Below are 57,220 nucleotides of genomic sequence, written 5' to 3'. Positions count from 1 at the left end.
CTCAACTTACTGCAAGTGCGTGAACGCATCGCCGCTGCTGCCGCACGTTGCGGCCGCGCGCCAGAAGAAATTACCCTGCTTGCCGTGAGCAAAACCAAACCTGCGAGCGCAGTCGCAGAAGCGATTGCCGCCGGACAGCAGGCATTCGGTGAAAATTACGTGCAGGAAGGGGTTGAAAAAGTGGCAGAGCTGGCCGCACATCCTGAACTGCAATGGCACTTTATTGGGCCGTTACAATCCAACAAAAGTCGCCTGGTGGCGGAGAATTTTGCCTGGTGTCACACCGTTGATCGCCAGCGCATTGCGCAACGTCTGAATGATCAGCGCCCAGACGCGCTGCCGCCACTGAACGTGTTAATTCAGGTAAATATCAGTGACGAGAACAGCAAATCTGGCATCATGCTGGAGGCCATTCCAGAGTTGGCTCAACAGATTGCCGCATTGCCGCGTTTGCGCCTGCGCGGGTTGATGGCTATCCCAGCACCGGAAGCGGATTATGATCGACAGCTGGCGGTCTGCCAGCAGATGGCGAGCGCGTTTAACGCCCTAAAACAGGATTACCCCGAGGTCGATACGCTTTCACTGGGAATGAGCGACGACATGGATGCGGCAATCGCCGCTGGCAGCACCATGGTGCGAATTGGCACCGCCGTTTTTGGCGCGCGGGATTATGCGCGACCTTCACAACAATAATTGAGGAACCTCATGTTAACAATGACGTTTTTAGTCAAAACGCTGATCGACCTGTACGTGATGGTATTGCTGCTGCGCATCTGGATGCAGTGGGCACGCTGTGACTTCTACAACCCGCTGTCACAGTTCGTGGTGAAGATTACTCAGCCAATCATTAAGCCGCTGCGTCGCATATTGCCTGCGCTGGGCCCGATTGATACCGCCTCGCTGGTGCTGGCGTTTGTGCTAACGACCTTGAAGTATCCCGTGCTGCTACTGATTCAGGTCGGCGTATTCTCTGTGGACCCAACCAACCTGCTGGTGGGGCTGCTGTCGTTGTTAAAATCTGCCGGTTATCTGGTGTTCTGGGTGATCATCATTCGCTCACTGATGAGCTGGATCAGCCAAGGTCGCGGTCCGATTGACTACGTGTTAATCCAACTGACTGAACCGCTGATGGCTCCGATTCGCCGTATTCTGCCTGCCATGGGCGGCATCGATTTCTCTGCCATGATTGTGATTCTGGTGCTGTACGCGCTGAATTTCCTCGGCATGGACCTGTTCCCAGGTCTCTGGTACCTGCTCTAATTCGTTAATCTGGAACTGTTATGCAAAAAGTTGTTCTCGCCACCGGTAACCCGGGCAAAGTTCGTGAACTGGCCGATCTGTTAGCGGCTTTCGGCCTTGATATCGTGGCGCAAACCGAACTGGGCGTTGAGTCAGCCGAAGAGACCGGCCTGACCTTTATTGAAAACGCCATCCTCAAAGCGCGTCATGCGGCGCAGATCACCGGCTTACCGGCCATTGCCGATGACTCGGGTCTGGCAGTGGATGCACTCGGTGGCGCGCCGGGCATATACTCGGCGCGCTATGCTGGCCTTGACGCCAGCGATCAGCAGAATCTCGATAAGCTGTTAGTCGCGCTGGAAAATGTGCCAGACGGTCAGCGCCAGGCACAATTCCACTGCGTGCTGGTCTACGTTCGTCATGCAGAAGATCCGGTTCCGTTGGTGTTCCACGGTAGCTGGGAGGGGGAAATCACGCGCGCGGCGGCAGGCCAAGGCGGCTTCGGCTACGATCCTATCTTCTATGTTCCTGAGCTGGGTAAAACCGCGGGCGAGCTGAGTAAAGATGAAAAGCGCGCCGTTTCTCACCGTGGCAAAGCATTGACGCTGTTGTTGGAAGCGATGCGCAATGCCTGAGTTACCACCGCTAAGTCTCTACATCCATATCCCATGGTGTGTGCAGAAGTGTCCCTATTGTGATTTCAACTCGCACGCCTTGAAGGGAGAAGTGCCGCATATCGAGTATGTGCAGCACCTGCTCAACGATCTTGAACAGGATTTACCGCTCACCGCAGGACGTGAAGTGCGCACTATCTTTATTGGTGGTGGCACGCCGAGCCTGCTGAGCAGCAATGCCATGCAGATGCTGATGGACGGCGTGCGTGCACGCTTGCCGCTGGCGGCTGGTGCGGAAATCACCATGGAAGCCAACCCCGGCACCGTGGAAGCTGACCGCTTCAGTGCCTATCAGAAAGCCGGTATTAATCGTATTTCGATTGGCGTGCAGAGTTTCAGTCCGCAAAAGCTTGAGCGCCTCGGTCGTATTCATGGGCCAGAAGAAGCCAAACGCGCGGCACATTTGGCCGAAGGCCTTGGCCTGCGCAGCTTTAACCTCGATCTGATGCACGGTTTACCGGATCAGTCGCTGGAAGAAGCGCTGGACGATTTACGCCAGGCGATTGCGCTCAATCCACCGCATCTGTCGTGGTATCAACTGACGATTGAACCCAACACGCTGTTTAGCTCGCGCCCGCCGGTGTTACCGGATGACGACGCGCTGTGGGATATCTTCGAACAGGGTCACCAGTTGCTCAGCGCCGCCGGTTATCAGCAGTATGAAACCTCGGCCTACGCTAAGCCGGGCTATCGCTGCGAGCATAATCTCAACTACTGGCGTTTCGGTGATTACCTCGGTATTGGGTGTGGCGCCCACGGCAAGCTGACGCAACCGGATGGCCGTATTGTGCGTACGGTGAAAACACGCCATCCGCGCGGTTTCATGAAAGGCAACTACCTCGATAAGCAGCATGAAGTTGAGGATCACGACAAGCCGTTCGAATTCTTTATGAACCGCTTCCGCCTGTTGGAGGCCGCTCCACGCGCTGATTTCCTTCGCTATACCGGGCTGGATGAAGCCGTGATTCGTACGCAGCTAGACGAAGCGATTGCCGCGGGTTACGTGGATGAAACAGCAGAACAGTGGCAAATCACCGAGAAAGGGAAACTCTTCCTGAATTCGCTGCTGGAACTGTTTTTGCCTGAAGAGAAGTCATGACATTCTGATGGCCCAGTGATTAACCAATATGACTGGGTCATCAGTTAAGGTCTTTCCGTATTTTGCCGCAGTTGTAAAAGCTGCGTATTAATGATGGCTATATTCACCTCGCAGGGCAAACCATCATCAAGATAGACCGTTTCATAAATCTCTAAAGCCGCAGCATTTTCATTAAAATTCAGCAACCTAAGTTGTTCTTCATCCGTCACATTGATGGCATTTAAATGCTGTTCCCTGCGCTGGACTTTCTTGCCTGTTATTTGCTCGATGTAAGAGTATTTCGATATTTCCAGTTTGCTGAATTCCATGCTGCTAAACATGCTGACCGGGAAATGGTTATATTCCAGCGCCACGGGAATATCATCAAAGCTCATCAGACGCACCACTTTATAGATTTGGTCACCACTCTTGATGCGCAACGCCTGAGCCATTTCTGCCGTCGGCACTTTCATGATACTGACGGTGATCACTTTCCTGACCCCTTTGTACCCTTTCTTCTGCGCCTGGAAGTCAAAGGGTGACAGCGCGTGAAAACGCCCCACATGATCGCTTTTAGCTGTTGAACCCACAAACAGGCCCGAGCCCTTCACCCGATAAATGCGCTGTTGCTCAATCAGGATACGTGTTGCTTCGCGGACCGTGGCGCGGGTGATACCGATGTTTTTAGCGATACCGATTTCGGTGTCCAGTTTGTCACCCGGCATCAATCCATCATCTTTGATTTTTTGCAGGAGGTAATCGACAACCTCTTTTTGCTTCTCAGTAATGCCATCGATCATCAACGTGCTTCCCAATAAGTGTATGAGTGCAAATCTGCGCTCGGTGACTCAACACGTATGCCTGAATTTATTTTATGCGCGCCACCCTTACTGCTTACGGATGTGATCGAGTTAACGCTTTTACATTCAGGAGCAACCTGTCCAGCCAGATTTCAATCTTACATATTGTATCTGTACAGGTCTAGGAGCATTATCAAGATGACTAGACATCTTTTAAAACATAACCACTCTAAGTTAGAAAGAAAAATAATAGATAAAAATCATTATCTTATTAAGGTAGTCACTTGTAATAAATGCAATAAGATAAGGCTGCCGATTAAAAACAACATCAACACCAGGGAAATTCATTCAAACATGACTGTACATCTCATCGCTATACAGCCTTTGACCACAGTCATCCCGACTTCAGGAGATCAACATGGCGCATCTTGCTAAATGGCTGAATGAAGAAAAAATTCAGTACCTCGAAAGTGTTCCTGACTGGCAGGCCGCCATCGAAGCCGTGGCGCGTCCGCTACTGCATGAACAGGCCATTTCTCAGCGTTACGTGGATACCATCATCCAGCAGAAGCAGGAGATTGGCCCTTACTTTGTCATCGCTCCACGTATCGCCATGCCGCATGCGCGACCAGAACAAGGTGCAGAAAAACTCGGTTTATCGGTGCTTAAACTGGCTAAGGGCGTCAATTTTGATGCAGATGAAAATGACCCGGTCGATATCCTGTTCATGTTCGCTGCACCCGACAGCAACAGCCATATAGAAATGATTACTCAATTGGCTGAAGTGCTCTCTGATGAAGAAAAAATGGCGCAGGTGTTAAGCGCGGTTAACCAGGCTGAACTCAGCCGTCTATTGTTATCCTAAATCCGTTTAATTTAGCATTAGTTAATAAAAATCAACGAGGTAGAAGATGAAAATTATGGCAGTTTGCGGCTCAGGCCTGGGAAGTAGTTTTATGATGGAAATGAACATCAAAAAAGTATTGAAGCTGATTGATGTGACCGCCGACGTAGAGCACTCCGATCTGGGATCGGTCACGCCGGATGTGGCAGATGTATTCGTGATGGCAAAAGACATCGCCTACAGCGCCAACCTTCCAGAGGACAAAGTGATCATCATCAACAACATCATTGACCTCAAAGAAATTGAGCAAAAAGTCCGCGCCTATTTTAATAAATAATTCACTCAACCTACTGAAATAGAACACTTGCCGCTGAGGTTACTATGTTTATTCAAAACCTTTTATTGGTAGTTGTGGATGTGCTGAAAGTCCCCTCCATTCTGGTTGGTTTGGTGGCCATGTTTGGACTGATCGCACAGAGAAAGCCGTTCCCAGACATCATTAAAGGCACGGTAAAAACTATCCTGGGTTTTCTGGTGTTGGCTGGCGGTGCGACGGTGTTGGTGGGGTCGTTAACGCCACTCGGTGACATCTTTAAGCACGCCTTTGATGTACAGGGAATTATTCCAAACAATGAAGCGATGGTTTCCATTGCTTTAGAGAAGTACGGTGCGCCTACCACGCTGATTATGGCGTTTGGTATGGTGGCGAATATTATTGTTGCCCGCTTTACTCGACTGAAATACATCTATCTTTCAGGCCATGTGACCTTCTATATGGCCTGTATGATCGCCATTATCTTGTCGGTGGCAGGTTTCGAAGGTGTGCAGCTGATTTATACCGGTTCTCTGACGCTCGGCATGCTGATGGCGATTTTCCCGGCCATCGCTCAGCCGCATATGCGTAAAATCATTGGACACGATCAGGTCGCCCTGGCACACACGGGTACAGTCGGTTACGTGCTGTCTGGTTGGATTGGCTCCTTAGTGGGTAAAGGCTCCAAATCCACTGAAGAGATGAACATGCCAAAAAACCTCAGTTTTTTGCGCGACAGCACCATCTCCATCTCCCTCACCATGATGATTATTTACTTTATTCTTTCGGTTTCTGCCGGCCGGGAATATGTAGAGAGTCAATTTAGTCATGGTCAGAACTACCTGGTGTATTCGTTCGTACAGGCGATTACCTTTGCGGCGGGCGTATTTATTATCCTGCAAGGGGTGCGCTTGATTCTGGCGGAGATTGTGCCGGCTTTCACGGGCTTCTCCGAGAAACTGGTGCCAAATGCACGCCCCGCGCTGGATTGCCCGATTGTCTTCCCGTACGCACCGAATGCGGTTCTGGTTGGTTTTATTTCTAGCTTCGTGGGTGGATTAGTGGGGCTGTTCTTCCTGGGACAACTGCACTGGGTGCTGATTCTTCCAGGTGTGGTGCCGCACTTCTTCTGCGGTGCAACGGCGGGCGTGTTTGGTAACGCCACAGGTGGGAAACGTGGAGCCATGCTGGGCGCTTTTGCCCACGGTATTCTGATTACGTTCCTCCCGGTCGCCCTGCTGCCCGTGCTCGGTGCGATTGGATTAACCAATACCACTTTCTCAGACACCGACTTTGGCGTCACCGGCATCATCCTTGGCAACATGGCACGCTACCTGGATAAGGGTGTCATCATGATGATCATCACCGGTATCTTTGCTCTGCTGGTTGTCTACAACTATGTCGCCAGCAATAAAGCGACGGCAGAGGAAGCGAAGAGCGAGTAATTAGCCGTGTAGCGGCGCGATTTATCGCGCGTACCTGAAGCGGCTAAGCTGCTGACATACGCGCAATAAATTGTGCCGCTATCGTTTAACTTTCAAGACGATAGCGACGATTTTTATCCTTTAACGCCCTGCATCAGCGCGGTACGCTGCCCTTCCAGATCCGTCACTCGGTTACACACCTCATGGCCAAAATTCTGGAAATCCTGTTCCTGATTTTTCCACTCTGCCTGAACCGCCTGCTGTAATCCACCCAGATTGCCCATAATGGCTTGTAATGGATTACTGCCGCTGGCCGCCTTGCTGCTGCCCATCTCGTTCAGGCTGTCCTGCATGATGCCGCCCAGTGTGCTCTGCACCAGCTTTTCTCCGTCAGCGCGCACTTGATCTATCGCCTGATGATGGAAGGTCAAACCGTCCGGGCGATGCTCAATAATGCGATTCATCTGCTGCTTTAACTGACCATCCAAAGTGGTGAGGCGATTGCGCACGTTGCTGTTAGCACCGAGCTTTTCCACAATCACTTTATCTAACGCAACACGGCTGCGTTCTAAACGCGTGTTAGCACCGTTATCTACCCACGGTAAATCACGGCGTAAAGCATTCTGATAATCAATGGCTTTCTGGCGTGTGGCGTTATCGACGTTGGCTTTCTGCCCGTTGAAGGTCACATCACCCTGTGGCGAGATTTCAAGATTACCGTTGGTGCCCACCACCTGCACGCTCTGCGGTTTGATGATCACATCATCCTTTGGGTTAACGCTGCACTGATAATCAGCCTGCGCCTGCGTCGCTGCAGCCAGCAGCAGTGCGGTAAGAAGAGCCTTACGAACCATGAAATCTCCCTTAAATGAAAAGCCGCCTACGCCTTTGCTGTTAAAACAGGTCAGGCGTAGGCGGCGCGGCGAATTTGGTAACGGCCAGCGCACAGCAACCGGAGCGTACATGAGTACGTGAGGATGGCGAGCACTGCCCGGTGCCAAAAGCGCAAGTGAGCTAGCCTGAAGCGCTATCTCAGACTAATAACTTACTTAGTCCCACCAAACGTCAAAGAGTTCAGTGACCTGAACATCAGTGAGTTCTTTCTGCTCCAGCCACTTACGCACTAATTCGCGGTGCTCATCGGTGCATTTACCAGTTTCCTGCAGGCAAACCAAGCCTTCCCACACCAGATAACCGCTGCCGTCATACGCCAGACCATTCGGATCAATCACTTCAGTAATAAACTGATCCAGCGTGGCATCAATCTGCTCTTCGGTGGTGCCTTCGGCAAAACGCCAGGCAACAGAAAAACCTAATTCCTGAAACTCATCAATATGCAGTTTCTTACGTAAACGACGGCTACGCTGTACGGCCATTATTTCACCCTCTCAAACATCAGATCCCAAACACCGTGGCCCAGTCGCTGCCCGCGCTGCTCAAATTTAGTTAACGGACGCGTTTCCGGACGCGGCACGTAATCGTTACCTTCTGACAGGTTTTTATACCCATCCACGCTGTTCATGATTTCCAGCATGTGAGTCGCATAATCTTCCCAGTCAGTCGCCATGTGGAACACGCCACCCAGCTTCAGCTTACGCATCACCAGCTCGGCAAAAGGTACCTGCACAATGCGACGTTTGTTGTGGCGCGCTTTATGCCATGGATCCGGGAAGAACAGCTGGACCATACGCAGTGAATTATCCGGAATCATCTGCTGCAACACTTCTACTGCGTCGTGACACATCACACGCAGGTTCTCCACGCCCGCTTCTTTCGCGGAAGCCAGACAGGCACCCACGCCCGGCGCATGCACTTCAAGGCCGAGGAAATTCTGATGTGGATTGTTCTGCGCCATGGTCACCAGTGAGGCACCCATACCAAAACCAATCTCCAGCACTACGGGCGCTTCGCGACCAAACAGTGCGGCCAAATCCAGCGGCTCCTGCTGGAACTCGACGCCCATCTCCGGCCAGTAATTATCGAGCGCGAGCTGCTGCCCTTTCGTTAAGCGCCCTTGGCGGCGCACAAAACTGCGGATACGGCGTAATGGCCGACCGTTCTCATCAAATTCTGGGGTGATGACGTCATTAATCATGTTGAAGCCTGCTGGTTAGCCTAATCTGGGAAACGGGCATTATGCAAAGTTAGATAGCAGAAGCAAGCCTTTGCAATCTTCCGGTTTACACCCTGATGTCTCTGTGCTGGAATTCCTGCCTGATTGTAGAGCAAACATGGAAAATTTCCTTCTAATGATGCAAGCGCCGCAGTTCGCGCAACAGGTGCTGGAGTGGTATCACCGCTTTGGCCGCAAAACTCTGCCGTGGCAGCAGGAGAAGACACCTTATAAGGTGTGGCTCTCTGAAGTGATGCTGCAGCAGACGCAAGTTGCCACCGTTATTCCTTACTTTGAACGCTTTATGGCGCGCTTCCCGACGATCGCCGATCTGGCGGCAGCGCCGCTGGATGAAGTGCTGCACCTGTGGACCGGCCTCGGCTATTACGCCCGTGCGCGCAATCTGCATAAAGCCGCGAAGCAAGTGGTCGACAAACACGGCGGTGAATTCCCGCGTAATTTTGATGATGTCGCCGCACTGCCAGGCGTCGGCCGTTCTACCGCAGGTGCCGTACTCTCATTGTCACTGGGCCTGCATTTCCCGATTCTCGACGGCAACGTTAAACGCGTGCTGGCACGTTGTTATGCCGTGGGTGGGTGGCCGGGCAAGAAAGACGTTGAAAAACGTCTGTGGCAGATCAGCGAAGAGGTCACGCCTGCTGAAGGCGTTAGCCAGTTTAACCAGGCAATGATGGATCTTGGTGCGTTAGTGTGCACTCGCTCACGTCCTAAGTGTGAGATTTGTCCGGTCAGCAGCGGCTGCGTGGCTTACGCCAACAGCAGCTGGGCGGAGTATCCCGGTAAGAAGCCCAAAGTGACGATTCCCGAGCGCACCGGCTGGTTCCTGATGATTCAGCACGGCGACGACGTGTTCCTTGAACAACGTCCGCCGGTGGGGTTATGGGGCGGTTTATTCTGCTTCCCGCAGTTCACCAGTGAGCAAGCACTAACTGACTGGTTAGCCGAGCGCGGTATTCATGCCAAGCCACAGCAACTTACGGCCTTCCGACATACCTTCAGCCATTTCCACTTAGACATTGTGCCTATGTGGCTAGCGTGGCCTTCTACCGGGTCGCTGATGGATGAAGCGAGCGGTCTCTGGTATAACTTAGCGCAACCACCGTCAGTGGGTTTGGCCGCGCCCGTTGAGCGCTTGCTGCATGAATTGCGCCATCCCCAGCAACTGGCACTGCACACGCGCGTGATCCAAGAGGAAGAGTAATGAGCCGCACCATTTTTTGTACGTTTCTGCAACGCGACGCTGAAGGGCAGGATTTCCAGCTCTATCCAGGCGAGATCGGTAAGCGCATCTACAATGATATTTCCAAAGAAGCCTGGCAGCAGTGGATGTCCAAGCAGACCATGTTGATCAACGAGAAGAAGCTCAACATGATGAACCCGGAAGATCGCAAAGTGCTGGAGAAGGAGATGATCAATTTCCTGTTCGAAGGCAAAGATGTGCATATCGAAGGCTTCACCCCGCCAGAAAAATAATCGTTCAGGGCCTCCCTTTGAGGCCCTCTTTTTCGAATCAGGCACCCATTTACAATGAATAAAAAACTGATAGCGCTGTTAGTGATTGCCCCACTTTTGGTTTCCTGCTCCGGACAAAAAAAATCGCAGTATCACGAAGAGTGGGTTAAGGACACCAACGGTTTCGACATTCTGATGGGGCAGTTTGCTGCCAACATTGAAAATATTTGGGGTATCAATGAGGTCCTGATCGCCGGACCAAAAGATTACGTCAAATATAGCGACAGCTATTACACCCGCAGTCACATTAACTTTGACAGCGGTAGTATCACCATTGAGACCATTGCGGGCACCGATCCGATGGCCAGCCTGCGTCAGGCGATCATCACCACGCTGCTGATCGGTGAAGATCCGGGTAATGTCGATCTCTACTCCGATGCCAACGATATTCAGATCAGTAAAGAGCCGCTGCTTTATGGTCAGGTACTGGATAACACCGGACAGCCGATTCGTTGGCAGGGCCGCGCCGCCAGCTTTGCGGATTACCTGATTCAGAACAAGCTGCAAAAACGCACATCCGGTTTACACGTGATCTGGTCTGTTACCATTCCGATGGTGCCGAACCACCTCGACAAACGTGCGCACAAATATCTGCCGCTGGTGCGTAAAGCAGCGGAAGAGTATGGCGTTGATGCGTCGCTGATCCTGGCGATTATGCAGACCGAATCGAGCTTCAACCCCTATGCGGTCAGCAACTCTGATGCGCTGGGCTTGATGCAGGTGGTGCAACATACCGCTGGCGTAGACGTGTTCCGCATGAAGGGCAAATGGGGCAAACCAAGCCGCAGCTATCTGCTTGATCCGGCAAATAACATTGATGCGGGTACGGCCTATCTGTCGCTGCTACAGAAGAGTTATTTAGGCGGGATTCAGGATCCGGTGTCACGACGTTACGCGGTAATTACTGCCTACAACGGAGGGGCCGGCAGCGTACTGCGTGTGTTCTCCAGTGATAAAGATCGTGCCTTCGCGAAGATTAACGACATGTCGCCGAATGATGTGTATCAGACGCTGACCACCAGCCATCCATCGGGTGAGTCACGCCGCTATCTGTATAAGGTCAATCAGGCACAGCGCAGTTATCATCGGTATTAATCACTTGCGGTGAAAGTAGTGCATTAGTAATTGTAATGACAGGCGGCGGAGAAAAGAATTATTTCTCCTCTGCCTGTTTTTTTGCCTTAGAAAAATTCATGTCTGAAGTTAAAATCGCCTAACATCACAAAAATAATAAATCAGTATGAATATAAAACAATAACGCTAACTTGTTGTTTTTAATTACAATGGTTTTCTCGACCTTTCTTAATCTCCTATTATTTTCACTTTTCATTCCATTAGGCCATCTCATGCTCATTGACCACTTTTTAAATAAGGTGCAATGATTATTTCAACAACAACTGATCGTCTGGATTGAACATCAAAATAAATTACAACTGTCACCTCTGATTTGGAAATAGTGTCGAAACGCGCTTTCGATATTTATTTTTTAATAACATGAACCCCGTCAATAAAACATTCTCATCCGATAGGTGCTTTTGGATGATCAAATGTTATGCCTGACAGGATAAGAGGATATATATGAGCCATTCACCCGCACAAAATAATTCGTTAGGCGATGGCCTTTCGGATCGACAAATTGGCATGATCTCTATCGCTGGCATCATTGGTGCTGGATTATTTGTTGGCTCCGCCAATGCCATCGCTACCGCTGGCCCGGCAGTTCTCCTCTCTTATGCAATGACCGGTGTGCTGGTGTTACTGGTGATGCGGATGCTGGGTGAAATGGCCGTATTGCAACCTGATACCGGCTCTTTTTCCACCTATGCCGCGAAAGCGATTGGCCCCTGGGCGGGTTTCACTATCGGTTGGTTATATTGGTGGTTTTGGGTATTGTTGATTCCGGTCGAAGCGATTGCCGGTGCAGATATACTGCACGCCTATTTTCCTTCCGTCGCTGCTTGGCAATTTACCACAGCCATTATCCTGCTGTTGACCGTGACAAATCTATTTAGTGTAAAAAACTTTGGCGCGTTTGAATTCTGGTTCGCCATTATTAAAGTCGTCGCCATCATTGGTTTTATTGGTATTGGTCTAATGGCAATATCCGGTCACTGGCCATTGGCCAATGTCAGCGGCGTTGCTCATCTCTACAATAGCATTGGTTTTATGCCCCACGGTTTTGGCGCGGTATTAACGGGTATTCTGCTGACTATCTTCTCGTTTTTTGGTGCCGAAGTGGTCACCATTGCTGCTGTGGAATCCAAAGATCCCGGTAAAAAAATCAGCCGTGCAATTAATCTCGTGGTGTATCGCATCGCCTTATTTTATCTGCTTTCAATCTTCCTGGTGGTTTCGCTCATCAGTTGGAATGATCCTGAACTGCTCACCCAAGGAACCTTCCAGTATGTGCTCTCTACGCTCAACTTCCCAGGTGCCAAACTGGTGGTGGATGTGGTGGTGCTGATTGCCGTTTGCAGCTGCATGAACTCGGGTTTATATACCGCATCACGCATGCTCTATTCGCTTGGCAAACGCGGTAATGCCCCCGCTTCTTGCGCCACCGTCACTCGGGGTAGCGTGCCACGCGTAGCCGTCCTCGGCTCCACACTGGCGGGCTTTGTCGCCTGTATCGCAAACTATGCTTTCCCTGGTGAAGTCTTCGCCTTCCTCATCTCCACCACCGGCGCCATTGCACTGATTGTCTACCTGGTGATTGCGGTTTCACAATTGAGAATGCGCACCGCACTGGAAAAAACGCGGCATGACACCCGATTTCAAGATGTGGTTTTTCCCATGGTTAACCTGGCTGAGTATTTTGATGATTCTCAGCGTGCTGGGATATATGTTTTATTTACCGCAGTATCGCTACGAAAGTTTGATGACGATGGGAGTGACGCTGCTGGTGCTTTGTGCAGGGATATATATCACGGGTAAAAGGAAAAAGCAGGAGGCTGTATTGACTACCGCCAGAATATCGAAAGAGAAAATTCAGGTGGCCCGGCACTGATATCTAAAAGCATGATGGTGTGCGGCGTTAATGCGCCGCACACCTCTTACTGGATTAGCTGAGCATCATGTTGGCGACTAAATGCTTACGACCGCTTTCGTCTTCCTCGGTGTAAACACCCTGCAGCTCCGGTGAGAAGCCCGGCAACAAGTTGATGCCCTCTTCCAGCGCGAGGAAGTATTGCTGTACTGCACCACCCCACACTTCGCCAGGCACCACGCACAGCACCCCCGGTGGATACGGCAGCGCACCTTCGGCGGCAATACGCCCTTCTGCTTTGGCAATCGCTACCAGCTCAACTTCACCACGAATATAGGCCTGATGAGCATCCTGCGGATTGACCTCGACTTTCGGGAAGCAGTCGGCACGGAACATCGCTTTCTGCAGATCTTTCACGTCGTAACTGACGTAGAGATCGTGCATCTCCTGACACAGACGGCGCAGCGTATAGCCTTTATAACGTTCCATGTTTTTGCGATAGACGCTTGGCAGTACTTCAGCCAGCAGCGCATCCTCTTTCACATGGTGTTCAAACTGCTCCAGCATCGCCACCAGATGCGCCATCTTCTCCGGGTTCTCCGCTGGCGTCAGCAGGAACAGAATGGAGTTAAGATCGCACTTCTCCGGCACGATACCGTTCTCGCGCAGGTAGTTAGCTAAAATGGTCGCTGGAATACCGAAGCTGGTGTATTCACCGCTCGCGGCATCAATGCCCGGCGTGGTCAGCAGCAGCTTGCAGGGATCGACCAGATACTGCTCGCTGGCGTACCCCTCAAAGCCGTGCCATTTTTCACCCGGCGCAAGACTGAAGTAGGCTGGATCAGCGGCAATGGCTTCGGTTTCTGCCGACTGCCATAGTTTGCCGTGCACTCTCTCTGGCAAGAATGGCTGAATCATCTCACAGCGTTCCAGAATCGCTTTACGCGCATCAATGCCAATGGTGACGCATTCGTGCCACATGCTGCGTCCGGCTTCGCCTTTGTGCATGCGCGCATTGATATCCAACGCGGCAAACAGCGGATAGAACGGGCTGGTTGAGGCGTGCAGCATAAAGGCATTGTTGAGACGCTTATGCGGGCAAAAGCGCTTCTGACCCCGGATGTGGTTGTCTTTCTTGTGAATCTGCGAGGTCTGCGAGAAGCCCGCCAGCTGTTTGTGCACCGACTGGGTGACGAAAATGCCGGGATCGTTCTCGTTCAGCTCCAGTGTCAGCGGCGAGCAGCCCTCCATCAGCGGGATAAACTGCTCATAGCCCAACCACGCAGAGTCAAACAGGATGTAATCACAAAGATGACCGATGCGATCCACCACCTGACGCGCGTTGTAAACGGTGCCGTCGTAGGTGCCGAGCTGGATAATCGCCAGGCGGAACGGGCGCTGATCTTTGGCGCGGTGCGGTGCGACTTTTTGCACTTGCTCGCGCAGATAAGCCTCGTCAAAGCAGTGCGCATCAATCCCACCGATAAAGCCGAACGGGTTACGTGCTGCTTCCAGATATACCGGCGTCGCACCTGCCTGAATCAAAGCACCGTGATGGTTGGATTTGTGGTTGTTACGGTCGAACAACACCAGATCGCCGCGTGTCAGCATGGCGTTGGTCACCACTTTGTTGGCGCTGGAGGTGCCGTTCAGTACGAAATAGGTTTTATCGGCGTTAAATACTTTCGCCGCGTACTTCTGTGCATCTTTCGCTGAACCTTCGTGGATCAGCAGGTCGCCCAACTTGACGTCGGCATTACACATATCGGAACGAAATACGTTCTCGCCATAGAACTCATAGAACTGACGTCCCGCTGGATGTTTGCGGAAAAACGCCCCGCCCTGATGGCCCGGACAGGCAAAGGTGCTGTTCTGCATATCGACATAGCGCGTCAGCGTATCGAAAAACGGCGGCAGCAGGTCGGATTCATAGGCCAGAGCGGCCTCTTCCAGCGCTTCCCACTCTTCCGGTGCGCCGTTGATTTCACCGGTCACACCCGGCAATTTCAGCACTTCTTCATCGAACGCATTGGCGACAAACACCGGCAGATTGAAGCCAGTCTGGCGCAACAGCGTTAACACGCCGCTGCGTGTATCCGCCAGTGAGACGACAACAGCCGCCACATCGGTAAAATCAGTATTGTCCAGCGTCACCACATCACGCGTGGTGTTCAGGCTCAGGCTTGGCGCTACAGCTACGCTGGCAGCGATTTTCAATGGGTTCATAGCACAAATCCCCGTAATGAAGGATGAGTGGGTGCCAATGGCACAGCAATGAGGAAATTTCCCCGGCGAATAACGTCAATTCGAGCGGTGCAACCGCCATAACCGATAGACATCAGTAAAGTCAGATCGTGTCTGTCTTTAGTCATGTCCAACAGCAGTCAGGTTAAACTGGCCTCACCGCATGGTGAGCGAGAAATGCGAACAACAGATGACGGAGAGACGCTTATCGTAAAGCGAGCGGGAACAAGTGCAAGAGCGCATTGTACCGACCATGGCGGCGTCCTCAGTGTTTAGGAGATGAGTCATTAACTGGGGCGCAATGATGGCATCTTTTTTTGCTGGAACAACCCACTGCACCGAGTTTGACACGCATAAAACTCAATTAATAAACATATGATTAATAAGTATTTATCAAATGCAGCCGTTATAAAAACGCTTAAATATCCTTGTGTTATGAGAATTTATGCAAGGTATGACTCAAGCGATGTTGCCCCCTGTTCTCAGGAGAGTAATATGACCCGCACTTTCCTCAATCAGCCGGAGGCTGCATGTTCAAGGCATTGCTCATTGAAAATGATGAACAGGGTTACCGCACATCCCTGCAGGATCTGTCAGAGAAACAGTTGCCCGATCAGGATGTCACTCTCGAAGTCAGCTACTCCACGCTTAATTACAAAGACGCTTTAGCCATCTGCAATAAAGGCCCGATTGTGCGCCAGTTCCCGATGGTTCCCGGTATCGATTTCGTCGGCCGCGTGATCAGCAGCCGCCATCCCGAATGGCAGCAGGACGATGTCGCCCTGCTCACCGGTTGGGGCGTGGGCGAAAAGCACTGGGGCGGATTAGCGCAAAAAGCGAGTGTGTCAGGCGACTGGCTGGTCAAGGTTCCTGCGGCGCTTAGCCCATTACAGACCATGGCGATCGGCACTGCCGGTTTCACCGCCATGCTGTGCGTGCTGGCGCTGGAAAAACAGGGTATAACGCCGCAGCACGGTCCGGTGCTGGTCACGGGTGCCAGCGGCGGCGTCGGCAGTTTCAGCGTCAGCTTGCTGTCACGTTTGGGTTATGAGGTGGTCGCGTCCAGCGGTCGCGCCAGCGATAGTGATTACCTGCTCAATACCCTGGGCGCATCATCGGTTATTGACCGTGCCGAACTCAGCGCCCCCGGCAAACCTTTGGCGAAAGAGCGTTGGGCAGCGGCCATCGATAGCGTCGGCAGTCATACGCTGGCCAACGTGCTGGCAGGCATTAAACGTGATGGCGTGGTAGCCGCCTGTGGCATGGCACAAGGTCTGGACCTGCCAACCAGCGTGGCTCCCTTTATTCTGCGCGGCGTGATATTGGCCGGAGTGGATAGCGTGATGTGCGCTAAGCCGTTACGTGAAAAGGCGTGGCAGCGTCTGGCCGAATTAGTGGATAGCGCGCTGCTGGAGCAACTCACCAAGGTGATACCGCTCAGTGAAGTGCGTGAAGGTGCAGAGGCATTGCTGGCAGGGAATGTACGCGGACGATTAATTGTGGATTGCCGCTAACGTTTTGGGCGCCATAAATGGCGCCCCTACGAGGTCCGGTAAGGCTTTGGATAATTGTTTTGGGCGCCATAAATGGCGCCCCTACGAGGTCCATTACGGTTTCGTAGGGTGCGCATTTATGCGCACCAGGCAATACTGTTACGCACGCAGTTGAATCTGCGGCCTGCCCTGCTCTTGCGGCATAACAACGTGCAGCTCAGCCTGATACCAGTGCGTCAGCGTGCTCTCCGTCATCACCTCTTGCGGTGAACCCTGAGCCACCAACTTGCCTTGGTGCAGGAGCAGAATGCGATCGGACCACAGCGACGCCAGATTGAGGTCGTGCAGCACGGTGCAGACGCTAAAGCGACCGTTGCGCGTCAGTTTATGCAGCAATCGCAAACTGTACTGCTGCCAATAAAGATCGAGTGCCGAAGTCGGCTCATCGAGAAACAGCCAGCCGCGTGGACCATCGTCATGCCACAGTTGTGCTAATACACGTGCCAACTGCACGCGCTGCTGTTCCCCGCCAGAAAGCGAACGGTAATCGCGTTTCGCCAACTCCAGACTGCCGGTGATGTGCATCACCTCTTCAATCACCGCTTTGGATTTGCTGGCAGGCCAAGGCGCACGGCCCATCGCCACCACTTCTTCGGCAGGCAGCGGGAAGGTCACGCTATTTTGCTGGCGCATCACCGCGCGACGTTGTGCCAGTGGCTCACGCGGCCAATCATTCAGTGGGCGATCGCCAAGCCAGCATTCACCGGCTTCTGGCGTCAGGAATCCGGTTAACAAGCGCAGCAAGGTCGATTTACCCGCGCCGTTGGGCCCGATTAGAGAGATCATCTCGCCAGGCTGTAAGGTGATAGAAACATCATCAATCAGCGCACGCGTGCCATGACTAAAGCGCAGGCCGCGAGCCTGCATTGAATCACTCATTTATCCCCCTTTGCTGGCGCAGGATCAGCCAGAGAAACCATGGACCACCGAGTAAGCTGGTTAATAATCCCACCGGCATCTCCGCCGGGATCACCACCGTGCGTGCCAGCGTATCCGCCAGCAGCAGCAGAATGGCCCCCGCCAGCGCCGAGCCCGGCAACATCCAACGATGATCGCTGCCGACACAGAATCGCATCACATGCGGCACCACCAGACCCACAAAGCCAATGATGCCGCTCACTGACACCGCCGTGCCCACCAGCAGCGCACTCAGTACTAACAATTCGCGCTGGGTACGTTTCACATCAATGCCCATGTAGTGCGCATCTTCTTCACCGAGTTGCAGCAGGTTAAGACGACGCGCGCGGGTCTGGATGACAATCAGCGTGGGAAGGATCAGTACAGCACACACCGCCAGACTCGGCCATTGTGCCGCGCTCAAACTGCCCATGCCCCACAACGCCAGCTGACGCAGTTGCTGATCGCTGCTGAGCCAGGAGAGTACGCCGACAGCCGCACCGCACAAGGCGTTGATGGCAATGCCGATCAACAGCAAGCGCGATAAATTCCCCAATGCCAGACGACTGAAACTGAAGATCAACAGCGTGACGATCAGGCTGCCGATAAACGCCGCAATCGACGGTAACCAGAGTGCCAGCAGCGGTGGCAAGCTCATCGGGATAATGATCGAGAGCGCCACCGCCAGCCCCGCACCGCTGCTAATCCCCAGCAAACCCGGATCGGCGAGCGGATTGCGAAACAACCCCTGCATCACCGCACCGGAGACCGCCAACGCCATACCCAGCAGCACCGCCAACAATACGCGTGGCAGACGGATATTGAGCCAGATCTGCCACGCCATATCACTGAGCGGTGCATGGAACAACGTACGCATCGAGAGCGGCATAGCACCGAAATTGGCAGCCATCAGCATGCAAATCACCATGCTGATGGCCATCACGAACAGCCAGCGCATCAGTGGCACATTAGTCATGTTTTACCGCTTCAGCGGCTTTACGCAGCTTAACGATGGTTTCCGGCGTATCGAGGCCAAAGCCCAGCATCGCCATCTCATCCACCACCAGCAAGGCGTGGTGCTGACCCGCAGGCGTCAGTGCCAGTCCCGGCAGCGACCATATTTTATCTTCACCGCCCAAGGTACGTAGACCATCTTGACCCACCACCACCAGATCCGGTGCGGCGGCAACCACACCTTCCTGCGAGAGCTGCTGATAGTGAGGAATTGCGGCCATGGCATTCACCAGACCGGCACTGCGAATCGCAGCATCTGCACCGGTTTGCGTGCCTGCCGCCTGCGTACTCATGCCCCCGTGCGCCATAATAAACAGCACTTTTACCGGCAACGGCTGCTGTGGAATCTGCGCACGCTGCTTGTTCACTTTCTCGATCAGCGCCTTGGCTTCATTGTCACGATGCAGCGCTTTACCGATGGTAGCGATTTTTTCTGGGATGGCGTCGAGGCTGGTTTTTCCGGTGACATCGACCACTTTCACACCAGCGCTTTCCACCTGTTGCAGCACCAGTGAAGGTTTAGCCAGCTCGCTGGTCAGGACCAACGTAGGTTTCAGTGCCAGAATGCCTTCCGCATTGAGCTGGCGCATATAGCCGATGTTTGGCAGCTTGTTGGCCTGCGCCGGTTGCTGGCTGGTGCTGTCGCGTGCCACCAAATCCGCCTGCGCATCCAGCGCGTAAACAATCTGCGTGACGTCACCGCCGATGGAGATCACGCGTTCAGCGGCAAACGCCGGCAGTGCCAGCGCGCCCAGCAGGAGTAGCGTCATACGTTTCATGCTGTGGCTCCTAAGGCAGTGACCTGCTCACGCCAGCGTGCCTGCTCTGGCGTACCTTCGCTGCGCTGACCGTACAACTGGGCGATTTGGGTGCCGTCGGCGGCAAACAGTTCCAGGCTCGTCACGAAGCCATCACCACTTGGTTTGCGCGTGACCCAACTCTCGGCGATATGGTCCGCCATCAGATGCAGCGTAAAGGTAGGGTTGAAGATGTTGACCCAGTTCTCCATCGGCATCAATTTCTCCACCGCACCGGTGAAGATCTGCGTGCAACCGCGGTTGCCGATAAAGATCATGATTTCGTTGCCATCTTGCTGCGCCTGATCCAGCAATTTCGCCAGCGAATCGTTACTGACCTGGCGTGCCAAATCGTCTGGTACGGCGCGGAACGCCTGCTGACGCGAAATATTGTGGCGTTTCAGCAAGCCAAAGAACTGATGCACATCGGTGATGGCGCGCCATTCAGCTTCGACTTTTTCCGCCTCTACCGTCGGGTTGTATTCCGGTACGGCCGCTGGCTGCGGCTCCAGTGCGGCGGCGGCATCAACGCTGAATTCGGCAACCAAGGCATCCCAAGCCGCCATGTCAGTGTTGTCGGTGGTGTAGATTTTCAGTACAGCGTCAGCGTGGCGATCAAAGATCTGGATGCTTTGACGCTCACCGCGTGCGGTTTGCTCACGCAGGAAGAAGGCGCTGTGCCATTGCGCCGGGAACAGGCGCTGATCGAGCGCGCGCGGGTTAAGAATCAAACCCGCATGTTCGCCCAGATGCAGGTTTTCATATTTGCCGACCTGCTCATGCACGGCATATTCGTTGCGGGTAATGCTTTTGGTTTCGCCTACCGCTGCCAAGGCTTGCAGCAGAGCGGGAAAATCGGCCTTCAGCGGTTGTGCATCCTGGCCCACACGCGCTTCACACAGCTGTGCTTCGCCGATGCCCATCAGTGCCGCCAGATCGCGGGCATATTTTTTTGGATGTTCGCCTTTCAGTGCCAGGTAGTGGTCGTAACGTGCGTTCATTGCGCTTGCTCCATGAAAAGGCCCTGCGCGAACGCAGGGCGAAAAAGTGATTAGAAGTCGACGTTCACACCGAGCTGGAAGGTGCGGCCTGGCATCACAGCCAGATTGATGTCGTTGCGATTCTGAGCATTGGTGCTGGTCAGCGTACGGCTGCTGGCGTAATCCCAATATTTACGGTCAGTGATGTTATAGATGCCGCCGCTTAACTTGACGTTCTTGGTCGCCTGCCAGTAAGCCGTTGCATCCACCATGCCATAACCCGGTACACGCATATAATCTGTAGTGGAATCAGTTAATGCAGTGCCGGAGTTGGTATAGCTTTCACGGTTGGTTGCCGTGGCTTTCTTACCTTTGACGAAGGTCGCCGTCAGCGCTGCACCGTAGCCGCGTTGGACATCATCCCACGCCAGACCCACAATCGCTTTCAGTGGTGCGACGCTATCAAGATCAATGTACTTGTCGCCGGAGTAGCTGGACTTAGACTTACCTTCGTTATAGCCCAGCGCAAAGGTGCTGCTCAGGCCATCTACTTCAGGGAACCAAGTGCCATAGTTCACTCTGGTGGAAATCTCAGCACCATAAATGTAGGCCTTGTCGCGGTTTTCAGCTTGGTAGCTGGTGTAGATATTACTCGGCACATTGACGAACATCGCTGGGCTGGTAGCACGGCTGTAACGCGTGTAAGCGATGAAGTTTTTGTACTGGTTATAGAACACAGAGGTGTTAATCGTAACGCCTTCGGTGGCTTCGCCTTTCAGGCCCCACTCAAAGTTGTTGCTGGTTTCGGTCTTGAGATCGGTGTTACCAATCAATGCATACTGCTGGCTACCCGCATAGCTTGAACCCAGATTCCATGAGCCATACAGTTGGCTGGTGGTTGGGAACTCTACACCGCGCTTGTATTGCAGATAGGTGGTGAGAGCCGGGGTCAGATCGTACTGGAAGGTCAGTGATGGCAGAACCTGCGTATCGGAGTTAGTTTTGCCATATAACGCTTCAACCTGCTCCGGGGTTAATACCGCACTTCCATTGGTCAGATCGCCCAGGTTCTTCGGCTTGGTGTTTTGATACATCACACGCACGCCCGGAATGATGGCGAAGTTGTGGCTGTCCAAATCGAAGTTAATTTTATCCTGAATATATCCCGCCACCGCGTAAGAACGGCTGTCAGACTGCGGCTGGGTGATGACGCTGAACGTGCTTGGCGCTGGAGCCTGGCGGAATGGGCGCTCAGAGTCATCCAGACGTGCGTTGAAACCGGCGCTCAGCTCATGACGACCCAGCGTTTTCGTACCGCGAGTGTCGAAGCCGTAAGTATCCACGTTGAAATCGGAATAGACATAACCATATTGGCTGGCGCTGGTCGGCAAGTAAGTGTTGTCATGCGCCTGGGTCTGCTGCCAATAAACTCGCGTCGTCAGGGTATCTATGAATTGGTTGTAAGGCGTCCACTCATCCGCCAGGTTAATGCCCCAGCGGCGCGTGTCACTCTGCTGCTGTGCGGTGCCCCAAACGGTGTTACCGCTGGTATCCCAGGTGTCGTAGTGACTGTGGTTGGTTTTGTGGTAGTAGTCGAAGGTCGCACTCAGCTTATGCTGATCGTTGGGCTGCCAAATACCCGAGGTCATAAAGGCATCGGAATGCCAGTTTGACGGATAGGCATCAATGACGCCGCTGTTATTTTCAGTTTCCTGACCATCACGGCGGCTGTAAACGAACAAGCCACGCAGCTCATCATCGCCCGCCGCCGCTGTGATGCCGTTGTGCCAACTGCGATTTGAAGAGTCGTAGCCGCTCTCATAACCGAAGTAAGTATTCTTTTCGCTGCTGAGATAGTCGTCTGCGGTCTTGTTGTGGAACGAGACGTTACCACCAATCGAGGTGTTGGGTTGATCGACCGCTGTCGCTCCCTTCTCGATATCCACGCTACCGAACATATAGGGATCGATGTAATCACGGCCAATACCAAAGGTGTTATTACCGGTACGGCTCACATACGGACGCCCTGTGGCATCAGGGATCGGAATCCCATCAATATCCATGCCCACGCGGTTGCTTTCTAAGCCACGGATGTTGTAACCAGTATAACCAGCACGGTCGAAACCACTTTTACCTGAGGATGATCCACCGCTCGAACCGGTAGCACTGATCAAAGGTTCATAACGCATGATCGAACCAAAATCATTCGCGCCACGTCTCTTCAATTCACTGGCTGTGATGGTGGTTTTGTTGCCCGCCTGCTGCTTAGGTGCGGTAACGGTCAAAGAGGGTTCGCTGTAAGTAGATTTCTCTGAGGAAACAGCAAGTGTCGTGTCATCGCTCGCGGCATAGCTGCAAGCGGCATGAATAGCGGAAGACAAAATGGCAACTTTGAAAAGGCGTTGCTGGGTCATTCCCTGAAAGAGTGAAGACATGCGCGAAATACCTGGTTAATTGTTAGTATTCGCTCACTGAATTGCTGCCAAAAAAACGCGTAAGGCGTTAATAAACCGTAAAAAGTGTGGACTTATTTTATGTAATAAATAATTTCGTCAGAAATGTAATGCAATTGGTAATCATTATCAATAATCTTTACACTAAGATGTATCTTAGACAGCACATTTTGTTAACTTGTTTATAATCAACAATTAAGAAGAGGCGCGCGATGTCGCAAAAACCGGCTGTGACCATTTACTACTGCACCCAGTGCAACTGGCTGCTGCGTTCTGCCTGGATGGCGCAAGAATTACTGCATACCTTTGGCGAAGATTTAAGCGCAGTGACACTGAAACCCGGCACCGGTGGCGTGTTTGAAATCAGTATTGATGGCGAGGTGATTTGGGAGCGCAAACAGGAAGGAGGATTCCCGGATGCGGCGGCACTGAAGCAGCGCGTGCGCGATTTCTGTTGGCCAGACCGTGAGTTGGGCCATGTGGATAAAAAGAAAACCCCTTAATGACAGTTCGTTGTCTCAAGCCATTACTGGGCGCGGCCTTCGGGCTGCCCATTGTGGTTGCCCCTAAATCTAACCACCAGCTTCATGCTGTAGCGGCCATAACAGGCGATCCTGTGCCGTACTCAGTGTGACGATCGCCGGATGATAGATAGCAAAAGACTCCGCCAGTGGACACACCATATATTTGCCTTGCTGGCTGGGGACAAACTCTGAACGCGGTAAAAATGCCGCCCCCTCAAAGCCCTGCTCCATCATCTCCAGCACCAGCCGAGGCTCGGAAACCTTGATACTGATATTCACCTGACTCAAAGTGCTGAACAATTTATTCCGCAGTAATTCGTAAGTGCCTTCTCCGCCAATGCGATGCAGGAGAATCAGTGGGATGCTATTGAGATCGGCGAAGTTCAGTGTTTTTCCAGCCAACATCGCACTGTAATGTGCGGAGACCACGGTAATGGTATCAATCGGCTCCAGTTCACGCACAAACCACGGCTGGCGATCCTGAGGTACCTGCATCAAGGCAATATCCAGGCTGTGATCGGTCAGCATCGCTTCCAGATGGCTGGAATCGGATACCACAACGTTGATATCCCAGTCGGGGCGATTTTGGTAGTAATCCATCAAAATGGGGGTGAAATAGCGCAGGTAAAGGTAGGAGATACCAATAGTGACACGTCGCTGTTTGCGGGTGGCAATGGTGACGGTCTGACGTTTCAGACTATTCACCTGGCTAAGAATATCGCAGGCGCGACGATAGAGAAAACTGCCCGCTTCCGTCAGCACCATGGCGCGCGGCGTGCGCGTAAAAAGCGGAGAACCGATCTCTTCTTCCAATTCCTGCAGGCGTTTTCCCAACGGCGGTTGTGCGATGTTCAATAGCTTCGCGGCTTTACTGATTGAGCCCTGTTCCGCTATTGTGCAAAAATAATGCAATCGTTTCAGATCCATAATCCCTCCGCGCCCTGTTAGCGCTTACTTTACCATGGTCAAAATCGATCCAACCGCGCTGAGCGCAAGCTTAGTGGATATACAAGCTCCACAAGTGGCTGACCGGCATCACTAACACCAGCGCCGGTAACATATTTGCCACCGGGAAGGATTTAATCCCGGCGATACGAAACCCCGCCGCCAGCATCACAAACCCACCCGCAGCCGTAAAATCACTCATCATTGGCGCCGTAGTATGCGGCATGATCAGCACTGCGGCTGAAGCCAGCACCAGTTGCACGATCAGCTGTGGAATGGCAATCACCGCCACCGCATAACCTAACAATGTGGCAAAAATCGCCGCAGTGAAGACATCCATGATCGACTTCACCAGCAAGATGTTGGCATCGTGGGTCATGCCTTCGGTCATGGCACCGATGATGCCAGTACCGCTGGCGCAAAACAGCACCATGATCGCCACATACTTTTCAGTGAACGCCTCACCACTCAACCCGCCTTCAGCCGGCTGGCTTTGAAAACGGTTCACCAGCCCTTTCGCCAGGTTCCCCAGACGACCAATCATCTTCTCCAGATAAACCAGTTCTCCAAGGGCAGCACCGAGGATCAGCGCCAGAATCACCGCGGGTAAACTGTGGATCTTGCCGATCAGAACAATGCCGAGGCCCATCGACGACAGGCCAAATGTCATTGGCAACGCGACGCGCAGCCTTTCTGGCACTTTGGTGCCGAGAAAAGCGCCCACCAGCCCGCCAATCAGCACGGCACTGCCGTTGACAAAGGGTCCCACTACCATAATTTACTCCTTACTTATCGTTGTTTTTTTCACCCCAGCGTTTGAGGTTGCCCACGTCGAGATCGAACAGGTCGAGAGCACGCGACACGCTGTGATGTACCATCTCATCCACCGACTGCGGCTGCTGATAAAAGGCGGGAACCGGAGGGTAGATAATGCCGCCCATTTCCGTCACCGCCTGCATATTGCGGATGTGCACCAGATTGAGCGGCGTTTCACGCACCATCAACACCAGTCGACGCCGCTCCTTTAGGATCACATCGGCTGCACGCGTCAGCAGATTGCTGGTCAGCCCATGGGCAATCGATGCCAGCGAATTCATTGAGCAGGGCGCGACCAACATGCCGAGGGTCTTGAACGAACCACTGGAGATTGAGGCACCGAGATTACTGACGCTGTGCACCTCATCGGCCAAATCCGTCACCTCCTGTCGTTGCCACTGGGTTTCCATCGAGCGCGTCACTTCTGCCCCTTTGGTCACCACCAGATGTACCTCAACATCCTGATCGCGCAGCAGTTGCAGCGCCTTCATACCGAACTGAAATCCTGACGCGCCGCTAATGCCGACGATAATGCGCCTTCTGCTCACTGCAACCTCACTTACTCAAAATCGGGAAGAAAACGTTTCACATCTACTTTCTTGAACTTGGAGCGTTCAAAATGGTGTTTCAGATGGAAAGGCACTGTGCAGTCGAAGACGGTTTTGGTGGTCATACCCGGCTGCAGAATACTTGGGCTGTATTCCGGCATCTGTGACGGGTCGAGTGGATGGCAGCGTACGCCTGTAATGGTCAGGGTATCGATATCCCCTTGATAACGCGTTTGCATCGCCCACAGGACATCATCGGTATCGAAAATATCGACATCCTCATCAACCACAATGACGTTTTTCAATTCTGGGAATGCGGCAAAAGCAATAATGGCGGCCTGGCGTTGACGCCCCTCGTCCACTGCGGCTGCTTTTCTAAATTGAATCACCGCCAGTAATTTACCGCCGCCAGAAGTATGCGCATTGACGTTGAGCACACGTCCTGGCATCGCACGGTGCAGCATATCGAGGATACTGGCTTCGGTTGGAATACCCGCCATGCTCACATGCTCACCGCTTGGGCCTAATGTGGTTTGCAGAATCGGGTTGATGCGGTGGGTCACCGCTTTGATTTTTACAACGGGCAGTTCTGCCTTCGCTTCACCGGTGTAGCCGGGGAATTCCGGCATCGCCTTTCCGGTGTTGGTGTTCTGGTCTTCACGCTGACGCACATTCGGCAGTAACTCACCTTCAATCACGATTTCAGCATGCGCAATCGCCTGTTCATTAATGGTGAGGCATTGCGACATTTCCACCGCTTTACCACGCAAAGCCCCGGCAATACTTAACTCGTTAAAGCCCAATGGTGTTGTCGGTGGCTCAAAACAGGCGGCAATGTAGATGGCGGGATCAACACCGATACTGATGGAGATCGGCAGTGGCTTACCGGCTTGTTCTGCCTTCTCACGGAAAGCATCAATGTGACGTCCTGGCGTCAGCCACATGGTCAGTTCATCACGGCTCTGAATACAAAGGCGGTGGATAGTGACATCAGACTCGCCAGTTTCAGGATCAGAGGCGTAGCACAGTCCCATGGTGAAGTAAGGACCGGCGTCCTCTTCGGTGTTGGTGGGGGCAGGCAATAAGGTACGCAGATCAAAGCGGGGATCTTCGGCATAATGTACCACCTCCTGGCAGGCGGGTTTCCCCTGCGCTAACACCGGATCAATGGCATTTTTTACCGAGTCGCGTAGCAAGAAACCAAGTTTCTCTGGCTCACAGTCCAATAGATGCCCCACGCGTTCACGCGTTGCCATCAGCCCCGTCACCACGCGCACATCCGGAAAACCTTTGACGTTATTGAACATCATCGCCGGGCCTTTGCGTGTCGGGCGCTCGCAAGTCCCCCCTGCGCCGACATAGCGATATACACCTGAGAGTTCTGCGTGAGGATCAACTTCAGTATCAGTGCTGACATACTCGCCTTTGAGGCTGGTCAGCAATGCAATCGCCGAGCGCAGATCGTGCACGGCTGGCTTTATATTTTCAGACATACTTCTCTCCATAAACGCGTTAACTGCGATGGAGTGAAAGTAGCGCTAAATAAAATAGAGAAAAACTACCGTTTATATTCATCCGCCAAACCTTTTTGGTATAGCGGTAATAAAATATGTCGAGTTGTTTTAATTTTATGAATGAATGAACAAAAATTTAACAAAGAAGGGAATAAAAAAAGCGCGATAAATCGCGCTCTTAACTCGTTAGCTTTTAGCGATTTTTTCTGTCGCTTCATTCAAGGCGTTAACCACCACCGCCAGAGATTCAGGGGAGATATTCTCTTGTGCTAAACGATGATTCAACGTATGCCGAATATGGTGAATCGCCTGTTCGACTTCTGGAATGCTACGATTATTGACTAAAATTGCTAGAGAGGTTAACCGCTCAATAATAATTGAAATATTGTCGCTGTTTTCCGCTAATAATTCACGACCACTGTCATTAAGCGCATACGCCTTACGTGATGCATGTGCATCCACGACTCGAATCGCGTCCATCTCTTCTAACAGTGTGAGGTTGGGATAGATAATGCCTGGACTGGGGGAGTACTCGCCCTTGGACAGCTCTTCAACCGACTTAATCAACTCATAACCATGCGCAGATCCGTTCGCCAAAAAGTGCAACATCAACAGGCGAATATCACTGGCATCCAGCATCCTTTCCCGGCGCTTTTTTCGTGCGCCTGCACACATTGTCCGCTGTGCATTATCGGACTGCCATGGAAAATCCCGCTGCTGTTTCATTGCCTTCCCTGAGGTCAATTAAGGGGGGTTGATAGTAGTCTGCCGCTTGGCAAAATTCAACACAGGCGGCAGCGGGGACAGTGAAGTCAGTTATTTCTGATGCCAGTAGGCAACGGCGCGCACAAAGTCAGTATCAGCACCACGACGTTGGGTAAAGTAATCACTCAGCAGTTTGACCGCCTCACCTTCACCGGTCAGCCAGATAAAATATTCTTCGACAGGCAGTGAAATCTTATCCAGCTGCGCAATCAGCGGACCCAGGTTATCGGCCTGCATCGTACCGCTACCCAGCCATGTCACCTGGACATTGGGTAAATCACCCAGGTAATCACGTCCGGTGTTTTCATCAGCATACGCCAGCAGATGGATCTGCTGGGCTTGCATCTCCGCATAACGACGCTTGAAAGCAGGCAACCCGGTTTCATCACACACGTAAATCTGGCAAGCATAATCAACCGGCACGACGCACGAGCCACGCGGGCCGCCCATCGCGATTTGGTCACCCGGCTTGGCATCATTGGCCCAACTGCTGGCGACGCCGCCATCATGGATATAGAAGTCGAGCGTCAGTGAATCGGTGCCGTTGAACGCCAGCGGGGAGTAATCACGTGCGGCTGGGCGTACGCCGCCCGGCCAGACGATCCCTTCTTCAGTCATCTGTGGCAAAGCCAAGGCACTGCCAGCCTGCTCCGGGAAAAACACTTTGATGTGATCGTCAAATGACGGTGAATTAAACCCAGCCAGATCGCTGCCAGTAAATTCGATACGCCAGAAAACGCCAGCGATTAAGGTTTTATTCGCCACGGTGATGTGACGAAAACGCAGTTCATTGCGTACACGCTTCGGCGCGCGTTCGTTAGTGGTAGTTCGCAAGTGTCATCTCCTGTGGATCAGCCCAGCATAATGCCGCCGTCCACTGCAATTTGTTGTCCAGTGATAAAGTCGTTTTGCATAAGAAAGAGGTAGGCGCTGGCGAGCTCATCAATCTCTGCAGTGCGTTTCAGCGGGATAATCTCAGCGAAGTGCTGGCGCGTTTGATCTACCTGCTCTTCAGCTTGATGTCGCCAGAATGGCGTGACGGTCCAGGTCGGTGCGACGCAGTTTACCCGCGCTTTCGGTGCCAGTTCCGCTGCCAAACCTTGTGCTAGCGAAACGATGCCCTGATTGCCGACATAGCTGGCACAGGCATTCTGCGCTCGGCCACCTGTGCCCGCCGTATAGGTTATCGATCCCCCTACACGGATCTTCTCTGCCGCCAGTTTGCCAATTAATACATTCGTCAGAAATTTGGAGTGGATGACCTTCTCAATCAGCGACATGTCAGCATTGAGAAAACCGCCCCCCATGGCATCACCCACCATCGAAACCAGGTGGTCGAAGGGTTGGATCTGCTCAAAGGCTTCACGCAATGCAACGTGGTCGTGCGCATCTACCACCACGCGCGACACGTTCGTGCCCTGCTCCAGTAGCAGAGACTGCGCCTGTTGCAGTCGCTCTTCATTACGCCCCACCAGCGTAAGGTCGGCGCCAAGCGCTGCCGCTTGTTGCGCCACCTCCAGTCCAATGCCGGAGCTGCCGCCAAATACCACCAGATGCTTATTCTGCAAACTTGCCATTTTTGTGTCCTTACAATACCGCCAGCGCTTCAGCGGCCAATTCCGCAACCTGTGAGTCGTTGGCACCATGCGCCCCGCTCACGCCGACCGCTCCCACGACTTCGCCGTTCAGCCAGAGTGGAATACCGCCTTCCAGTGGCGTCACGCCGGGCGTGGCAAGAAAACTGGGGCTGCCTGCATTAATAAAGGTCTCAAACTCCTTCGATGGCGCGCGCAGCAATGCCGCAGTACGCGCCTTACCCAATGCAACGGTGGGACTGATGCCGATGGCCTTGTCGCTGCGATCCAGACTCACGACTTCGCCCGCACGATCCACCACTGCCACGCTGATATGCCAGCCAAACTCAGCGGCAGCCTCGAATGCGGCATTGATCACCACACGCGCTGCTGCCAATGAAATGGAGTGATAAGAGTTTGCCAGCGCACTGCCGGCCAATGCTGATTGTTTATCCATAATTTTGCCCCGTACCGGACGTCAGAAGCCCGCGCATGAATCAAACGTTATCGAAAATCATTCTCATCTGACCTGCGTAGAATAGTTATGATATATCTTAAGCGCAATGCCGAAAAATGCTATTGGGAGAAGTGGATGGAGATCAGTCTGAGCACGCGCGACGAAGCGGCACAATGTATTGCGCACAAGTTAGTAACGTCATTGCTTTAGAGAAGCGCGATCAATCGCGCCGCAACAAAGTGTGCGGCGTGGGAGCGAAGTATGGTGTTTAAAGCGGGTAGAAATCAGGCTTGATGGTTGGCGCAGTTAACGAAACTGTTGTCATCCTGAGAGTGTTGCGGCAGTGGATTATCACCGACAATTTCGTGCTGCTGGCAATGTTGCTGATGTGGATGCAGCCCGCCTGGCGGTGTGAATGGCTCAGCCATCTGTGCACTTGCCAGCGAGGAAAACGCTACAAGCGCTGTCGATAGGAACAACGGTAGAAGTCGCATAATTTTTTCTTTTCACTTTTACGGCCCGGAATGGACCAGGAATGCAGGTGATTATCCAGCCTGATGTGAGGCGGCTGGTGTTTTACGCGGCCAATCAGGTTTCGATGAAGGATTTTACGCCAGTTACGGTGAATATTTTATAAAATCGTGCGGTTAGTCACAGTTAACCGCACGAATTATGCATTAGCAGGTTGAGACCGGAATATAAAAAGTACCCTGTAGCAGATCCGGGGTGCTGTATTTCAGGTCCAGTTTGAGCAGGTCTTTGCCTGGACGGCGCGCCACGCCCAAGGCGGGCAGATGGTTATAATAAATCTCAGCCGTGAAGGCGTTGATCTCTTCCGGCGTACCATGCCAGTCAATCTCCGCATAGAGACCGCTTTCACCGGTCCAGTTCTGCACGTTGCGCGGCAGAACATCGGCATACTGGCTTTCCAGTGCCTGGAACAAGCTAATGTGCTGCTGATCGGCAGAGTTGACGCCCGGACTGAACTGGAATCCCAGCCAACCGCGGCTAACATGCTTACCCGCAAAGGCGATAAAATCGCGCGTATGCTGCGCCACAACGTCGTTATGGTGATCGATATATTCACCAAAGCGGCATTCCCACTCAATAACTTCACCGCATAATTGCAGCTCGGGCTTCTCCGCTAGACGCGCATTGACCCAAGAGCGCTGCGTGGAGATGCGGCTGTGGAAATCCTTCATCAGCATTTCCGGGATGCGGCGATAGGCACCCGGCGTCATGGAAAAGTGACTTTTGAACACCCGAGTGAAATTCTGCTGATTATCGAAGCCAAAGCGCACCGCAATATCGATGAGCGGCATACTGGTCAAACGGAGCGCCATCGCGGACATGGTCAACCGACGTTTGCGCGTATAAGACGCCAGTGTCTGGCCGGTCATCTCTTTGAACATGCGTTGCATGTGCCACTTGGAGTAACCAGATTTCAGGGTAATCAGATCGATATTAAGCTCGTCGGTCAGATTCGCCTCTATCCAGTCCACCAGATCGTTGATGTACTGTTTCTTAAGATTCAGGCTGAGCATGATTTTTTAATCGAGTGATGAATGTGAAGGTAATGAATTTGCGCGATTAGTCACATAAATATAACAAAAACGTATTACTAACGTAAGGAAGAGTAAAGGCAGCGAGGCGGGAAAAGCATTAATTGCTTAGGTTACTAACGTTTTCAGGTCAATTTTCACGCTGCGATAATGTGAATAAGGTCGCTAATACCCGCGACCTTCACGCGAATTTTGTAACGGGGCGCACACTGTTGCGAAACGTGTTACTCCGCACACTCAGTGCGTATGCATGCCTGCCGCGTTCATCATCATACGAAACAGTGATGCCACTCCAGCGAGTGCCAGCACACTTGCGCCATAGATGATCACCAGCCACATTACCCGCTTCCACCATGGTGCGGGCGTTACCGTGTCTTTCATCTTGCTGACTTCGATTGGCATATCAATGGTACCCCTCGTCGGCTTTGATTTTTCCGCGGAACACGTAGTAACTCCAGAAGGTGTAACCCAGAATTACCGGGATAATCAGTAAACCGCCCACCAACATAAACGCCTGACTGCTGGCCGGAGACGCGGCCTGCCAGATGGTGATTGACGGCGGTATGATATTCGGCCAGATGCTGATGCCCAGACCGGAGAAGCCGAGGAAAATCAGCGCCAGCGTCAGAAGGAACGGTGAGTAATGTGCTTCACGTTTGATGGCACGCACAATCCCCCACGAACACAGCAGCACCAACAGCGGAACCGGCATGAACCAGAACAGGTTAGGACGCGAGAACCAGCGCTGGGCAATATCTGCGTGCGTGATGGGTGTCCAGATACTGATCATCCCTACCACCAGCAGCAGAGTCAGCGTTAGCGGCGTGGCCAAGGCCGACATCTTACGGTGCAGGTCATGTTCCGTTTTCATAATCAGCCAGGTACAGCCCAGTAATGCATAGGCGATCACCAACCCCACACCACAGAACAGCGGGAACGGTGCCAGCCAGCTCATGGATGATCCGACGTACTCGCGACCTGAAACCGGGAAACCATTGAGAATGGCACCCACCGCGACGCCTTGGCTAAAGGTGGCCAGCAGCGATCCTGCAATAAACGATTTATCCCAAAATGGACGATGCTCTTCGGTTGCCTTGAAGCGAAACTCAAAGGCGACGCCTCGGAAAATCAGGCCAATCAACATCGCCGTCAATGGAATAGACAATGCATCCAGCAGCACCGAATAGGCCAGCGGGAATGCGCCATATAGCGCTGCCCCCCCCAGCACCAGCCAGGTTTCATTACCGTCCCACACCGGTGCAACGGTGTTCACCATCATGTCGCGCTCAATCGGATCTTTGTTGAACGGCAGCAGCAGACCAATACCAAGATCAAAGCCATCCATCACGATGTACATCAGGGTGCCAAACACGATGATGGCAAACCAGATAATAGAAAAGTCGACCATAATCAGTGCTCCCCGCGCTTATGGGTATTGGCCGCCGACAGCGGACGTGCCGGGGTGTGATGTTCGCCCGGGCCACCGTGCGCCACTTCCTTCCCTTCCCCCGTCACCGGGCCTTCTTTGATAAGACGCATCATGTAGTGATAACCGACGCCGAACACCGAGCAGTAAACCAGGATGAACGCCAGCAGGCTGATACTCATATGCAGACTGCCATGCGAGGAAACCGCATCAATCGTCCGCTGCACGCCATAGACCACCCAAGGTTGACGTCCCATTTCAGTGGTAATCCAGCCTGCAAGAATCGCAATCAGTCCAGATGGCCCCATCAACAGGCAGAACCACAGGAAGGGTCGCGACTGATACAAACGTTTCTTCACGCGTAGCCACAGACTGATCACGCCCATACCGATCATTAACAGGCCAAGCGCCACCATCACGCGGAACGACCAGAAAATCACGGTGGAGTTTGGACGATCTTCTTTCGGGAAGGTCTTCAGGGCTGGGATCTGTTTTTTCAAACTGTGCGTCAGAATCAGGCTGCCGAGGTAAGGAATCTCCAGCGCATATTTGGTGCGCTCCTGCTCCATATCCGGCACGCCGAAAAGGATCAACGGCGTGGGTTCACCCGGTTTGTTTTCCCAGTGCCCTTCAATTGCCGCAATTTTGGCTGGCTGATATTCCAGGGTGTTCAGGCCGTGCGCATCCCCGAGAAATGCCTGAATGGGGGAGACAATTAAGGCCATCCACAGTGCCATGGAGAACATCTTACGCACCGCAGGATTGTCATTCCCCCGCAGCAAATGCCAGGCGGCAGAGGCACCCACAAAGAAAGCGCTGGCGAGGAAGGCAGCGGTGGACATATGCAGTAGGCGGAACGGGAATGACGGGTTGAAGATAATTTTAAACCAGTCCTGCGGGACCACCACGCCATTCTCGATGAGGTAACCCTGCGGAGTGTGCATCCAGCTGTTGGAAGCCAGAATCCAGAAGGTTGAGAAGATGGTGCCAAGTGCCACCATGCAGGTGGCGAAGAAGTGCAGACCAGGGCCTACGCGGTTCCAGCCAAACAGCATCACTCCGAGGAAACCGGCTTCGAGGAAGAAGGCAGTCAACACTTCATAAGTGAGCAGCGGCCCGGTAATACTGCCGGCAAACTGTGAGAAACCGCTCCAGTTGGTACCAAACTGGTAGGCCATCACCAGCCCGGAAACCACGCCCATGCCGAAATTGACAGCAAAGGCTTTGGACCAGAAGTGATAGAGATCGCGATAGGTCTCGTTACGGGTTTTTAGCCACATCCCCTCGAGCACCGCCAGGAAACTGGCGAGACCGATGGTAATCGCTGGGAAGATAATATGGAAAGACACAGTGAAGGCGAACTGTATCCTTGCCAGATGAAAGGCATCTAATCCAAACATTGCTTTCCTCATTGCCACGAATTGCATCGAATTTTTACTTATAATTAACAAACAGATGGTCGCAATAACGTTCGCGAACCCGAATGAAATGTCGCATTAATGTAAAAGGAAGCGCTGTGAACGAAAATAAACAGTGGGAGTCATTTAAACTATAACAGTGCTTGATGTGGATCATTTTCCGATGCACAAACAACCTGTTTAAAATAAAAGACTTAAGGTTAAACGCCTTCATTCATTGTGACAATAATGTTATTAATAGTAGCGGTTACTGACTGAATTACCAGATAACACCATTGATTAATTATCGCTAAATACACAGCGCAATCGGGATATTTAGCGCCTCTCTAAACCCACAAAAAAATCGTAATTCCCCCATCATGGAACTCACTGTTAAATAAAAGATAAGCCATTTAAAAAGAAAGAATGTATTGTCGAAGCAAGAAAATAACCCTCTAACACCTCTGCGCGTTAACGGTTTGCGGCATAGGGTTTGCAAGCATTAACAGACTGTGCTTTTTTAAAGCGGCAAAGCAAACGGTTAATCAGCGAAGGAGAGGTTATGACCCGTCTTACCGCACAAGATTTTCCCCAAGAACTGCTTGAGTTATACGACTACTATGCGCACGGCAAGATCAGCAAACGTGAGTTCATTACGCTGGCCGCCAAGTTCACCATTGCCGGGATGACCGGCGCCACCTTATTGACAGCCATGAGCCCCAACTATGCGCTCGCCCAGCAAGTTGAGTTCACTGACCCCACCATCAAACCCGAATATATTCACTATCCCTCTCCTCAGGGACATGGTGAAGTGCGTGGCTATCTGGTGCGCCCGGCAAATGCCATTGGCAAAGTGGGGGCCGTGGTGGTGGTACATGAGAATCGCGGGTTGAATCCTTATATTGAAGATGTGGCACGCCGCGTGGCAAAAGCGGGCTATATCGCGCTGGCACCTGATGGCCTGAGTTCACTGGGCGGGTATCCGGGGAACGATGAAGAGGGCAAGGCCATGCAGGCCAAAGTCGATCCGGCAAAATTGATGAACGACTTTTTCGCCGCAGTCGATTTTCTGATGCATCACGAAGATGGCACCGGCAAAGTCGGCATCACCGGGTTCTGTTACGGCGGTGGTGTGGCAAACGCCGCAGCGGTGGCATTCCCTGAGTTGGCATGTGCGGTGCCCTTTTATGGTCGTCAGCCTAAAGCGGAAGATGTACCGCGCATTAACGCCCCGCTACTGCTGCACTACGCCGCGTTAGATAAAGGCATCAACGAAGGCTGGCCCGCCTATGAAGAGGCGCTGAAGGCCAATCATAAAACCTATGAAGCTTATATCTATCCTGGCGTGAATCATGGGTTCCACAACGATTCGACGCCACGTTACGACAAAGCGGCAGCCGAACTGGCATGGAGTCGGACATTGGGGTGGTTTGAGAAGTATCTGCACGCTTAATGGTGCGGTAAATGCACACCCTACAGCAACCATGCGCTCTCGTCGTAGGGTTGCCCTTCATCTGACCGGAAACGCTTAGCGGGCAAGCATGGTGAGCGTTACGCCTCTGTGTTTTCCTTCACAATACGATGCACATTGCTTTCCAGCCAGTCGGCCAGGCCAATCACATGGCCTTCCACTTCGTGACCTAGCGGCGTCAGGCGATATTCCACATGCGGTGGCACCACTTCATAGGCAATACGTTCGATAAAGCCATCGTCTTCCATATAGCGCAACGTTTGCGCCAGCATGCGTTCACTGACACCACCAATTTTGCGGCGTAGCGCGCTAAAACGCAGCGTTTCTTCGCGCAGCGCTAATAATACCAGTACGCTCCAGCGGCTGGTGATGCGCTTGAGCACATCACGCGAAGGGCAATTCACATTGAGCAGCTCGCCACGGATAAATTTATTACTCAATTTTTCAGACATTTATGCTGCCCTCTTCAAACTAACAAATCTGTAAGTACTTACTAAAAGTTAGTTTATCCCTTAGGCTGTTTTCATACCAGCTCAAACTGAAGGAGAACATCATGATTGCGATTACAGGTGCCACTGGCCAACTGGGCCGTCTGGTGATTAATGAGTTACTGAAAAAAGTGCCTGCCAGCGAAGTGATTGCGGCAGTGCGTTCGCCTGAGAAAGCAGACGACCTGAAAGCGCTGGGCGTGACGCTACGCGCAGCGGATTACAGCAAGCCAGATACATTGAAAAGCGCGTTCAGCGGCGTCGATAAACTGCTGCTGATCTCTTCCAGCGAAGTCGGTCAACGTGAAGCGCAGCACCAGGCGGTGATTGATGCGGCAAAAGCGGCGGGCGTGAAATTTATCGCTTATACCAGCCTGCTGCATGCGGATACCACAACGCTAGGTTTGGGCGTAGAGCACCGTGCTACGGAAGCGATGTTAAAGGCCTCAGGCGTACCGTATGCCCTGCTGCGTAATGGCTGGTACACCGAGAACTATGCAGCCAGTATTGCCCCGGCGCTGGCGCATCACGCCTTTATTGGTGCGGTGGGCGAAGGCCGTATCTCGTCAGCAGCGCGCGTGGACTATGCTGCGGCGGCCGCTGAAGTGATAAGCCGTGACGATCAGGCAGGTAAAGTGTACGAACTCGCTGGCGATGAGAGCTATACGCTGGCCGATTTCAGCGCCGAAATTGCTAAGCAGTCCGGTGAGCAAGTGGATTACATCAACCTGCCACCCGCTGAGTTCGAAGCGGCATTGAAAGGCGCCGGTTTGCCAGATGCATTAGCAGAACTGCTGGCGGATTCCGATGCTGGTGCCGCCAAAGGTGGATTGTTCGATGATAGCCATGCGCTGAGCAAACTGATTGGTCGCCCGACCACGCCGTATGCTGAAGTTATTAAAGCCACGCTGGCAAAATAATCATGCTTCAGGCCAGCATCTGCTGGCCTGATTCCCGTCTCGTATGCCACCAAATGATCAATCAGAATGGTGGTTTTTAAGCCCAGCCTTGGCGATTTTCTTATTTACAGATAATTCTGTGCACTCATTTAAACCACCATTTCAAATGATGTTTTCATTTCCTGAAATATAGCTCGTTGTAATCACTGAAAAATCACTAAATCACCCGATCAATCGACAATATTTATTACGTTCATAGATATTTCGCATTGTTGTCTGTGCTATTCAAAGCTCTATAATTTGTCCTTTGAGCAACCAGGCAATTTCAGGAGGCCGCTATTAATACTAACCACCAGCAACGTCAAGCTTACGGGGAACACGAAGCCCATGCTGATCTGGGGTATCAATACGATCCTCACGAATTCGTACGCGAAGGGATGCAGGATTCAGAGCCAGAGCCGGAGCTGATTGAAGGTCTGCCCGCGCCGGACGCCCTTACGCCTGCCGATCGCTATATGGAACTGTTCGAGCATGTGCAGATGTCGCGCATATTTCCCGACGGGAAAACCTTCCCGGATTGCGCGCCAAAATTCGATCCGCTGGATATATTAATCCGCTATCGTCGTCGTAAACGCACGGCTGAATTCGACCTTGAAAAATTCGTGCATGACCATTTTTATTTGCCGCAGGTGAATGAAAGTTTCTATGTTTCTAATCCGGATAAAACCTTGATTGAACATATTGACGATCTGTGGCCAGTGTTAACCAAAATGCCGCAACAGCATTTACCGCACTCATCACTGCTGCCTCTGCCAAAACCGTATGTGGTGCCGGGCGGACGTTTTGGTGAGACCTATTATTGGGACTCATATTTCAGCATGCTCGGCCTTGCGGATGCCGGGCGTGACGATCTGCTGCGTGATATGGCAGACAACTTCGCGTGGCTGATTGATAACTACGGCCATGTGCCCAACGGCAACCGTACCTATTACCTTAGCCGCTCGCAGCCGCCGGTGTTTGCGTTGATGGTGGAGCTGTTTGAAGAGGACGGTATTCGCGGTGCCAAACGCTATCTTGATCAGCTGATGAAAGAGTATCAGTTCTGGATGGATGGTGCGGGCGAGCTGATGCCCCATCAGGCCTACCGCCATGTGGTGCGTATGCCAGACGGTTCGCTGCTCAACCGCTACTGGGATGACCGCGACACACCTCGTGATGAGTCGTGGATGGAAGATGTGGAAACCGCCAGCAAATCGAGTCGCCCGGCGAATGAGGTGTATCGCGATTTGCGTGCGGGTGCGGCATCGGGCTGGGATTATTCATCCCGCTGGCTGCGCGATCCTCAGCGGTTGGCCAGCATTCGCACCACCCAGTTTATTCCGGTGGACCTGAATGCGTTTCTCTACAAGCTGGAGCTGATGATCTCGACGCTGTCACACGCCAAAGGTGAAGAGCTGACGGCGCTGGCATGGCAGAAAAAAGCCGATACGCGTAAGCAGGCGATCCATCGTTACCTGTGGGATGACACCGCAGGCGTTTACCGCGATTACAACTGGCGCGATGAACGTTTTGGTGCCTTTACCGCAGCCGCAGTGGTGCCACTGTTTCTCGGCCTGGCTTCGCCAGAACAGGCCCATCTGCAAGCTATTGCGCTGCGTCAGTTGCTGCTGACCCAAGGCGGCCTGTTGACATCGATGGTAGAAAGCGGTGAACAGTGGGACAAACCGAACGCCTGGGCGCCGCTACAGTGGATGGCGATTGTGGGTCTGAACCATTACGGTGAAGAGACGCTGGCGAAAGAGATTGCGGTTAACTGGCTGAATACCGTGAATAACTTCTACTCCCTGCATCACAAGCTGGTGGAGAAGTATGACATCAGCGGTGATCGTGCGCGTCCAGGTGGCGGCGGTGAATATCCGTTGCAGGATGGATTTGGCTGGACCAACGGCGTCACGCGTCGGTTAATGTCGATGTATGGGCATTTGCTGGCGGATTAACAAAGGTGCGCATAAATGCGCACCCTACGTAAACCGCAACCGTAGGGTCGCCATTTATGGCGATCTTGCCGACAACCGCACTGTGACTTTGATGCGATTAATGACGTAATGCCGCTCGCTTAAGCCAATGAGTGCGTATTTAACTCGGTAAGCATGAATGCGCACCCTACGTAAACCGCACCCGTAGGGTCGCCATTTATGGCGACCTTGCCAATAACCGCACTGTGTCTCTGACGCCATTTATGGCGATCTCGCCGCAATAAAACGTGCGATTATTTATTACCCTGCAAGAACGCCAGCAAATCGTCGTTCAGCTGATCCTGATGGGTCACCGCAAAACCGTGCGGACCGTTCTCGTACACTTTCAGCTCCGATCCCGCGATCATCTCATGCACCAGCTTGCCGGTAGCTTCAAACGGTACGATCTGGTCGTTGCTGCCGTGAATCACCAGCGTTGGCACATCCACCTTGGCGATGTCAGCGCGGAAATCGGTCTCAGAAAACGCGGTCACGCAATCAAGTGTGCCTTTCAATGAGGCCAACAGCGCAATATTCAGCGTCTGCGTCATTACGCCATCAGAAACTGTCTGACCGGCATTGGTGCCATAGAACGGTACAGCAAAGTCTTTGATAAACTGCGCACGATCTTTCAGCAGACCCGCTTTAATGCCGTCAAACACCGCCTTCTCCACGCCTTCAGGATGATCATCAGTCTTGCCGAAGATTGGCGTCACCGCACCCAACAGCACCAGCCCTTTCACTTTCGCGGTGCCATAGCGACCGATATAGCGAGAAACATCACCGCCGCCCATTGAGAAGCCCACCAGCGTCACGTCGTCCAACTGCAAGTGTTCGATCAGCGCATGGATATCATCGGCGAAGGTATCGTAGTCATAACCTTCCCATGGCTGCTCAGAGCGACCAAAGCCGCGACGGTCAAAAGCAATGGCACGGTAACCCCGTTCTGCCAGGAAATTCAGCTGGCTTTCCCACATATCTGCATCCAGCGGCCAGCCGTGGCTGAACAGGACTGGCTGACCTTTACCCCAATCTTTGTAGTACAGGTTAACGCCGTCTTTTGCTTTGAATGTGCTCATGTTTTTTGCTCCGTAAAGTGAGTGATGTTGTGTCTGCCAATCAAACTACATCGAGCTATCGGAAAAACCTAAAGCAGAGATTTTGACAACTTGTTCAAAGATTTTTGCCCTGTCCAGCTGTCAAAAAAGCCTGGACAAGTTGACCTATTTTTTCCGCTATCAAGCGCATCGTGGGCTTCGTAAGGTGCAGACATCGCACACTGACAGGAACATGATGATGAGCCAGCAAAACCCAACAGCGCCACACGGCGGTGCCTTTTCCCCCTTCGGCTACGGGCTATTCGCCCTGATCTGGACCGCTTCAGTCCTCGGCAACACCGGCAGCTTTATCCGCGATGTCGCCAGCGCCTGGTTGGTCACCGGTTTATCCGATAACCCCACCGCCGTGGCCTTAATGCAAACCGCCGCCACCTTGCCGGTGTTTTTACTGGCGCTGCCGGCGGGCGTGCTGTCCGATATTGTCGATCGCCGCCGTCTGTTGATTGTCGTGCAGGTGTTGATGGCGAGCGTCAGCGGCACGTTACTGGTGCTGTCGCATAACAACTGGCTCACCGTAGAGTGGCTGATCGGCCTGACCTTCGTCGGCGGTATTGGCGCTGCGCTATTCGGCCCCGCATGGCAGGCGATTGTGCCGGAACTGGTGCCGCGTCATGAGCTGAAAAACGCGGTAGCGCTTAACTCGTTAGGTATTAATATTGCCCGCGCCATTGGGCCGGCCACGGGCGGTTTGCTGCTGGCAAGTTTAGGCGCTATGGCTGCCTACGGTGCCGATGTCGCAAGTTATTTTTTCGTCATCGCGGCTCTGCTGTACTGGAAGCGCCCCGCTAAAGCCAAGACCGAGCTGAATGAGCACTTCTTTGGCGCGTTCCGTGCTGGTCTGCGCTATGTCAAAGCCAGCCGTGAATTGCACCGAGTCCTGTTGCGCGCCGCGATGTATTTCGCCTTTGCAAGTGCCATTTGGGCGTTACTGCCGCTGGTAGCACGCACCATGCTGCATGGCACGGCAGGATTCTATGGCCTGCTGCTGGGTGCCGTCGGTGGCGGTGCCATTGCCGGTGCACTGCTGCTGCCGCGTCTGCGCAGCAAACTGAGTAACGACGGCTTAATGTTGCTCTCTGCGGTACTGAGCGCACTGGTGATGCTGGCGCTGGCCATGAGCCCGCCCCAGTGGCTGGCGCTGCTGTTGATGCTGGTATTGGGCGTGGGCTGGATTATTGCGCTCACCACGTTGAATGGCGTGGCACAAGCGGTATTGCCGGATTGGGTGCGCGGTCGTGGTTTGGCGGTCTATCTGATGGTGTTCAACGGCACACTGGCGGGTGGCAGCCTGGCCTGGGGTTTAATCGCACAGCAGCTGGGTCTGGCTACCACACTGCTGATTGCAGGCGCGGGTCTGGTGCTCAGTGGCTTGCTGCTGAAACGTCTGGCGCTGCCTGCGGGTGAGGCCGATCTGCAACCGGCACAGCACTGGGCTACCCCCGTTGTTCATGAAGAGGTGGATGTGCGTCGTGGGCCGGTGTTGATTCAGATTCGCTACCGCGTACCGCAGGAAGACCGTGCAGCGTTCAAACGCGCAATTCATAAGTTGGCGCAATCCCGTCGCCGCGATGGGGCCTATTCATGGGGATTGATGGAGCAAACCGATGATCCAACCGCGCTGCTGGAGTGGTTTATGGTGGAGTCATGGCAGGAGCATATGCGCCAGCACCAGCGTGTTTCCCACGCCGATGCCGAGCTACAGCAAGCGGTACTGCAATATCATCAGGGCGATGACGCACCACAGGTAAGCCATCACATTGCGATTTAAGCGAAAGTTTGTAGGGGCGTTACGCAGTGATACCTGTCAGTTAAGCATTAGGTGATAACGCAGTCTGGTGCCGCTCTGGGGCTGGCTGTCCTCGCGCCGCTGACGCGGTACCTTCACTTCTCTCGTCCGCCTGACGGACCGGCGCAGACGGGACTTTCCCTGTCCCGGCTGCGCCTTTCGCCAGCATCCATGCTGGCTCTCCTGGCTTCCTCATTCCGTTCAGCGCTGTGAAATGCCATCCCCAGAGCGGCCCCAGCCTGCTTGCTAACATCTGTTTACGCTGTTGGAAAGGGTGCTGTGGCCCGCACCAGCATGCTCAATCGTGCAATTGAAAAGGCTGCTACTCTAAGAAAACGACAGCCTCACCTGAAGAGCCCCTTAACGGACAAGCATCAGGCATTACGCAGGAGAATAAATCTCCTGCAAGCCTGGCAGCGTGAGCAAGCGCTCGCGCCACCATGTTGCCGCATTGCCACAGGCCGTTTCATTCCATGCCAAATACGCCATATCACGACGACATTCGCTATCCAACTGGCGCGCCACCAGCGCCCCACTCTCCAGATGAGGTTTCGCCAGATACAGCGGCAAATAACCGCAGCCTAAACCATCCAGCTGCGCCTGCAATTTTGCCGGGAAGTCATGCACGCTCAGCGTTTTCTGTTCATCCAGCACACGTAGGTCAATGCCTGCACCATGCCGTGAGGAGTCATGCACTGTCACCGCACGATACTGACGGATCTGCTCGCGCAGCAGCGGTTCAGGGGCTGAAGCGAGGGGATGATCTGGCGCAACGGCAAACACATACTCCAACCAGCCCAGCGGCTGGCAGACAATCTCTTTGCGCGTGGCGGGTTCTTGCACCGCGCCAAAGACAATGTCCGCTTCGCCATAATTCAGCGCTTCCCAGCAGCCTGAAAGTACGTCCTGGCGGAACTGCAGTTGAGTGTGGGGATGTTCCTGATAAAACTGATCGATCAAGGGTGTGAGAATACGAAAAGGTAATGAGGCATCCACGCTGATCACCAACTGGCTCTCCCAGCCACTCTCCACATAGCGAGCCTGTTGTTCTAATTCATTCACGGCACGCAGCAGGGTGCGGCCTTTATCCAGCATCAGACGGCCCGTTGGCGTAAACGTCGCGCGATGGCCGGAGCGATCCAGCAGCGTTATTTTTAGATCGCTCTCCATTTTTTGCACGGTGTAGCTCAATGCCGAGGCGGTTTTAAACAAGCGCGCCGCCGCTGCCGCAAAGGTGCCGTGACGATCCAGCGCATCCAAAATCAGCAGCGCTTCAAGGTTTAAACGCATTCCCCATCTCTCCCCAAAAATTGTTGAACAACAACCCAAAATCTATCCGTTATCAATAAACGCTCTCATTTCGTATTTTTTTACTCAACGAAGCAAGCACTTTCACCAGCGGAAAATGAAGGAATACACCATGAATTACTCACAACAGGCCAACCATGTGACGCTGGTGATTACTCACAGCATCCTGCCTGAAAAGCAGGCTGACTATGAACAATGGCTCGATACCATCATGCCGCAAGCCGCCAGCTTTCCCGGCCACCTTGGCGTTAACGTGCTGCGTCCGGTCCACGGCGATAGCGCCTACACCGTGCTGATCCGTTTTACCGGACTGGATGAGCTGTACGCCTGGTTAAAATCCGATCAGCGCAAAGCGTTGATCAAAGACCTGCCAACGATGCTGGCCCAGCCGGAGCATATTGAAGTACGCCCCGGTGCCGCTTTCTGGTTTACCCCAACACAAAAAGGCCAGGTCAAACCGCCGAAATGGAAACAATACTTACTGACGCTGGGGGTGATTTTCCCCTCAACCAACCTGGTGCCGTGGTTCTGGAATCAGGTATTGCCCGCCGCGCACGGCACGCTGTGGGGCCACTTGCTGAATGATGCCAGCGTGGTGGCACTGGTGGTGTTCCTGTGGATGCCGATGGTCACTCGTGTGTTGAAACAGTGGCTGATTGGCCGCAACGCGTAATCTAACTGGAGAAGAGATGATGACAACGGCCTCACTGATTTTTACCAACGGCAAATTCCACACCGTGGATCGCGCCAACCCTCTCGCCACCGCAGTCGCGATTAAAGATGGCAAATTTCTTGCCGTCGGCAGCGAAGCGGAAGTCATGCAATTTGCAGGCAACGATACTCAAATCATTGATGCGAAAGGCCACACCGGCATTCCCGGTCTTAATGATTCACACCTACACCTGATTCGCGGCGGCCTCAACTACAACCTGGAATTGCGCTGGGAAGGTGTTCCTTCTCTCGCCGACGCGCTGCGCATGCTGCGCGAACAGGCACTGCGTACGCCATCACCCCAGTGGGTACGCGTGGTCGGCGGCTGGAGTGAGTTCCAGTTTGCAGAACGTCGTATGCCCACACTGGATGAGATCAACGCTGCCGCGCCGGATACGCCAGTATTCATTCTGCACCTGTACGATCGCGCCCTACTCAACCGCGCCGCACTGCGCGTGGTGGGTTATACCAAAGACACGCCAAACCCGCCGGGCGGTGAGATCCAGCGCGACAGCAATGGCAATCCAACCGGTATGCTGATTGCCCGCCCTAACGCCATGCTGCTGTACGCCACGCTGGCGAAAGGCCCCAAGCTGCCGCTGGAGCAACAGGTCAACTCCACCCGTCAGTTTATGCGTGAACTGAATCGCCTCGGCCTGACCAGCGCCATTGATGCTGGTGGCGGCTTCCAGAACTATCCCGATGATTACGATGTGATTTCTGAGCTACACGCTAAAATGCAGCTGACGGTGCGTATCGCCTATAACCTGTTCACCCAAAATCCCGGTAACGAATTGGGAGATTTTGAGAAATGGACCGATATGCTGAAGCCGGGCCAGGGCACGGATTTCCTGCGTCACAATGGTGCAGGTGAGATGCTGGTGTTCTCCGCGGCCGATTTCGAAGACTTCCTTGAGCCACGTCCCGATCTCGCACCGGGCATGGAAGATGAACTGGAGCGCGTGGTGCGTCACTTGGTTGAGCATCGCTGGCCGTTCCGCCTGCATGCCACCTATAACGAATCGATCAGCCGCATGCTGGACGTGTTTGAAAAAGTAAACCGCGACATTCCGTTCAACGGCTTGCACTGGTTCTTTGACCACGCAGAAACCATTACCGAGGCCAACATTGAACGTGTGAAAGCGTTGGGCGGTGGGCTGGCGGTGCAGCATCGTATGGCGTTTCAGGGGGAATACTTTGTTGACCGCTACGGCAAAGAAGCGGCGAAACAGACCCCGCCGGTTGCACGGATGTTGGAGGCGGGCGTGCCGGTAGGTTTAGGGACGGATGCCACCCGCGTGGCCAGTTATAACCCATGGACTGCGCTCTACTGGCTGGTTTCAGGCCGTACCGTGGGCGGCTTGCAGTTGTACGATGATAATGCTCGTATCGATCGTGAAACCGCACTGATGTTGTGGACCAAAGGCAGCGCGTGGTTCTCCAGCGAACAAAATGCCAAAGGTGAGATCAAAGTTGGTCAGCTGGCGGATCTGGTGCTGTTGTCGAAAGATTTCTTCAGCGTGCCAGAAGAGGAAATTAAAGGGATTGAATCCGTGTTGACGCTGGTCGATGGTGAAGTGGTGTATGCCGCTGGCGGGTTCACGCCGCTGTCTCCACCACCGGTGCCGGTGCTGCCGGAGTGGTCACCGGTGGTCAACGTACCGGGCCACTATCGCAGCGCACCACCGCAAGCCAGTGGTCGTGCGGCGATGATGCCAAAAGTGCACCAGTGTAGCGGCCCTTGTGGTGTACACAGCCACTCGCACGATGTGGCACGTCAGTCATCCGTGCCGGTTTCCGATAACAATGCATTCTGGGGTGCGCTCGGCTGTTCTTGCTTTGCGTTTTAATTTCGGTGCGGTGCCCAACGCCGCACCATTCGTAGCTGCGCGATTTATCGCGCGTGCCTGAAGCGGCGCTGTCGCTGAGCGGTGCGCAATAAATCGCGTCACTACGGTGAATTTACCCCGCCAAACCAAAGCCTTGCTTGCCGTTCTTCTTAATCAAATACATCGCTTCATCGGCGCGCGTCAGCGCCTCATCAAAAGTGTGATGCTCCTGAACCGGTGCCACGCCAATCGAGGCACCGATCTGCGCATGGCCGTTATCGACATCAAACGGCGTGAGTGCGGCATCCAACACCGCATTCATCATGATGCGCACCTTAGGAAAATCGATCAGGAACGGCATGAGCAACACGAATTCGTCTCCGCCCAGGCGTCCGACAACCACATTCGGTGGCAACAAATCACTGATGCGTTGGCTGAGCTGAATCAATACTTCATCACCACTGCGATGGCCGAGGGTGTCGTTAACATGCTTGAAGTTATCGAGGTCGATAAAGGCGATACACAAGGGTCCCTGCGCTTTCATCTTGGTGAAATGAGTTTGCAGCGCGTGGCGGTTGGTTAGGCCGGTCAGCGGATCGTGATGCGCCAGAGAGGAAAGCTGCGCTTCGTACTGCTTCTCTTTGGTCATATCGATGTGGGTGCCGGTGACTTTGAGGGGATTGCCCTCTTCGTCCCACTCGGTGACACGGCCGCGATCCAGTACCCAGGTAATTTTGTCATTCTTACCCAGCATGCGGTGCAGCGCTTCATAGTAGGGCGCGCGCCCTTCTATATGATCGTAAAAGGCTTTCAATACCTCATCGGCATCGTCGGGATGCAGGCGATCACGCCAGACGTCAAACTGCGCTTTGGTCTCTTTCGGCTGAAAACCCAGCATTGAGCCCCAGCGACGATTGAAAATCACCAGCTTGCCGCTAGGAATATCCAACTGCCACAGACATAAACCGGTTCCATCCAGCGCCGCACTCAGCTTGTTACGCGCGTCATGCGCTATGCGCTTTAAGCGCGCATTATGCTTTTTCAGATTCTGAATCTGCTGACGTAGCGCTTCTTCGGACATAATGACGGTCGGAGAGGAAATAAGAGCTATTTTGCCTGCCTGGAAGTTTCTGTAAATAAAACAAATGAAAAGCCGATCAGCAGCGGTAAATTGCGCGGACCTCAGACGGAACGGCGAAATTATCCTGAAAATTCAGTTAACAAAACTTTCTTTAGCGAAAGCAGGCAGTGGAATACGCGCCCACTCACGAAGCAAATCATTCCTCAATGCGCTCGGCATCTGCATCAAATTTCGCGCCGAACCCCTAAACACCTCCCCAGCCGAAAGAATTACGTTCTGTGACGCGGATCAAGGGTTATTCGCTGGGCGATGCTGTCATCATGTTTACTAGAATGGTAGTTTAACAGTTATCGCAGCAACACGATGACGGTGGATGAGATTATGCAACTGACAATGCGTTGGTTTGGTCCGAAAGAAGATAAAGTTTCGCTGGAATATATTCGCCAGGTGCCGGGTGTACGCGGCGTGGTCGGCGCACTGTACGATGTGCCCGTCGGGGAAACCTGGCCCAAGGATAAGATTAAAGCACTGGTTGATCAGGTGCATGCCGCCGGGCTGACGGTCGAAGTGATCGAGAGCGTGAACATTCACGACGACATCAAGATCGGCCTGCCGAGCCGCGATCAATATATCGAGAATTATAAGCAGAGCATCCGCAACCTCGCCGAAGTGGGCGTGAAGGTGATCTGCTACAACTTCATGCCGGTGTTTGACTGGATGAAGACCGACATGAACTACGTGCTGCCAGACGGCTCAATCACCATGGCGTTCGAAAAGAAAGGCATCGATAAGAGCCTCGACGAAGTGGTGCAGGAAGTCCTCGGCAATTCGAACGGTTTCGCGCTGCCGGGCTGGGAACCAGAGCGCCTGGCGAAAGTGCAGGATCTGTTCGCACAATATAAAGATGTCGATGATGCCAAATTGCGTGAAAACCTGGCTTACTTCCTGAAAGCGGTGATCCCGGTATGTGAAGAAGTGGGCGTGAAGATGGCGATCCACCCTGACGATCCACCGTACTCGATCTTCGGTCTGCCACGCATTGTGAAGAATCGCGAGGATCTCGACTGGATCTGTAATGTGGTGGATTCGGAGGCCAACGGCATCACGCTGTGCACCGGATCGATTGCGGAAGATCCGCAGAACGACGTGTACGGCATTCTGGCGGAATTCTCTCGCCGCAAACGTATTCCGTTTGCGCACGTGCGTAACATCAAGATTATTCAGGATAAAGATTTCTACGAGTGCGCGCACCCGACGGAATACGGTTCACTGGATATGTATAAAGTGCTGCAGTCGATGCATGACAACGGCTTCGATGGCTACATCCGTTCGGATCACGGCCGCTTTATCTGGGGCGAAACCGGTCGCCCAGGCTATGGCTTGTATGACCGCGCACTCGGCACCACTTACCTGATGGGCCTGTGGGAAGCACTGAGTAAGCGTTAGAACAATGCTTGTCAGTTCAGCGCTTTTTCGGTCGCCATGAATGGCGACCCTACATTGTTCGGTGCAGTTTTTGTAGGGTGCAGTTTTTGTAGGGTGCAGTTTTCGTCCGGTGCGGTTTTCGTAGGGTGCAGTTTTCGTCCGGTGCAGTTTTCGAAGGGTGCGGTTTTCGTCCGGTGCATTTTTCGAAGGGTGCGGTTTTCGTCCGGTGCAGTTTTTCGTAGGGTGCGCATTCATGCGTACCGAACAAACCACCTTGTAGCGGCGCAATTTATTGCGTATTTCTGAAACAGCAGTGTCGCTGACAGAGGTGCAATTCATAGCGCCGTTACTGATTTCACCGATTTATCGCGCTTATTGCCCCAACGCCTCCACCTTCTCCAGCGCCGCCCACAACGTGGCGGGCGTCAGTGAAATCGGCAAATAATAAATCGACTCCCCGGCTCGCAACGTATGATGTATAACGCGTTCGACCTGATCACGTTGCCTAATATCCACATCCAACTGTGCCAGCGTCGTCGGGAGATCGAAACGTTTATAGGCGGCAATCAACTGCGCGAGTACCTCATCCTGCCCCAGCAGTGCACTCTGCACCAAAATGCCATAGGCCACTTTGGTGCCGTGCAGGAACTTAGCGGTTTGTGGCAATACAGTTAAACCGTTATGCACGGCATGTGCCGCCGCGATACGCGTGTAGCGTTCACCTAATCCGCCCACCATGCCCCCACCCGCCACAATCGCATCCACCACATCACGAAATGCCAGAGTCAGCTGCTGTAACTGCTGATCGGCTAAAGCCGCTTCGCTTTTATCCAACAGCACATCACGCAGCGTTGCTGCGATGTCCAGTCCCAGACGCACCGTAAGCGGCAGCTCTGCGGGCTTTGGCGCCAACACTACCGCTTCGTACCATTTTGCCAAGGTATCGCCGATACCCGCCTGCAAATAACGCGCGGGGGCTTGCAGAATGATTTGTGGCTCTAGCAACAACAGGTGATTAGCCTGCGGGAAGACTTCAAAATGGAGTGCTTCACCCGCATCGTTATACCAGACCGACAACGGTGTCCAAGCCGCACAGGTCGCCGCAATCGTAGGAATGGTGACCACCGGAAGTCCCAACCGATGTGCCAGCGCTTTTGCCGTATCGAGTACTGTGCCACCGCCAACGCCTATGACGACCTGGCGATCCTCACCCGCTTCCTGCGCTAAGGCCGTCACTGCTGGCCCACTACAATGTCCAGCGAACACCGATATTTTTGCCCCTGGCAAATCGAGCCAAGGCTCCAGCCACGGCTGCGCGGCGACCAGCGCTCGCTCTCCTGTGACCCAAAAGGCCCTACCTAACTGTTCTGCGCTGTAGTAATCCGCTAAACGGGCTATCGCGCCAGGATGTGAATAGTAATTGGCCGGGCCTGGTACAACCTGGATGTGGTGCTCGCTCATAAGATTTCCCCGTTGAAATAATGCGCTATGGTCTGCCGCCCGCTTTGCCAAAGCTAATGATTTATCTGACTTAACTTATGCATTTTCCTTGATTGCCAAGCCGTATCAGAGGATGAAAAATCCGATCAGATCGCCCGCTCATTACAACCACAAACCAGCGGGGCGCGAACTGCAACTCATACATCTTCTTCGGGGAACATCATGAAAAAATGGGCTTTATCACTGGTTACACTGGCGCTACTGAGTAGCACCGTCACCGCTGCGGATACACTGCCGCCCTTGCCTGCTAAGTTGGCTAACCATCAAGGGCCGATTCGTATTGCGGTGATCCGCAATTTGGGCTCTGACGATAACACCACCCAGTTTGTCGCCGGTGCCGTGCAGCAAGCCAAGCAACTGGGTTTTAAGGTCAGCACCTTCCTCAGCCAAGGGGATGATGCGCGTTTTCAGGATTTCGTAAACCAGGCGATTAGCCAAAAATACGATGGCATTATTCTGTCGCAGGGCCGCGCGCCCTACTCTGAAGCGTTAGTGAAACGCATCCACGACAGCGGTATTGCCGTCTCAGTATTTGATACCGCCGTCGACCAGGTGCCGGATGGCGTAACCGTCACCCAGCAGGATGATGCTTCACTGGCAGAGGAATCGCTCAAACCGCTGATCAAAGATTTCAACGGCAAGGCGAATATCGTCAAACTGTGGGTGGCAGGCTTCCCGCCGATGGAACGCCGCCAGACTGCATGGCAGCAAATTTCGAAAGCCAATCCGGGTATTCATGAGCTGGAATCAATTGGTGCAGTGTCAGCAGACGTTCAGGGCGATACCGCCAATAAAATCGGTGCGATTCTGGCTAAGTATCCGAAAGGAAAAATCGACGCTATCTGGGGAACCTGGGATGCATTCAGTCAGGGTGCCTATAAAGCGCTGCAGGAAAATGGGCGTACCGAGATCAAACTCTACAGCATTGATATCTCAAACCAAGACTTGCAGTTGATGCGTGAAAAGAATAGCCCCTGGAAAGTCAGCGTGGCGGTCGATCCCAAGCTGATTGGCGCAGTTAACGTGCGTTTGCTGGCTTATAAAATTGCCGGCGAACCAACCCCAGCCCACTATGAATTTAAAGGCGCCGTGATCACCCAAGATCTGGTTAATGGTCAACCTGGCGCAGCTAACGTGGCAGGATTGCAGAAAGTCATTCCAGGCTGGGGCCAGAGCAGCGATTTCGTTGCGCCATGGTTTGCTACGCTTGCCGAGAAAGCCAAGTGAGGCTCTGATGACGCAGCTTCCTACTCCCGAATACAGCCGCAATATGCGGCTGATAGGTCATAGCGATCAGGGTGGCCGCCCTGACGGCGTGCAGGTGATGGTGCATCGCGGTTTTGCCTACGTTGGGCATATGGTGTCGCAGGGATTTAGCGTGATTGACGTGCGCGATCCGCGTCAGCCAAAAACGGTGAATTATGTTGCCGCCCCACCCGGCACGTGGAATGTCCACTTGCAGGCCCATGACGACTTGTTGTTGGTGATTAACGCACGCGACCTGTTTGCTGATGTGCGTTTCGCTGATGAGAAGGTCTATTACACCCGCTCGGTCGGCCACACCACCGCCGATATTCAGGAAAAGAGCTGGCAATCCGGCCTGCGGATTTTTGATATATCCTCGCCAACCCAGCCGCGTGAGATCGCTTTCCTACATCTCGACGGGATTGGTATTCACCGTATCTGGTATGTCGGCGGGCGTTGGGCTTATGTCTCCGCTCTGATCGATGGCTTCAGTGATTACATTCTTCTGACTATTGATCTTGCCGATCCACGTCAGCCACAGGTTGTAGGTCGCTGGTGGCTACCGGGTATGCACACGGCGGGTGGTGAAACACCCGACTGGGAGCAAGGCAAACGTTATGCGCTGCACCATGCCATCATCAGTGGTGATACCGCTTATGGCTGCTGGCGCGACGGCGGCTTAACGCTGCTGGATGTCAGCGATCGCGCTGCACCACAGTTAATCAGCCATCGTAACTGGAGCCCGCCGTTTGGTGGGGGCACCCACACCGCATTGCCCTTACCCGATCGCAATTTACTGGTGGTGTTAGATGAAGCGGTGCTGGATGAGCAGCAGGATGGCGAGAAATTAATATGGCTGTTTGATATCCGTGAACCCGCCAATCCGATTAGCCTGGCCACTTTCCCACAGCCGGATGAGCGTGATTATGTCGCCAAAGGGGCACACTTCGGTCCTCACAATCTGCATGAGAATCGCCCCGGCAGCTTCGTCAGTGATACGTTGATTTTTGCTACCTATCAGAACGCCGGGGTGCGAGCCTATGACATATCGAATCCCTATCAGCCAAAAGAGGCCGGAGCCTTAGTGCCCGCAGCACCCGCGCGCATGATGGATACACGCCCGGATCGTCCACAGGTGATTCAAAGCTGCGACGTGTTTGTGGATGCTGAAGGCATTATCTACAGCACCGATTACAACGGCGGATTGTCGATCATTGAATATCGCGGATAGCTCTGAGCAGGGTCGCCAATAGTGGCGACCTGCTTGTTACACCCAGCCCTTAAACAACAGGCTGGCATTCACGCCGCCAAAGCCAAAACCGTTCGACAACACATACTGCATCGCCAGCGGTTGCGGTTTTAACGCCACCAAATTCAGCCCGGCTGCGGCTTCGTCAGGGTGCAGCAGATTAAGCGTCGGTGGTGCGATTTGATCCCGTAGCGCCAGGATCGAGAAGATCGCTTCTACTCCGCCCGCAGCGCCGAGCAGATGCCCGGTGGCTGATTTGGTCGAGGTGATGGCCACCTCGCTGCCCGCAAACAGCGTGCGGATCGCCGCCAGTTCACCCTTATCCCCCACAGGCGTCGAGGTGGCATGCGCATTAATGTGCTGCACGTCGGCAGGAGTAATGCCCGCCTGCGCCAGCGCAGTCTCCATCGCACGGCTCGCGCCTTCACCGCTTTCCGGTCCAGCAGTGAGATGGTATGCATCAGCGCTGGTGCCGTAACCGACAAGCTCTGCCAGCGGTGTCGCACCGCGAGCCTGCGCATGCTCCAGTGATTCAATCACCAGCAAGCCTGCGCCTTCCCCCATCACGAAGCCATCGCGATCGCGATCAAACGGGCGTGATGCCTGCTCAGGGTGATCGTTAAAACCCCCTGACATCGCTTTCGCGGCGGCAAATCCCGCCAGGCTCACGCGATGGATCGCCGCTTCAGTGCCGCCGCACAGCGCAATATCCGCCTCGCCGCTGCGGATCAGGCGTGCCGCATCGCCAATTGCCTGCGCGCCCGCTGCACAGGCGGTCACCGGTGCACCAATAGGACCACGAAAGCCGTGGGCAATCGACACATGTCCCGCCGCCAGATTGGCGAGGAATGAAGGAATGGTGAAAGGCGACAGTCGGCGTGGACCGCGATTGGCGGTGGTTTCCACCGCATTGGCGATTTCATTGAAGCCGCCGATTCCGGTCGCTATCACCGTGGCGGTACGCTGGCGCAGCGCCTCATCCTGCGGGAACCAGTTGGCTTGCGTCAGCGCCTCATGCGCCGCCACCAGCGCGAACTCAATAAAGCGATCCATTTTCTTGCGATCTTTCGGCGCGATCACGCGTTCGGGATCGAAGCCATGCTGAGGATCTTGCTCCAACGTCGGCACCTGCCCTGCGACTTTGCAGCTAATGTCCTGCACCATCTCTTCCGGCAAGGCACTGATGCCGGATTTGCCCGCCAAGAGTGACTGCCATACCGCTTCCGTGCCGCAGCCAAGCGGCGAAACCAATCCCATGCCTGTAATCACAATACGTTTCATTGATAACTCCTTAAGCCGCGGGCTTTTTCATTAAGGGAACCAGCAGCGCGGCGATACAAAATCCGACCATAATCAGCCAGAATGCGTCCGAAAAAGCCTGCGTCCGCGCCTCGCGCAGGGTGAGTGAAGCCAGAGATTGCAGCGCTGCAGTGTGCGCGGCATCCGGGCTTAATCCGTTGAGTACCAAGGCTGCGGTGCGCGATTGTAGATAGTCACCGAGCGACAGGCTGGCAGTGTTGAGATGGTCAGCCAGGCGACTGAAGTGCAGGTTCGTGCGGTCGTTGAGCACGGTGCCGCACAGCGCGATGCCGATGGCTCCGCCAAGATTGCGCATCAGATTAAATAGCCCTGAGGCTAATTTTAGTCGTGCAGGCGGCAAGCTGCCGAGAGTTAGCGTGACGGTAGGCGCCACGGCAAACTGCTGTGCCATACCGCGAAAAGCCTGTGGAAACAGCAGCTCCTTGGCACCCCAGTCGTGGGTGATGGGCACGAAAAAAAACATTGAGACACCAAAACTCATCAGCCCAAACGCCAGCAAAATGCGCAGATCGACGCGATTTGCCAGCCACGCATAAAACGGGATCGACAGGATCTGGAAAATGCCGGTAGAGAAGATCGCCAGCCCGATCTCCAGCGCGCTAAAGCCGCGCACCTGGCTGAGAAACAGCGGCGTGAGATAGATGGTGGCGAAGATCCCCACTCCAGCCATAAACGAGAAATAACAGCCGAGGGTAAAGCCCGGATCTTTCAGGGCGCGGAGATCCATAATCGGTTTCGCATGATTCAAGGTGCGGATCACGAACAGGACGCCACACACCAAAGCGATCCAGCCCGTGGTCGTGATGGTGCTATCGTCAAACCAACCCCAACGCGGTCCCTCTTCCAGCGTGTATTCCAGACAGCCCAGCGACAGTGCCAGCAACAGAATGCTGAAGTAATCCGCTCCACGTAGCAGTTCACGGTTGGGGCTGTCGATCTTCACCAACATCGGCACCGCAATGGCAATATAAATGCCGGGAATGATGTTGATGTAAAACAGCCAGTGCCAGCTGGAATTATCGGTGATCCAGCCGCCGACCGTCGGCCCCAGCGTTGGCGCTAACGAGGCCAACGCGCCCACAGTGGCGGCCGCAATCACCCGCTGCTTGCCCTGAAAGAAAGCAAAGGCGGTGGTGAACACTAGCGGGATCATCGAGCCGCCCGCCAACCCCTGTAAGGCGCGGAAAGCGATCATGCTCTGGATGTTCCACGCCCAGGCACAAAGTAAACTCATCAGCGTGAAGCCACAGGCTGAAGCGGCAAACAGCCAGCGCGTAGACATCACGCTCGCCAGCCAGCCGGAAAGCGGAATAATGATGATTTCCGCGATCAGATAGCTGGTTTGTACCCATACGGTTTCGTCATCACCCGCTGATAACCCTCCGCCAATATCCCGCAGCGAAGCCGAGACGATCTGGATATCCAGCAAGGCGATAAACATGCCAATGCACATCGTGGCGAAGGCAAAGACCTTTTTGCTGACCGGCATCTCAGCCGGTGCCAGCAGCGGCGCGGCGACGCTGCTCATCGCACGCTTCTCTCATCGACCGTGACCGTCACAGAGAGGCCCGGACGTAACAGCCCAAGCACCGCCGCATCCCCGTCCAACACAATGCGTACCGGCACACGTTGGACGATCTTGGTGAAGTTGCCGGTGGCATTCTCTGCCGGGAGAATGCTAAAACGCGACCCGGTGGCCGGTGACAAGCTGCCAACATGGCCGTCGAAGGTGCGGCCGGGTAACACGTCCGCCACGATATGCGCCGTTTGTCCGGGTCGCATATTGGCCAGTTGGCTCTCTTTGAAGTTGGCATCGATCCATAGCCCCTGCGCCGGCACCAGCGACAGCAGTTGTGTGCCGCTGCTGACAAACGAGCCTGACCACGCACGACGATTGCCGACGACACCATCAAAAGGAGCGCGGATTTCAGTGTATTCGAGGTTAAGCTTCGCCATTGCCAAGCCTGCTTGCGCCTGCGCTAACGCCGCTTTGGCCTGCTGCTCACGCGCATCCAGCACCTGCAACTGGCGCTCGGCGACGGTTTTATCGGCGCGGCTTTTGCCCTCTTCGGCTATCGCCTGATGGTAATCCGCTTGTGCATGATCGCGAATCTGCTGCGAGACTGCTGCGCTACTCGCTAAGGCAGTGTAACGGCGTTGATCCGAGGTGGTTTTCTGCGTGACCGCCTGTGCTGCCAACACAGAGGCGTGCATACCGGCGATGGTAGCCAGCTGCAACTGGCGTGTGGCTGCAATATCACTCAAGGCTGCCTGCTGTGCGGCCACTTCACCCGCCGCCTGATCCCGCGCGGCCAGATAATCCCGGTTATCCAGCTGCACCAGCAAATCGCCCTTTTTCACCGACGTGTTGTCCTGCACTGCCAACGTGTAGATATAGCCGGAAACCTTCGCGGAGATGGCGCTGATATCCGCACCGACATAAGCATCGTCGGTCGAGGGCATAAAGCGCGCCGTGTGCCACCAATAGTAGCCATAACCCGCCAGTGCCACACCGCCGAGTGTCAGCGCCAGTAACAGCGCCGACTTTTTGCGGGTGAGGGTCATGATTGCTTCTCTGACAGCGCGGGCGGCGCGAATTTCTGTTTGGTGTCGCCAGCACGTTTTTTCTGCAGGTAATCATGGCGATAGTGCATCATCGGCACTGCCGCAGGACTCGGCACCATTTGGTATTTATCGAGCGTCAGCGGCTGACCATTTTCGCTATCGACCAGTTGCAGTTTCACCGGGCGTTGCGTGGAGGTTTCCACCAACTGCATCTGACGTCCTTCCGGCGAGAAGTGGCTGCTGCCCCACTCGGCCAGCGCTAGAATCACACCGCGAAAATCACGCCCGGCCGGGGTGAGATGGTATTCGTAGCGAGCGGGCGTGGTGCTGTAGCACACCTTCTCCAGTAAGCCATCTTCCACCAGCTCTTTCAGGCGACGCGACAGGATGTTCGGCGCAACGCCGCTGCTTTTTTGGAACTCATCAAAGCGGGTAAAGCCAGCCAGCGCATCACGCATGATCAGCATGCTCCAGCCATCTCCAACGCGGCCAAGGCTGCGGGCGATAGGACAAGGCATGTGGTAAAGCGGTTCGTTTTTCATGAGGGATATTCCGCGAAAGCTTAATGCGGGATACTGTTGCAGAGTGACTTTCATTTTGCAAGTGACTTGCATAATGAAAGCAAGGAGTGTTCAGTTTCCAGGGGCGCATAAATGCGCCCCCTACGAAATCTCCTTCCACCATAGAGGGCTTTAATGCGCACATTTGAAATCGCCCTTCCACCGTAGAGGGCTTTTATG

At 53.7% G+C, this 57,220-nt stretch carries 53 protein-coding genes and 1 pseudogene (1 of these 54 cut by a window edge); 22 read left to right on the top strand and 32 right to left on the bottom strand.

What is annotated here, in order from left to right:
- The 4 genes in view from HA51_RS21325 to hemW are tightly spaced (at most 20 nt apart) and all read left to right on the top strand, a layout consistent with a single transcriptional unit that may run on beyond the window.
- On the top strand, positions 1-693 hold the 3' portion of the coding sequence (locus HA51_RS21325) for a YggS family pyridoxal phosphate-dependent enzyme (RefSeq protein WP_084936565.1). 15 nt of this gene lie to the left of the window's left edge; only the last 693 of its 708 coding nucleotides appear in the window; its start codon lies beyond the left edge, outside the window; the stop codon is at positions 691-693.
- A 12-nt stretch (positions 694-705) separates the two neighbouring features.
- Positions 706-1,260 (top strand): YggT family protein, encoded by a 555-nt coding sequence (locus tag HA51_RS21320; RefSeq protein ID WP_084936564.1) that lies wholly within the window; start codon positions 706-708, stop codon positions 1,258-1,260.
- A 20-nt stretch (positions 1,261-1,280) separates the two neighbouring features.
- Positions 1,281-1,874 (top strand): XTP/dITP diphosphatase, encoded by a 594-nt coding sequence (locus HA51_RS21315; protein WP_084936563.1) that lies wholly within the window; start codon positions 1,281-1,283, stop codon positions 1,872-1,874.
- On the top strand, positions 1,867-3,012 hold the full coding sequence (gene hemW, locus HA51_RS21310; RefSeq protein WP_084936562.1) for a radical SAM family heme chaperone HemW: 1,146 nt from the start codon (positions 1,867-1,869) through the stop codon (positions 3,010-3,012). The genes HA51_RS21315 and hemW overlap by 8 nt, the downstream gene beginning before the upstream one ends.
- A 44-nt stretch (positions 3,013-3,056) precedes the next feature.
- On the opposite strand, the gene HA51_RS21305 is transcribed toward hemW, so the two are convergent.
- Positions 3,057-3,791, bottom strand: coding sequence for a GntR family transcriptional regulator (locus HA51_RS21305; protein ID WP_084936561.1), 735 nt, complete (start codon positions 3,789-3,791; stop codon positions 3,057-3,059).
- 418 nt (positions 3,792-4,209) lie between these two features.
- On the opposite strand from HA51_RS21305, the gene HA51_RS21300 reads away from it, so the two are divergent.
- The 3 genes from HA51_RS21300 to HA51_RS21290 are packed head-to-tail and all read left to right on the top strand — an operon-like array spanning position 4,210 to position 6,393.
- Positions 4,210-4,656, top strand: coding sequence for a PTS sugar transporter subunit IIA (locus tag HA51_RS21300; RefSeq protein WP_084936560.1), 447 nt, complete (start codon positions 4,210-4,212; stop codon positions 4,654-4,656).
- A gap of 46 nt (positions 4,657-4,702) precedes the next feature.
- Positions 4,703-4,972 carry a PTS sugar transporter subunit IIB gene (locus HA51_RS21295; protein ID WP_084936559.1) on the top strand — a complete coding sequence of 90 codons (270 nt, stop codon included), beginning with the start codon at positions 4,703-4,705 and terminating at the stop codon, positions 4,970-4,972.
- A 44-nt stretch (positions 4,973-5,016) separates the two neighbouring features.
- Positions 5,017-6,393 (top strand): PTS ascorbate transporter subunit IIC, encoded by a 1,377-nt coding sequence (locus tag HA51_RS21290; RefSeq protein ID WP_084936558.1) that lies wholly within the window; start codon positions 5,017-5,019, stop codon positions 6,391-6,393.
- Between the two features lie 113 nt (positions 6,394-6,506).
- Here HA51_RS21290 and HA51_RS21285 read toward each other — a convergent pair whose 3' ends face one another.
- The 3 genes from HA51_RS21285 to trmB form a co-directional block, all read right to left on the bottom strand.
- Positions 6,507-7,226 carry a YggN family protein gene (locus HA51_RS21285; RefSeq protein ID WP_084936580.1) on the bottom strand — a complete coding sequence of 240 codons (720 nt, stop codon included), beginning with the start codon at positions 7,224-7,226 and terminating at the stop codon, positions 6,507-6,509.
- Positions 7,227-7,421: 195 nt separating this feature from the next.
- Positions 7,422-7,748 carry a YggL family protein gene (locus HA51_RS21280; protein ID WP_084936557.1) on the bottom strand — a complete coding sequence of 109 codons (327 nt, stop codon included), beginning with the start codon at positions 7,746-7,748 and terminating at the stop codon, positions 7,422-7,424.
- The gene (gene trmB / locus HA51_RS21275; protein ID WP_084936556.1) at positions 7,748-8,467 is read right to left on the bottom strand and encodes a tRNA (guanosine(46)-N7)-methyltransferase TrmB; all 720 of its coding nucleotides are present in this window, start codon (positions 8,465-8,467) and stop codon (positions 7,748-7,750) included. Before trmB ends, HA51_RS21280 begins: the two co-directional genes overlap by 1 nt.
- A 154-nt stretch (positions 8,468-8,621) precedes the next feature.
- On the opposite strand from trmB, the gene mutY reads away from it, so the two are divergent.
- The 4 genes and pseudogenes from mutY to HA51_RS21255 all read left to right on the top strand — a co-directional run bounded on the left by mutY (position 8,622) and on the right by HA51_RS21255 (position 13,025).
- Positions 8,622-9,707, top strand: a complete 1,086-nt coding sequence (gene mutY, locus HA51_RS21270; protein WP_084936555.1) for an A/G-specific adenine glycosylase — start codon at positions 8,622-8,624, stop codon at positions 9,705-9,707.
- A complete protein-coding gene (locus tag HA51_RS21265; RefSeq protein ID WP_038644892.1) occupies positions 9,707-9,979 on the top strand; it encodes an oxidative damage protection protein in 273 nt (90 codons plus the stop codon). The genes mutY and HA51_RS21265 overlap by 1 nt, the downstream gene beginning before the upstream one ends.
- A 54-nt stretch (positions 9,980-10,033) precedes the next feature.
- Positions 10,034-11,113 (top strand): membrane-bound lytic murein transglycosylase MltC, encoded by a 1,080-nt coding sequence (gene mltC, locus HA51_RS21260; RefSeq protein ID WP_084936554.1) that lies wholly within the window; start codon positions 10,034-10,036, stop codon positions 11,111-11,113.
- Positions 11,114-11,596: 483 nt separating this feature from the next.
- Positions 11,597-13,025 (top strand): annotated as a pseudogene (locus HA51_RS21255) (amino acid permease).
- Positions 13,026-13,079: 54 nt separating this feature from the next.
- Here HA51_RS21255 and HA51_RS21250 read toward each other — a convergent pair.
- On the bottom strand, positions 13,080-15,230 hold the full coding sequence (locus HA51_RS21250) for an ornithine decarboxylase (protein ID WP_084936553.1): 2,151 nt from the start codon (positions 15,228-15,230) through the stop codon (positions 13,080-13,082).
- Between the two features lie 548 nt (positions 15,231-15,778).
- On the opposite strand from HA51_RS21250, the gene acuI reads away from it, so the two are divergent.
- A complete protein-coding gene (gene acuI, locus HA51_RS21245) occupies positions 15,779-16,762 on the top strand; it encodes an acrylyl-CoA reductase (NADPH) (protein WP_084936552.1) in 984 nt (327 codons plus the stop codon).
- 138 nt (positions 16,763-16,900) lie between these two features.
- Here the strand turns inward: acuI and HA51_RS21240 are convergent, their stop codons facing one another.
- The 5 genes from HA51_RS21240 to HA51_RS21220 are packed head-to-tail and all read right to left on the bottom strand — an operon-like array spanning position 16,901 to position 22,924.
- On the bottom strand, positions 16,901-17,680 hold the full coding sequence (locus HA51_RS21240; protein WP_084936551.1) for a heme ABC transporter ATP-binding protein: 780 nt from the start codon (positions 17,678-17,680) through the stop codon (positions 16,901-16,903).
- The gene (locus HA51_RS21235; protein ID WP_084936550.1) at positions 17,673-18,674 is read right to left on the bottom strand and encodes a FecCD family ABC transporter permease; all 1,002 of its coding nucleotides are present in this window, start codon (positions 18,672-18,674) and stop codon (positions 17,673-17,675) included. The genes HA51_RS21240 and HA51_RS21235 overlap by 8 nt, the downstream gene beginning before the upstream one ends.
- Positions 18,667-19,491, bottom strand: coding sequence for a heme/hemin ABC transporter substrate-binding protein (locus tag HA51_RS21230; RefSeq protein ID WP_084936549.1), 825 nt, complete (start codon positions 19,489-19,491; stop codon positions 18,667-18,669). Before HA51_RS21230 ends, HA51_RS21235 begins: the two co-directional genes overlap by 8 nt.
- Positions 19,488-20,510 carry a hemin-degrading factor gene (locus HA51_RS21225; protein ID WP_084936548.1) on the bottom strand — a complete coding sequence of 341 codons (1,023 nt, stop codon included), beginning with the start codon at positions 20,508-20,510 and terminating at the stop codon, positions 19,488-19,490. The genes HA51_RS21230 and HA51_RS21225 overlap by 4 nt, the downstream gene beginning before the upstream one ends.
- A 50-nt stretch (positions 20,511-20,560) precedes the next feature.
- Complete coding sequence (locus tag HA51_RS21220; RefSeq protein ID WP_084936547.1) at positions 20,561-22,924, bottom strand: TonB-dependent receptor domain-containing protein; 2,364 nt, start codon at positions 22,922-22,924, stop codon at positions 20,561-20,563.
- A gap of 230 nt (positions 22,925-23,154) precedes the next feature.
- Here HA51_RS21220 and HA51_RS21215 point away from each other — a divergent pair, with 230 nt between their 5' ends.
- A complete protein-coding gene (locus HA51_RS21215; RefSeq protein ID WP_084936546.1) occupies positions 23,155-23,445 on the top strand; it encodes an Rdx family protein in 291 nt (96 codons plus the stop codon).
- 69 nt (positions 23,446-23,514) lie between these two features.
- Here HA51_RS21215 and HA51_RS21210 read toward each other — a convergent pair whose 3' ends face one another.
- From HA51_RS21210 to HA51_RS21150, 13 genes are all read right to left on the bottom strand, one after another.
- Complete coding sequence (locus HA51_RS21210; protein WP_084936545.1) at positions 23,515-24,393, bottom strand: LysR family transcriptional regulator; 879 nt, start codon at positions 24,391-24,393, stop codon at positions 23,515-23,517.
- Positions 24,394-24,463: 70 nt separating this feature from the next.
- Entirely contained in the window at positions 24,464-25,186 is a 723-nt protein-coding gene (locus HA51_RS21205; protein WP_084936544.1) for a DUF554 domain-containing protein, read from the bottom strand.
- 10 nt (positions 25,187-25,196) lie between these two features.
- Positions 25,197-25,775: a UbiX family flavin prenyltransferase gene (locus HA51_RS21200; RefSeq protein ID WP_084936543.1), complete on the bottom strand. Its 579-nt coding sequence runs from the start codon at positions 25,773-25,775 to the stop codon at positions 25,197-25,199.
- Positions 25,776-25,786: 11 nt separating this feature from the next.
- Positions 25,787-27,268 (bottom strand): UbiD family decarboxylase, encoded by a 1,482-nt coding sequence (locus HA51_RS21195; protein WP_084936542.1) that lies wholly within the window; start codon positions 27,266-27,268, stop codon positions 25,787-25,789.
- 207 nt (positions 27,269-27,475) lie between these two features.
- Complete coding sequence (locus HA51_RS21190) at positions 27,476-28,015, bottom strand: PadR family transcriptional regulator (protein ID WP_084936541.1); 540 nt, start codon at positions 28,013-28,015, stop codon at positions 27,476-27,478.
- A 90-nt stretch (positions 28,016-28,105) separates the two neighbouring features.
- Positions 28,106-28,888 (bottom strand): siderophore-interacting protein, encoded by a 783-nt coding sequence (locus tag HA51_RS21185; RefSeq protein WP_084936540.1) that lies wholly within the window; start codon positions 28,886-28,888, stop codon positions 28,106-28,108.
- A 17-nt stretch (positions 28,889-28,905) separates the two neighbouring features.
- The gene (locus HA51_RS21180; RefSeq protein ID WP_084936539.1) at positions 28,906-29,631 is read right to left on the bottom strand and encodes an SDR family NAD(P)-dependent oxidoreductase; all 726 of its coding nucleotides are present in this window, start codon (positions 29,629-29,631) and stop codon (positions 28,906-28,908) included.
- Positions 29,632-29,641: 10 nt separating this feature from the next.
- Positions 29,642-30,085 (bottom strand): GlcG/HbpS family heme-binding protein, encoded by a 444-nt coding sequence (locus HA51_RS21175; RefSeq protein ID WP_084936538.1) that lies wholly within the window; start codon positions 30,083-30,085, stop codon positions 29,642-29,644.
- Between the two features lie 284 nt (positions 30,086-30,369).
- Positions 30,370-30,513, bottom strand: coding sequence for a hypothetical protein (locus HA51_RS21170; RefSeq protein ID WP_245840245.1), 144 nt, complete (start codon positions 30,511-30,513; stop codon positions 30,370-30,372).
- Between the two features lie 249 nt (positions 30,514-30,762).
- Positions 30,763-31,629, bottom strand: a complete 867-nt coding sequence (locus tag HA51_RS21165; RefSeq protein WP_084936536.1) for a helix-turn-helix domain-containing protein — start codon at positions 31,627-31,629, stop codon at positions 30,763-30,765.
- A 255-nt stretch (positions 31,630-31,884) separates the two neighbouring features.
- Positions 31,885-32,049, bottom strand: coding sequence for a DUF2474 domain-containing protein (locus tag HA51_RS21160; RefSeq protein WP_084936535.1), 165 nt, complete (start codon positions 32,047-32,049; stop codon positions 31,885-31,887).
- A gap of 1 nt (position 32,050) precedes the next feature.
- Positions 32,051-33,055: a cytochrome d ubiquinol oxidase subunit II gene (cydB, locus tag HA51_RS21155; protein ID WP_084936534.1), complete on the bottom strand. Its 1,005-nt coding sequence runs from the start codon at positions 33,053-33,055 to the stop codon at positions 32,051-32,053.
- Positions 33,056-33,057: 2 nt separating this feature from the next.
- Complete coding sequence (locus HA51_RS21150) at positions 33,058-34,473, bottom strand: cytochrome ubiquinol oxidase subunit I (protein WP_084936533.1); 1,416 nt, start codon at positions 34,471-34,473, stop codon at positions 33,058-33,060.
- 559 nt (positions 34,474-35,032) lie between these two features.
- Between HA51_RS21150 and yghX the strand changes: the two genes are divergently transcribed.
- Positions 35,033-35,923 (top strand): YghX family hydrolase, encoded by an 891-nt coding sequence (yghX, locus tag HA51_RS21145; RefSeq protein ID WP_084936532.1) that lies wholly within the window; start codon positions 35,033-35,035, stop codon positions 35,921-35,923.
- Between the two features lie 98 nt (positions 35,924-36,021).
- On the opposite strand, the gene HA51_RS21140 is transcribed toward yghX, so the two are convergent.
- Positions 36,022-36,393 carry a winged helix-turn-helix transcriptional regulator gene (locus HA51_RS21140; protein WP_084936531.1) on the bottom strand — a complete coding sequence of 124 codons (372 nt, stop codon included), beginning with the start codon at positions 36,391-36,393 and terminating at the stop codon, positions 36,022-36,024.
- Between the two features lie 101 nt (positions 36,394-36,494).
- Between HA51_RS21140 and HA51_RS21135 the strand changes: the two genes are divergently transcribed.
- Entirely contained in the window at positions 36,495-37,349 is an 855-nt protein-coding gene (locus tag HA51_RS21135; RefSeq protein ID WP_084936530.1) for an SDR family oxidoreductase, read from the top strand.
- 317 nt (positions 37,350-37,666) lie between these two features.
- The gene (gene treF / locus HA51_RS21130) at positions 37,667-39,325 is read left to right on the top strand and encodes an alpha,alpha-trehalase TreF (RefSeq protein ID WP_084936529.1); all 1,659 of its coding nucleotides are present in this window, start codon (positions 37,667-37,669) and stop codon (positions 39,323-39,325) included.
- A gap of 272 nt (positions 39,326-39,597) precedes the next feature.
- Here the strand turns inward: treF and HA51_RS21125 are convergent, their stop codons facing one another.
- Positions 39,598-40,422: an alpha/beta fold hydrolase gene (locus HA51_RS21125; protein ID WP_084936528.1), complete on the bottom strand. Its 825-nt coding sequence runs from the start codon at positions 40,420-40,422 to the stop codon at positions 39,598-39,600.
- A 217-nt stretch (positions 40,423-40,639) separates the two neighbouring features.
- Between HA51_RS21125 and HA51_RS21120 the strand changes: the two genes are divergently transcribed.
- Positions 40,640-42,229 (top strand): MFS transporter, encoded by a 1,590-nt coding sequence (locus tag HA51_RS21120; RefSeq protein ID WP_084936527.1) that lies wholly within the window; start codon positions 40,640-40,642, stop codon positions 42,227-42,229.
- A 399-nt stretch (positions 42,230-42,628) separates the two neighbouring features.
- Here HA51_RS21120 and HA51_RS21110 read toward each other — a convergent pair whose 3' ends face one another.
- Positions 42,629-43,537 (bottom strand): LysR family transcriptional regulator, encoded by a 909-nt coding sequence (locus HA51_RS21110; protein ID WP_084936526.1) that lies wholly within the window; start codon positions 43,535-43,537, stop codon positions 42,629-42,631.
- 130 nt (positions 43,538-43,667) lie between these two features.
- Between HA51_RS21110 and HA51_RS21105 the strand changes: the two genes are divergently transcribed.
- The gene (locus HA51_RS21105) at positions 43,668-44,228 is read left to right on the top strand and encodes an antibiotic biosynthesis monooxygenase (protein WP_084936525.1); all 561 of its coding nucleotides are present in this window, start codon (positions 43,668-43,670) and stop codon (positions 44,226-44,228) included.
- A 19-nt stretch (positions 44,229-44,247) separates the two neighbouring features.
- Positions 44,248-46,116 carry an amidohydrolase gene (locus tag HA51_RS21100; protein ID WP_425435777.1) on the top strand — a complete coding sequence of 623 codons (1,869 nt, stop codon included), beginning with the start codon at positions 44,248-44,250 and terminating at the stop codon, positions 46,114-46,116.
- 112 nt (positions 46,117-46,228) lie between these two features.
- On the opposite strand, the gene HA51_RS21095 is transcribed toward HA51_RS21100, so the two are convergent.
- The gene (locus tag HA51_RS21095) at positions 46,229-47,176 is read right to left on the bottom strand and encodes a sensor domain-containing diguanylate cyclase (protein WP_084936523.1); all 948 of its coding nucleotides are present in this window, start codon (positions 47,174-47,176) and stop codon (positions 46,229-46,231) included.
- Between the two features lie 381 nt (positions 47,177-47,557).
- Between HA51_RS21095 and uxuA the strand changes: the two genes are divergently transcribed.
- Positions 47,558-48,622, top strand: a complete 1,065-nt coding sequence (gene uxuA / locus HA51_RS21090) for a mannonate dehydratase (RefSeq protein WP_084936579.1) — start codon at positions 47,558-47,560, stop codon at positions 48,620-48,622.
- A gap of 351 nt (positions 48,623-48,973) precedes the next feature.
- On the opposite strand, the gene HA51_RS21085 is transcribed toward uxuA, so the two are convergent.
- On the bottom strand, positions 48,974-50,062 hold the full coding sequence (locus HA51_RS21085) for an oxidoreductase (RefSeq protein WP_084936522.1): 1,089 nt from the start codon (positions 50,060-50,062) through the stop codon (positions 48,974-48,976).
- 201 nt (positions 50,063-50,263) lie between these two features.
- On the opposite strand from HA51_RS21085, the gene HA51_RS21080 reads away from it, so the two are divergent.
- Together HA51_RS21080 and HA51_RS21075 are read left to right on the top strand one after the other, a co-directional pair.
- The gene (locus HA51_RS21080) at positions 50,264-51,328 is read left to right on the top strand and encodes a sugar ABC transporter substrate-binding protein (protein WP_084936521.1); all 1,065 of its coding nucleotides are present in this window, start codon (positions 50,264-50,266) and stop codon (positions 51,326-51,328) included.
- A gap of 7 nt (positions 51,329-51,335) precedes the next feature.
- Entirely contained in the window at positions 51,336-52,577 is a 1,242-nt protein-coding gene (locus HA51_RS21075; protein WP_084936520.1) for an LVIVD repeat-containing protein, read from the top strand.
- A gap of 36 nt (positions 52,578-52,613) precedes the next feature.
- On the opposite strand, the gene fabF is transcribed toward HA51_RS21075, so the two are convergent.
- Genes fabF through HA51_RS21055 form a run of 4 tightly spaced genes read right to left on the bottom strand, consistent with a single transcriptional unit; the run spans position 52,614 to position 57,022 of the window.
- Positions 52,614-53,876, bottom strand: a complete 1,263-nt coding sequence (gene fabF / locus HA51_RS21070) for a beta-ketoacyl-ACP synthase II (protein ID WP_084936519.1) — start codon at positions 53,874-53,876, stop codon at positions 52,614-52,616.
- Positions 53,877-53,886: 10 nt separating this feature from the next.
- Positions 53,887-55,443, bottom strand: coding sequence for a DHA2 family efflux MFS transporter permease subunit (locus HA51_RS21065; RefSeq protein WP_084936518.1), 1,557 nt, complete (start codon positions 55,441-55,443; stop codon positions 53,887-53,889).
- A complete protein-coding gene (locus tag HA51_RS21060) occupies positions 55,440-56,480 on the bottom strand; it encodes an HlyD family secretion protein (RefSeq protein WP_084936517.1) in 1,041 nt (346 codons plus the stop codon). The genes HA51_RS21065 and HA51_RS21060 overlap by 4 nt, the downstream gene beginning before the upstream one ends.
- On the bottom strand, positions 56,477-57,022 hold the full coding sequence (locus tag HA51_RS21055; protein ID WP_084936516.1) for a winged helix-turn-helix transcriptional regulator: 546 nt from the start codon (positions 57,020-57,022) through the stop codon (positions 56,477-56,479). The genes HA51_RS21060 and HA51_RS21055 overlap by 4 nt, the downstream gene beginning before the upstream one ends.
- Positions 57,023-57,220 lie beyond the last annotated feature (198 nt).

The organism is Pantoea rwandensis, assembly GCF_002095475.1.
GTDB classification, from domain to species: domain Bacteria; phylum Pseudomonadota; class Gammaproteobacteria; order Enterobacterales; family Enterobacteriaceae; genus Pantoea; species Pantoea rwandensis.
This window is presented reverse-complemented; position numbering and strand designations above follow the sequence as displayed.

What these genes read in the sequence shown, in the direction of transcription:
- HA51_RS21320 (WP_084936564.1), top strand. Translation starts at nt 706, where the DNA reads ATGTTAACAATGACGTTTTTAGTCAAAACGCTGATCGACCTGTACGTG.
- HA51_RS21315 (WP_084936563.1), top strand. Translation starts at nt 1,281, where the DNA reads ATGCAAAAAGTTGTTCTCGCCACCGGTAACCCGGGCAAAGTTCGTGAA.
- hemW (WP_084936562.1), top strand. Translation starts at nt 1,867, where the DNA reads ATGCCTGAGTTACCACCGCTAAGTCTCTACATCCATATCCCATGGTGT.
- HA51_RS21305 (WP_084936561.1), bottom strand. Translation starts at nt 3,791, where the DNA reads ATGATCGATGGCATTACTGAGAAGCAAAAAGAGGTTGTCGATTACCTC.
- HA51_RS21300 (WP_084936560.1), top strand. Translation starts at nt 4,210, where the DNA reads ATGGCGCATCTTGCTAAATGGCTGAATGAAGAAAAAATTCAGTACCTC.
- HA51_RS21295 (WP_084936559.1), top strand. Translation starts at nt 4,703, where the DNA reads ATGAAAATTATGGCAGTTTGCGGCTCAGGCCTGGGAAGTAGTTTTATG.
- HA51_RS21290 (WP_084936558.1), top strand. Translation starts at nt 5,017, where the DNA reads ATGTTTATTCAAAACCTTTTATTGGTAGTTGTGGATGTGCTGAAAGTC.
- HA51_RS21285 (WP_084936580.1), bottom strand. Translation starts at nt 7,226, where the DNA reads ATGGTTCGTAAGGCTCTTCTTACCGCACTGCTGCTGGCTGCAGCGACG.
- HA51_RS21280 (WP_084936557.1), bottom strand. Translation starts at nt 7,748, where the DNA reads ATGGCCGTACAGCGTAGCCGTCGTTTACGTAAGAAACTGCATATTGAT.
- trmB (WP_084936556.1), bottom strand. Translation starts at nt 8,467, where the DNA reads ATGATTAATGACGTCATCACCCCAGAATTTGATGAGAACGGTCGGCCA.
- mutY (WP_084936555.1), top strand. Translation starts at nt 8,622, where the DNA reads ATGATGCAAGCGCCGCAGTTCGCGCAACAGGTGCTGGAGTGGTATCAC.
- HA51_RS21265 (WP_038644892.1), top strand. Translation starts at nt 9,707, where the DNA reads ATGAGCCGCACCATTTTTTGTACGTTTCTGCAACGCGACGCTGAAGGG.
- mltC (WP_084936554.1), top strand. Translation starts at nt 10,034, where the DNA reads ATGAATAAAAAACTGATAGCGCTGTTAGTGATTGCCCCACTTTTGGTT.
- HA51_RS21250 (WP_084936553.1), bottom strand. Translation starts at nt 15,230, where the DNA reads ATGAACCCATTGAAAATCGCTGCCAGCGTAGCTGTAGCGCCAAGCCTG.
- acuI (WP_084936552.1), top strand. Translation starts at nt 15,779, where the DNA reads ATGTTCAAGGCATTGCTCATTGAAAATGATGAACAGGGTTACCGCACA.
- HA51_RS21240 (WP_084936551.1), bottom strand. Translation starts at nt 17,680, where the DNA reads ATGAGTGATTCAATGCAGGCTCGCGGCCTGCGCTTTAGTCATGGCACG.
- HA51_RS21235 (WP_084936550.1), bottom strand. Translation starts at nt 18,674, where the DNA reads ATGACTAATGTGCCACTGATGCGCTGGCTGTTCGTGATGGCCATCAGC.
- HA51_RS21230 (WP_084936549.1), bottom strand. Translation starts at nt 19,491, where the DNA reads ATGAAACGTATGACGCTACTCCTGCTGGGCGCGCTGGCACTGCCGGCG.
- HA51_RS21225 (WP_084936548.1), bottom strand. Translation starts at nt 20,510, where the DNA reads ATGAACGCACGTTACGACCACTACCTGGCACTGAAAGGCGAACATCCA.
- HA51_RS21220 (WP_084936547.1), bottom strand. Translation starts at nt 22,924, where the DNA reads ATGTCTTCACTCTTTCAGGGAATGACCCAGCAACGCCTTTTCAAAGTT.
- HA51_RS21215 (WP_084936546.1), top strand. Translation starts at nt 23,155, where the DNA reads ATGTCGCAAAAACCGGCTGTGACCATTTACTACTGCACCCAGTGCAAC.
- HA51_RS21210 (WP_084936545.1), bottom strand. Translation starts at nt 24,393, where the DNA reads ATGGATCTGAAACGATTGCATTATTTTTGCACAATAGCGGAACAGGGC.
- HA51_RS21205 (WP_084936544.1), bottom strand. Translation starts at nt 25,186, where the DNA reads ATGGTAGTGGGACCCTTTGTCAACGGCAGTGCCGTGCTGATTGGCGGG.
- HA51_RS21195 (WP_084936542.1), bottom strand. Translation starts at nt 27,268, where the DNA reads ATGTCTGAAAATATAAAGCCAGCCGTGCACGATCTGCGCTCGGCGATT.
- HA51_RS21190 (WP_084936541.1), bottom strand. Translation starts at nt 28,015, where the DNA reads ATGAAACAGCAGCGGGATTTTCCATGGCAGTCCGATAATGCACAGCGG.
- HA51_RS21180 (WP_084936539.1), bottom strand. Translation starts at nt 29,631, where the DNA reads ATGGCAAGTTTGCAGAATAAGCATCTGGTGGTATTTGGCGGCAGCTCC.
- HA51_RS21175 (WP_084936538.1), bottom strand. Translation starts at nt 30,085, where the DNA reads ATGGATAAACAATCAGCATTGGCCGGCAGTGCGCTGGCAAACTCTTAT.
- HA51_RS21170 (WP_245840245.1), bottom strand. Translation starts at nt 30,513, where the DNA reads ATGGCTGAGCCATTCACACCGCCAGGCGGGCTGCATCCACATCAGCAA.
- HA51_RS21165 (WP_084936536.1), bottom strand. Translation starts at nt 31,629, where the DNA reads ATGCTCAGCCTGAATCTTAAGAAACAGTACATCAACGATCTGGTGGAC.
- HA51_RS21160 (WP_084936535.1), bottom strand. Translation starts at nt 32,049, where the DNA reads ATGCCAATCGAAGTCAGCAAGATGAAAGACACGGTAACGCCCGCACCA.
- cydB (WP_084936534.1), bottom strand. Translation starts at nt 33,055, where the DNA reads ATGGTCGACTTTTCTATTATCTGGTTTGCCATCATCGTGTTTGGCACC.
- HA51_RS21150 (WP_084936533.1), bottom strand. Translation starts at nt 34,473, where the DNA reads ATGTTTGGATTAGATGCCTTTCATCTGGCAAGGATACAGTTCGCCTTC.
- yghX (WP_084936532.1), top strand. Translation starts at nt 35,033, where the DNA reads ATGACCCGTCTTACCGCACAAGATTTTCCCCAAGAACTGCTTGAGTTA.
- HA51_RS21140 (WP_084936531.1), bottom strand. Translation starts at nt 36,393, where the DNA reads ATGTCTGAAAAATTGAGTAATAAATTTATCCGTGGCGAGCTGCTCAAT.
- HA51_RS21135 (WP_084936530.1), top strand. Translation starts at nt 36,495, where the DNA reads ATGATTGCGATTACAGGTGCCACTGGCCAACTGGGCCGTCTGGTGATT.
- HA51_RS21125 (WP_084936528.1), bottom strand. Translation starts at nt 40,422, where the DNA reads ATGAGCACATTCAAAGCAAAAGACGGCGTTAACCTGTACTACAAAGAT.
- HA51_RS21120 (WP_084936527.1), top strand. Translation starts at nt 40,640, where the DNA reads ATGAGCCAGCAAAACCCAACAGCGCCACACGGCGGTGCCTTTTCCCCC.
- HA51_RS21110 (WP_084936526.1), bottom strand. Translation starts at nt 43,537, where the DNA reads ATGCGTTTAAACCTTGAAGCGCTGCTGATTTTGGATGCGCTGGATCGT.
- HA51_RS21105 (WP_084936525.1), top strand. Translation starts at nt 43,668, where the DNA reads ATGAATTACTCACAACAGGCCAACCATGTGACGCTGGTGATTACTCAC.
- HA51_RS21100 (WP_425435777.1), top strand. Translation starts at nt 44,248, where the DNA reads ATGACAACGGCCTCACTGATTTTTACCAACGGCAAATTCCACACCGTG.
- HA51_RS21095 (WP_084936523.1), bottom strand. Translation starts at nt 47,176, where the DNA reads ATGTCCGAAGAAGCGCTACGTCAGCAGATTCAGAATCTGAAAAAGCAT.
- uxuA (WP_084936579.1), top strand. Translation starts at nt 47,558, where the DNA reads ATGCAACTGACAATGCGTTGGTTTGGTCCGAAAGAAGATAAAGTTTCG.
- HA51_RS21085 (WP_084936522.1), bottom strand. Translation starts at nt 50,062, where the DNA reads ATGAGCGAGCACCACATCCAGGTTGTACCAGGCCCGGCCAATTACTAT.
- HA51_RS21080 (WP_084936521.1), top strand. Translation starts at nt 50,264, where the DNA reads ATGAAAAAATGGGCTTTATCACTGGTTACACTGGCGCTACTGAGTAGC.
- HA51_RS21075 (WP_084936520.1), top strand. Translation starts at nt 51,336, where the DNA reads ATGACGCAGCTTCCTACTCCCGAATACAGCCGCAATATGCGGCTGATA.
- fabF (WP_084936519.1), bottom strand. Translation starts at nt 53,876, where the DNA reads ATGAAACGTATTGTGATTACAGGCATGGGATTGGTTTCGCCGCTTGGC.
- HA51_RS21065 (WP_084936518.1), bottom strand. Translation starts at nt 55,443, where the DNA reads ATGAGCAGCGTCGCCGCGCCGCTGCTGGCACCGGCTGAGATGCCGGTC.
- HA51_RS21060 (WP_084936517.1), bottom strand. Translation starts at nt 56,480, where the DNA reads ATGACCCTCACCCGCAAAAAGTCGGCGCTGTTACTGGCGCTGACACTC.
- HA51_RS21055 (WP_084936516.1), bottom strand. Translation starts at nt 57,022, where the DNA reads ATGAAAAACGAACCGCTTTACCACATGCCTTGTCCTATCGCCCGCAGC.